Annotated in this window: 54 protein-coding genes and 1 pseudogene (1 of these 55 only partly in view); 34 read left to right on the top strand and 21 right to left on the bottom strand. The window is 63.2% G+C overall.

Annotation, left to right across the window (positions count from 1 at the left end; translation table 11 throughout):
* Positions 1-689 carry the 5' portion of a formylglycine-generating enzyme family protein gene (locus tag ACLCGK_RS27645; protein WP_410953340.1) on the bottom strand. The gene continues 172 nt to the left of window position 1, outside the view, so 689 of the gene's 861 nt are visible here — the first part of the coding sequence; the start codon lies at positions 687-689; its stop codon lies off the left edge, out of view.
* 388 nt (positions 690-1077) lie between these two features.
* Here ACLCGK_RS27645 and ACLCGK_RS27640 point away from each other — a divergent pair, with 388 nt between their 5' ends.
* Both ACLCGK_RS27640 and ACLCGK_RS27635 read left to right on the top strand, forming a co-directional pair.
* Complete coding sequence (locus ACLCGK_RS27640; RefSeq protein WP_177328635.1) at positions 1078-1242, top strand: hypothetical protein; 165 nt, start codon at positions 1078-1080, stop codon at positions 1240-1242.
* A 116-nt stretch (positions 1243-1358) separates the two neighbouring features.
* Positions 1359-2240 (top strand): DMT family transporter, encoded by an 882-nt coding sequence (locus tag ACLCGK_RS27635; RefSeq protein ID WP_410953339.1) that lies wholly within the window; start codon positions 1359-1361, stop codon positions 2238-2240.
* A gap of 3 nt (positions 2241-2243) precedes the next feature.
* On the opposite strand, the gene ACLCGK_RS27630 is transcribed toward ACLCGK_RS27635, so the two are convergent.
* Positions 2244-2702: a DUF4265 domain-containing protein gene (locus tag ACLCGK_RS27630; RefSeq protein ID WP_232881374.1), complete on the bottom strand. Its 459-nt coding sequence runs from the start codon at positions 2700-2702 to the stop codon at positions 2244-2246.
* Between the two features lie 13 nt (positions 2703-2715).
* Positions 2716-3591 carry a DMT family transporter gene (locus ACLCGK_RS27625; RefSeq protein WP_410953338.1) on the bottom strand — a complete coding sequence of 292 codons (876 nt, stop codon included), beginning with the start codon at positions 3589-3591 and terminating at the stop codon, positions 2716-2718.
* Between the two features lie 249 nt (positions 3592-3840).
* Between ACLCGK_RS27625 and aceK the strand changes: the two genes are divergently transcribed.
* Positions 3841-5556 (top strand): bifunctional isocitrate dehydrogenase kinase/phosphatase, encoded by a 1716-nt coding sequence (gene aceK / locus ACLCGK_RS27620; RefSeq protein WP_410953337.1) that lies wholly within the window; start codon positions 3841-3843, stop codon positions 5554-5556.
* 128 nt (positions 5557-5684) lie between these two features.
* Here the strand turns inward: aceK and ACLCGK_RS27615 are convergent, their stop codons facing one another.
* A complete protein-coding gene (locus tag ACLCGK_RS27615) occupies positions 5685-6545 on the bottom strand; it encodes a DUF6279 family lipoprotein (protein ID WP_061304451.1) in 861 nt (286 codons plus the stop codon).
* A 131-nt stretch (positions 6546-6676) separates the two neighbouring features.
* On the opposite strand from ACLCGK_RS27615, the gene ACLCGK_RS27610 reads away from it, so the two are divergent.
* The gene (locus tag ACLCGK_RS27610) at positions 6677-7513 is read left to right on the top strand and encodes a S1 RNA-binding domain-containing protein (RefSeq protein WP_013973728.1); all 837 of its coding nucleotides are present in this window, start codon (positions 6677-6679) and stop codon (positions 7511-7513) included.
* Here ACLCGK_RS27610 and ACLCGK_RS27605 read toward each other — a convergent pair whose 3' ends face one another.
* Positions 7514-7894 carry a hypothetical protein gene (locus ACLCGK_RS27605; RefSeq protein WP_013973727.1) on the bottom strand — a complete coding sequence of 127 codons (381 nt, stop codon included), beginning with the start codon at positions 7892-7894 and terminating at the stop codon, positions 7514-7516.
* Between the two features lie 186 nt (positions 7895-8080).
* Here ACLCGK_RS27605 and ACLCGK_RS27600 point away from each other — a divergent pair, with 186 nt between their 5' ends.
* From ACLCGK_RS27600 to def, 3 genes are all read left to right on the top strand, one after another.
* Complete coding sequence (locus ACLCGK_RS27600) at positions 8081-8260, top strand: CsbD family protein (RefSeq protein ID WP_015271319.1); 180 nt, start codon at positions 8081-8083, stop codon at positions 8258-8260.
* A gap of 221 nt (positions 8261-8481) precedes the next feature.
* Entirely contained in the window at positions 8482-9441 is a 960-nt protein-coding gene (locus ACLCGK_RS27595) for a YihY/virulence factor BrkB family protein (protein ID WP_410953336.1), read from the top strand.
* Positions 9438-9974: a peptide deformylase gene (def, locus tag ACLCGK_RS27590; protein ID WP_013973724.1), complete on the top strand. Its 537-nt coding sequence runs from the start codon at positions 9438-9440 to the stop codon at positions 9972-9974. Before ACLCGK_RS27595 ends, def begins: the two co-directional genes overlap by 4 nt.
* Here the strand turns inward: def and ACLCGK_RS27585 are convergent.
* The gene (locus ACLCGK_RS27585; RefSeq protein ID WP_410953335.1) at positions 9929-10297 is read right to left on the bottom strand and encodes a GNAT family N-acetyltransferase; all 369 of its coding nucleotides are present in this window, start codon (positions 10295-10297) and stop codon (positions 9929-9931) included. The genes def and ACLCGK_RS27585 overlap by 46 nt on opposite strands.
* A 354-nt stretch (positions 10298-10651) precedes the next feature.
* Between ACLCGK_RS27585 and ACLCGK_RS27580 the strand changes: the two genes are divergently transcribed.
* The 7 genes and pseudogenes from ACLCGK_RS27580 to ACLCGK_RS27550 all read left to right on the top strand — a co-directional run.
* Positions 10652-10909 carry a DUF2790 domain-containing protein gene (locus tag ACLCGK_RS27580; protein WP_004375752.1) on the top strand — a complete coding sequence of 86 codons (258 nt, stop codon included), beginning with the start codon at positions 10652-10654 and terminating at the stop codon, positions 10907-10909.
* A 141-nt stretch (positions 10910-11050) separates the two neighbouring features.
* On the top strand, positions 11051-11305 hold the full coding sequence (locus ACLCGK_RS27575; protein ID WP_085721171.1) for a type II toxin-antitoxin system HicA family toxin: 255 nt from the start codon (positions 11051-11053) through the stop codon (positions 11303-11305).
* The gene (locus tag ACLCGK_RS27570; protein ID WP_015271315.1) at positions 11302-11634 is read left to right on the top strand and encodes a type II toxin-antitoxin system HicB family antitoxin; all 333 of its coding nucleotides are present in this window, start codon (positions 11302-11304) and stop codon (positions 11632-11634) included. Before ACLCGK_RS27575 ends, ACLCGK_RS27570 begins: the two co-directional genes overlap by 4 nt.
* Before the next feature lie 154 nt (positions 11635-11788).
* Positions 11789-12214 (top strand): YybH family protein, encoded by a 426-nt coding sequence (locus tag ACLCGK_RS27565; RefSeq protein ID WP_013973722.1) that lies wholly within the window; start codon positions 11789-11791, stop codon positions 12212-12214.
* A gap of 44 nt (positions 12215-12258) precedes the next feature.
* Entirely contained in the window at positions 12259-12603 is a 345-nt protein-coding gene (locus ACLCGK_RS27560; RefSeq protein ID WP_013973721.1) for a YciI family protein, read from the top strand.
* Positions 12604-12624: 21 nt separating this feature from the next.
* Entirely contained in the window at positions 12625-13110 is a 486-nt protein-coding gene (locus ACLCGK_RS27555; protein ID WP_013973720.1) for an SRPBCC family protein, read from the top strand.
* Positions 13110-14345 (top strand): annotated as a pseudogene (locus tag ACLCGK_RS27550) (RNA polymerase sigma factor); the annotation flags it as partial. The gene ACLCGK_RS27555 and the pseudogene ACLCGK_RS27550, both read left to right, overlap by 1 nt.
* A gap of 128 nt (positions 14346-14473) precedes the next feature.
* On the opposite strand, the gene ACLCGK_RS27545 reads toward ACLCGK_RS27550, so the two are convergent.
* Positions 14474-14944 (bottom strand): MaoC family dehydratase, encoded by a 471-nt coding sequence (locus ACLCGK_RS27545; protein ID WP_012273633.1) that lies wholly within the window; start codon positions 14942-14944, stop codon positions 14474-14476.
* A 34-nt stretch (positions 14945-14978) separates the two neighbouring features.
* Entirely contained in the window at positions 14979-15923 is a 945-nt protein-coding gene (locus tag ACLCGK_RS27540) for an alpha/beta hydrolase (protein WP_054573789.1), read from the bottom strand.
* A 219-nt stretch (positions 15924-16142) separates the two neighbouring features.
* Here ACLCGK_RS27540 and fadD2 point away from each other — a divergent pair, with 219 nt between their 5' ends.
* Positions 16143-17831: a long-chain-fatty-acid--CoA ligase FadD2 gene (gene fadD2, locus ACLCGK_RS27535; protein WP_054573790.1), complete on the top strand. Its 1689-nt coding sequence runs from the start codon at positions 16143-16145 to the stop codon at positions 17829-17831.
* Between the two features lie 358 nt (positions 17832-18189).
* Complete coding sequence (gene fadD1 / locus ACLCGK_RS27530) at positions 18190-19887, top strand: long-chain-fatty-acid--CoA ligase FadD1 (RefSeq protein WP_023663600.1); 1698 nt, start codon at positions 18190-18192, stop codon at positions 19885-19887.
* A gap of 149 nt (positions 19888-20036) precedes the next feature.
* Here the strand turns inward: fadD1 and ACLCGK_RS27525 are convergent, their stop codons facing one another.
* Together ACLCGK_RS27525 and ACLCGK_RS27520 are read right to left on the bottom strand one after the other, a co-directional pair.
* Positions 20037-21344, bottom strand: a complete 1308-nt coding sequence (locus ACLCGK_RS27525; RefSeq protein ID WP_410953334.1) for an NAD(P)/FAD-dependent oxidoreductase — start codon at positions 21342-21344, stop codon at positions 20037-20039.
* 23 nt (positions 21345-21367) lie between these two features.
* Positions 21368-22732 (bottom strand): glutamine synthetase family protein, encoded by a 1365-nt coding sequence (locus ACLCGK_RS27520; protein WP_410953344.1) that lies wholly within the window; start codon positions 22730-22732, stop codon positions 21368-21370.
* Between the two features lie 570 nt (positions 22733-23302).
* On the opposite strand from ACLCGK_RS27520, the gene hrpA reads away from it, so the two are divergent.
* Together hrpA and ACLCGK_RS27510 are read left to right on the top strand one after the other, a co-directional pair.
* The gene (gene hrpA / locus ACLCGK_RS27515; protein ID WP_410953333.1) at positions 23303-27208 is read left to right on the top strand and encodes an ATP-dependent RNA helicase HrpA; all 3906 of its coding nucleotides are present in this window, start codon (positions 23303-23305) and stop codon (positions 27206-27208) included.
* 238 nt (positions 27209-27446) lie between these two features.
* Positions 27447-28568 carry a beta-ketoacyl-ACP synthase III gene (locus ACLCGK_RS27510; protein WP_015271305.1) on the top strand — a complete coding sequence of 374 codons (1122 nt, stop codon included), beginning with the start codon at positions 27447-27449 and terminating at the stop codon, positions 28566-28568.
* Between the two features lie 200 nt (positions 28569-28768).
* On the opposite strand, the gene ACLCGK_RS27505 is transcribed toward ACLCGK_RS27510, so the two are convergent.
* Positions 28769-30013, bottom strand: coding sequence for a putative porin (locus tag ACLCGK_RS27505; RefSeq protein ID WP_015271304.1), 1245 nt, complete (start codon positions 30011-30013; stop codon positions 28769-28771).
* Between the two features lie 262 nt (positions 30014-30275).
* Between ACLCGK_RS27505 and ACLCGK_RS27500 the strand changes: the two genes are divergently transcribed.
* Entirely contained in the window at positions 30276-31403 is a 1128-nt protein-coding gene (locus tag ACLCGK_RS27500; protein WP_410953343.1) for a GNAT family N-acetyltransferase, read from the top strand.
* Between the two features lie 126 nt (positions 31404-31529).
* Here the strand turns inward: ACLCGK_RS27500 and ACLCGK_RS27495 are convergent, their stop codons facing one another.
* From ACLCGK_RS27495 to ACLCGK_RS27480, 4 genes are all read right to left on the bottom strand, one after another.
* Positions 31530-33362, bottom strand: a complete 1833-nt coding sequence (locus ACLCGK_RS27495) for an ABC transporter ATP-binding protein (RefSeq protein WP_015271302.1) — start codon at positions 33360-33362, stop codon at positions 31530-31532.
* 63 nt (positions 33363-33425) lie between these two features.
* Positions 33426-33983: a peptidylprolyl isomerase gene (locus tag ACLCGK_RS27490; RefSeq protein ID WP_047595757.1), complete on the bottom strand. Its 558-nt coding sequence runs from the start codon at positions 33981-33983 to the stop codon at positions 33426-33428.
* A complete protein-coding gene (locus ACLCGK_RS27485) occupies positions 33977-34789 on the bottom strand; it encodes an alpha/beta fold hydrolase (protein WP_013973707.1) in 813 nt (270 codons plus the stop codon). The genes ACLCGK_RS27490 and ACLCGK_RS27485 overlap by 7 nt, the downstream gene beginning before the upstream one ends.
* A 13-nt stretch (positions 34790-34802) precedes the next feature.
* The gene (locus ACLCGK_RS27480; protein WP_009683100.1) at positions 34803-35726 is read right to left on the bottom strand and encodes a LysR family transcriptional regulator; all 924 of its coding nucleotides are present in this window, start codon (positions 35724-35726) and stop codon (positions 34803-34805) included.
* Positions 35727-35774: 48 nt separating this feature from the next.
* Here ACLCGK_RS27480 and ACLCGK_RS27475 point away from each other — a divergent pair, with 48 nt between their 5' ends.
* The 6 genes from ACLCGK_RS27475 to ACLCGK_RS27450 all read left to right on the top strand — a co-directional run bounded on the left by ACLCGK_RS27475 (position 35775) and on the right by ACLCGK_RS27450 (position 40527).
* On the top strand, positions 35775-36089 hold the full coding sequence (locus ACLCGK_RS27475) for a hypothetical protein (protein ID WP_012051530.1): 315 nt from the start codon (positions 35775-35777) through the stop codon (positions 36087-36089).
* A gap of 110 nt (positions 36090-36199) precedes the next feature.
* Positions 36200-36799, top strand: a complete 600-nt coding sequence (locus ACLCGK_RS27470) for an FMN-dependent NADH-azoreductase (protein ID WP_013973705.1) — start codon at positions 36200-36202, stop codon at positions 36797-36799.
* Between the two features lie 325 nt (positions 36800-37124).
* Positions 37125-38006, top strand: coding sequence for a carboxylate/amino acid/amine transporter (locus ACLCGK_RS27465; RefSeq protein WP_015271300.1), 882 nt, complete (start codon positions 37125-37127; stop codon positions 38004-38006).
* Positions 38007-38078: 72 nt separating this feature from the next.
* Positions 38079-39455, top strand: a complete 1377-nt coding sequence (locus ACLCGK_RS27460; RefSeq protein ID WP_139657863.1) for a purine-cytosine permease family protein — start codon at positions 38079-38081, stop codon at positions 39453-39455.
* 462 nt (positions 39456-39917) lie between these two features.
* Complete coding sequence (locus tag ACLCGK_RS27455) at positions 39918-40160, top strand: hypothetical protein (RefSeq protein WP_075045986.1); 243 nt, start codon at positions 39918-39920, stop codon at positions 40158-40160.
* A gap of 97 nt (positions 40161-40257) precedes the next feature.
* Positions 40258-40527: a DUF3077 domain-containing protein gene (locus tag ACLCGK_RS27450; protein WP_019471426.1), complete on the top strand. Its 270-nt coding sequence runs from the start codon at positions 40258-40260 to the stop codon at positions 40525-40527.
* A 372-nt stretch (positions 40528-40899) separates the two neighbouring features.
* Here ACLCGK_RS27450 and ACLCGK_RS27445 read toward each other — a convergent pair whose 3' ends face one another.
* The gene (locus ACLCGK_RS27445; RefSeq protein WP_274120175.1) at positions 40900-42201 is read right to left on the bottom strand and encodes a mechanosensitive ion channel family protein; all 1302 of its coding nucleotides are present in this window, start codon (positions 42199-42201) and stop codon (positions 40900-40902) included.
* A 103-nt stretch (positions 42202-42304) separates the two neighbouring features.
* Between ACLCGK_RS27445 and ACLCGK_RS27440 the strand changes: the two genes are divergently transcribed.
* Positions 42305-43666 (top strand): DEAD/DEAH box helicase, encoded by a 1362-nt coding sequence (locus ACLCGK_RS27440; protein ID WP_039612590.1) that lies wholly within the window; start codon positions 42305-42307, stop codon positions 43664-43666.
* Between the two features lie 125 nt (positions 43667-43791).
* On the opposite strand, the gene ACLCGK_RS27435 is transcribed toward ACLCGK_RS27440, so the two are convergent.
* On the bottom strand, positions 43792-44064 hold the full coding sequence (locus tag ACLCGK_RS27435; protein ID WP_013973700.1) for a hypothetical protein: 273 nt from the start codon (positions 44062-44064) through the stop codon (positions 43792-43794).
* Between the two features lie 268 nt (positions 44065-44332).
* Between ACLCGK_RS27435 and ACLCGK_RS27430 the strand changes: the two genes are divergently transcribed.
* From ACLCGK_RS27430 to ACLCGK_RS27415, 4 genes are all read left to right on the top strand, one after another.
* The gene (locus ACLCGK_RS27430; RefSeq protein WP_410953332.1) at positions 44333-44611 is read left to right on the top strand and encodes a BrnT family toxin; all 279 of its coding nucleotides are present in this window, start codon (positions 44333-44335) and stop codon (positions 44609-44611) included.
* Positions 44589-44843: a BrnA antitoxin family protein gene (locus tag ACLCGK_RS27425; RefSeq protein WP_013973699.1), complete on the top strand. Its 255-nt coding sequence runs from the start codon at positions 44589-44591 to the stop codon at positions 44841-44843. Before ACLCGK_RS27430 ends, ACLCGK_RS27425 begins: the two co-directional genes overlap by 23 nt.
* 77 nt (positions 44844-44920) lie before the next feature.
* The gene (locus ACLCGK_RS27420; protein WP_013973698.1) at positions 44921-45316 is read left to right on the top strand and encodes a hypothetical protein; all 396 of its coding nucleotides are present in this window, start codon (positions 44921-44923) and stop codon (positions 45314-45316) included.
* Positions 45317-45423: 107 nt separating this feature from the next.
* Positions 45424-46350 (top strand): DMT family transporter, encoded by a 927-nt coding sequence (locus tag ACLCGK_RS27415; protein ID WP_015271296.1) that lies wholly within the window; start codon positions 45424-45426, stop codon positions 46348-46350.
* Between the two features lie 127 nt (positions 46351-46477).
* Here ACLCGK_RS27415 and ACLCGK_RS27410 read toward each other — a convergent pair whose 3' ends face one another.
* A complete protein-coding gene (locus ACLCGK_RS27410) occupies positions 46478-47650 on the bottom strand; it encodes an MFS transporter (RefSeq protein ID WP_410953331.1) in 1173 nt (390 codons plus the stop codon).
* A 106-nt stretch (positions 47651-47756) separates the two neighbouring features.
* On the opposite strand from ACLCGK_RS27410, the gene ptrR reads away from it, so the two are divergent.
* Positions 47757-48650 carry a putrescine utilization regulator PtrR gene (gene ptrR / locus ACLCGK_RS27405; RefSeq protein WP_410953330.1) on the top strand — a complete coding sequence of 298 codons (894 nt, stop codon included), beginning with the start codon at positions 47757-47759 and terminating at the stop codon, positions 48648-48650.
* 124 nt (positions 48651-48774) lie between these two features.
* Entirely contained in the window at positions 48775-48903 is a 129-nt protein-coding gene (locus ACLCGK_RS27400) for a PA1414 family protein (RefSeq protein WP_009683677.1), read from the top strand.
* A 189-nt stretch (positions 48904-49092) separates the two neighbouring features.
* Here the strand turns inward: ACLCGK_RS27400 and ACLCGK_RS27395 are convergent, their stop codons facing one another.
* Together ACLCGK_RS27395 and speB are read right to left on the bottom strand one after the other, a co-directional pair.
* Positions 49093-50472 (bottom strand): sodium:solute symporter, encoded by a 1380-nt coding sequence (locus ACLCGK_RS27395; RefSeq protein WP_013973694.1) that lies wholly within the window; start codon positions 50470-50472, stop codon positions 49093-49095.
* A gap of 266 nt (positions 50473-50738) precedes the next feature.
* The gene (gene speB / locus ACLCGK_RS27390) at positions 50739-51689 is read right to left on the bottom strand and encodes an agmatinase (protein WP_013973693.1); all 951 of its coding nucleotides are present in this window, start codon (positions 51687-51689) and stop codon (positions 50739-50741) included.
* 225 nt (positions 51690-51914) lie between these two features.
* On the opposite strand from speB, the gene ACLCGK_RS27385 reads away from it, so the two are divergent.
* Complete coding sequence (locus ACLCGK_RS27385; RefSeq protein WP_013973692.1) at positions 51915-52808, top strand: LysR family transcriptional regulator; 894 nt, start codon at positions 51915-51917, stop codon at positions 52806-52808.
* A 139-nt stretch (positions 52809-52947) separates the two neighbouring features.
* Positions 52948-54513 carry a methyl-accepting chemotaxis protein gene (locus ACLCGK_RS27380; RefSeq protein WP_061304430.1) on the top strand — a complete coding sequence of 522 codons (1566 nt, stop codon included), beginning with the start codon at positions 52948-52950 and terminating at the stop codon, positions 54511-54513.
* Positions 54514-54721: 208 nt separating this feature from the next.
* On the opposite strand, the gene ACLCGK_RS27375 is transcribed toward ACLCGK_RS27380, so the two are convergent.
* Complete coding sequence (locus ACLCGK_RS27375; RefSeq protein WP_410951390.1) at positions 54722-55672, bottom strand: IS110 family transposase; 951 nt, start codon at positions 55670-55672, stop codon at positions 54722-54724.
* Positions 55673-55896: the final 224 nt, after the last annotated feature.

Here is a 55896-nt window from a genome sequence, read left to right as displayed (position 1 = left end):
CCTTCGTAGCTGTCGTGGTAGCAGTCGGCGACCCATTCGTAGACGTTGCCGTGCATGTCGTACATGCCGAAGGCATTGGGCGGGTAGCTGCCCACCGGGGCGGTGAAGGCGTAGCCGTCCTTGGGGCCATAGGTGTTGGCGTGCTTGCTGATCTCGTATTTGCCAGGTTCGTCGAAGGGGAAGGGGAACGGGCCGCTGGAGCCAGCACGGGCGGCATATTCGCGTTCGGCTTCGCTGACCATGCGGTACGGCTTGCCGGTGGTTTTCGCCAGCCATCGGGTGTAGGCCTGCACTTCGTCGTAGTCGATACATACCGCCGGCTGACGGGGGCCTTGCTTGTAGCTGGGCTTGCTGGCTTCGCACCAGCGGCCGGGGCGGTCGTCGCCGCTCTTGATGACGGTGCCGGTGGCCTTGATATAGGCGTCCAGTTCGCCGGCGGTGACCTGGTAGCGGCTCATGGCGAAGGGCTTGGTGAAGGTCACGGTGTGCAGCGGGCCCTCGTCGGGCTGACGGCCGACTTCATCGTCGGGGGCCCCCATCACGTAGCTGCCGGCGGGCAGCACGACCATCTCGGGGCAGTCCTTGCAGTCTTTGAACACGTCGCCGGGCTTGGCGGCGTGGGCGTAGGCGCTGACCAGCAGCAGGCAGGTGATCTGGGCTGGCCGGTAGAGCCAGGCGGATACGTTCATCGGTGGTCCTCGAAACGGGTGAATGCGGGCTGCGTTTCGCATTCAGACGAATCGGGGTGGTGAGAAATTAACCAATATACACGCGACCCCTTACCAGCCAGTTAACGTCACTGGGGCTGCTGCGCAGCCCATCGTCGGCAAGCCAGGCTCCCACAGGGACCGCGAAAATCTTGAGTTCTGCGCCGTACTTGTGGGAGCCCGGCTTGCCGGCGATGGGCCGCAAAGCGGCCCCGGCAATATCGGCGTGGATGCAAAGAACTGGGGCCGCTTCGCGCCCCCTCGCGACACAAGGCCGCTCCTACACGGGATTGTGGCCGGCGGGGTAGTTGCCAGCCAGGAAACACCGGGCTATAGTCCAGCCCATTGTTCTCTCCCCGAAGACCTGTTCATGCCAGCCAACCCATCCACCACAAGCTTTGCCATCGCGCCAGTCGCGGGCATGGTCGTGCGTGGCTGCCAGCAGCCGGCGATGATCAGTCACTATCCACCACCACCTGTCAGTGGCGTCGTAGGCGGCGTAGCTCCGCCTCCTTGCGTGGTCGTGCTGGGCTGATCGGCTTCTGGCCGCATCCCTTCGCACACGCAACCTACTGAACACGGTCGGCGACTTCCCACGCTGAAGCGCACGCCGTCCGTCTGGCTTATTCGCCTTGAATCAGGTGGCAATACATGTCTGTCTTTAGCAAAGCATCCGTGGCCTCGGCGGCCACTACAAGCCTGTTCGTCCTGCTGTGGAGCAGCGGGGCGATCGTCTCCAAGCTCGGCCTGGCGCATGCCAGCCCGTTTTCCTTCCTGCTGTTGCGCTCGGCGCTGGCCCTGGCCGGGCTGCTGTTGATCGGCCCGTTGCTGGGGCTGCGCTGGCCGCGCAGTCGCGGGGCCATCCTGCGGGCCCTGGGCACTGGCTGTGTGCTGCTCGGCGCCTACCAGATCTTCTACCTGCTGGCGCTCGATACCCATGTCACCCCCGGCATCATGGCCACGGTGATGGGGGTACAACCGATCCTGACCGTGGTGCTGATGGAGCGCCAGCGCTCCTGGAGCCGCTTGTTCGGCCTCGGGTTGGGGCTTGGCGGGTTGATCATGGTGGTCTACCAGGGCATCAACCTGGGCGGGGTATCGCTGGCGGGGATGTTGTTCGCCTTGCTGGCGCTGGGCAGCATGACCATCGGCTCGATCCTGCAGAAGCGCATCACCGACAACCCCATGGGCACGCTGCCGCTGCAGTACCTGGCCGGCTTTGCCATGTGCGCGCTGTTCGCGCCGCTGCAGCCGCTGCATGTGGAGTGGACTGGCGGTTTCGTCGGCGCGCTGCTGTGGATGGGGCTGGTGGTCTCGCTGCTGGCGACCCTGCTGCTTTACCGGCTGATCGCCAAGGGTAACCTGGTCAATGTCACCAGCCTGTTCTACCTGGTGCCGGCAGTGACCGCGGTGATGGACCTGCTGATCTTCGGTAACCGCCTGGCGCCGCTCAGCCTGCTGGGCATGGGGCTGATCGTGGTGGGCCTGCTGTTCGTGTTCCGCAAGCCCGCCGCGCGCCTGGCCGAGGCGTAGGCCCTAGCGGAACTCTTCGGGGATGGCGTGGCGCAGTACGCCTTCCTCGAAGTCCAGCAGGCCGGCTTCGCGCTGGGTGAGCAGGTAGTAGAGCAAGGTGTCGAGCGAGCGCTGCGGCGGGACCTCGACCGCCAGCATCTTCACCGCCTGCTCGGTTTCGCAGTTGCAGCCGAAGTCGTGCAAGGCCGCGCATACCTGGTCCAGGGTTTCCGGGGGCTTGACGATCACCCGGAACACCGAGCTGCCGCTGCTGCGGCGTAGTTCGGCGAACCAGGTTTCGCCGGCTTCCTCACGGGTGCCGATCACGTCGCCCGGGGCGATGCCGTAGACATGGAAGGGAATGTTGTCGACGGCATAGCCGCCTTCCACGGCCTTGGCCCACAGGCCCTCGACCGAGGCGGGCGGGTAGCCGTTTTCGTCCTGCTCCAGGCGGAACAGGACCTTCTTGTACGCGTCGTTCATTGTGTACCCCGCTTCAGCTGCGCGCCGGACGCAGCACCAGCCACAATGCCACGCCAATCAGCAGGCCACCGTACAGGTGCGCCATCGACAGCGGCTCGTCCAGCAGCCATGCCCCCCACAATACGCCGAATACCGGGATCAGGAAGGTCACGGTACTGGCCTTGACCGGGCCGACCTCCTCCAGCAGGCGGAAGTACAGGATGTAGGCGAACGCTGTGCACAGCAGGCCCAGGCCGAGCAGCGACAGCCACACCTGCCAGCCGCCCCAGCTGGCGGGTGGCTGGCTCAGCGCGCTCCAGGCGAACAGCGGGCTCAGCATCAGGGTGGCGCCGAGCATGCTGCCCAGTGCCGACAGGCGGCTGTCCAGGCCGCTGACCCAGCGGCGGGCGAGGAAGCCGGCAAAGCCGTAGCAGGTGGTGGCTGCCAGGCAGGCGAGGGCGCCTTGCAGCAGGGCCAGGTCCAGGGCCACCGGGCCGGCGCCGCTGAGGATGCCGACGCCGAACAGGCCGAGGAAGATGCCGCAGAGCTTGGCCAGGGTCATCGGTTCGCGGAAGAACAGCACGCCGACCAGCACACCCATCAGCGGTGTGGTGGCGTTGAAGATTGCCGAGTAGCCGGCAGGCAGCACCTGGGCGGCCACGGAGTAGAACGTGGCGGGGATACCGGAATTGATCATGCCCAGCACCAGGCAGGCGCCGAGCTTGCCCTGGAAGTCCCAGCGCACGCGGGCGGCGGCGAGCAGTGCAACCAGGCCCAGGCAGGCGATGGACACACGGAAGAACGCCGTCGGCACCGTGCCCAGCTCGGGGGCGATGATGCGCATGAACAGGAAGCTCGCCCCCCAGACGGCGGCAAGGGTCAGCAGGCGGGCTAGGGCGATGGGGCTCACAACGGTCTCCGGAGGCAGGGCAGGGGCGCGAGTGTACGCCAGGGGGGGCTGGGGATTCTTGTGCTTTCTTGCGGTGTAAACCTGTGCCGGCCTCTTCGCGGGCACGCCCGCTCCCACAGGTTCTCTGCAATGCTTGGCCCTGTGGTAATCCTGTGGGAGCGGGCGAGCCCGCGAAGAGGCCGGCACAGGCTCCGCAAAAACCAAGAGGCGACTAAGCTCTGTAACTCAACACCGCACCGAGGTCCTCGCATGCCCCAGCCCTGGCCCGCTGTCGAAATCGCCCGGACGATCCTTGCCGGCTTCGACGACTACCGCGACCACTTCCAGCGCATCACCCTCGGTGCCCGCCAGCGCTTCGAGCAGGCGCGCTGGCAGGATATCCAGCGTGCCGCCGCCGCCCGTATCAATCTCTATGAAGAGAAGGTCGCCGAGGTCAACGGCTGGCTGCGCCAAAGCTTTGCCGAGGAGGTGCTGCTGGATGTGGAGCAATGGCCGTTGGTGAAGAACGCCTATATCCACCTGATCGACCCTCGGCTAGACGACGAGCTGTCCGAGACCTGGTACAACTCGCTGTTCTGCAGCCTGTTCAGCCACGACCTGATCAGCGACGGCTGCATGTTCATCCACACCACCCGACCGTCCATGCGCAGCCGTGAGCGCGCCGCGCAAACCCGTACCTATCGGCCTGACGGTGGGCTCAAGGGCCTGCTGCGGGCGGTGTTCAGCGATTACCCGTTCGATGTGCCGTACGGCGACCTGGAGGGCGACCTGGTGCGCCTGGAGGAACAGCTGCGCGACTGCCTGCCGGACTGGGTGTGCAAGGATCCGACCTTGGCGTTGGAGCTGTTTGTGCCGGTGCTTTACCGCAACAAGGGCGCATACCTGGTCGGCCGTCTGTTCAACAGCGATGAGCAATGGCCGCTGGTAATCCCGCTGCTGCACCGCGAAGGGCACGGTATCGAGGCCGATGCGCTGATCACCGACGAGGCCGAGGTGTCGATCATCTTTTCCTTCACCCGCTCGTACTTCATGGTCGATGTGCCGGTGCCTGCGGAGTTCGTCAACTTCCTCAAACGCATCTTGCCGGGCAAGCACATTGCCGAGCTGTATACCTCCATCGGTTTCTACAAGCATGGCAAGTCGGAGTTCTACCGGGCGCTGATCAACCACCTGGCCAGCAGCGACGACCGCTTCGTCATGGCGCCCGGGGTGCGCGGCATGGTCATGAGCGTGTTCACCCTGCCGGGCTTCAACATCGTGTTCAAGATCATCAAGGACCGCTTTTCACCGTCGAAGACGGTCGACCGTGCCACGGTGATCGACAAGTACCGGCTGGTGAAAAGCGTCGACCGCGTCGGGCGCATGGCCGATACCCAGGAGTTCGCCGATTTTCGCTTCCCGCGCAGCAAGTTCGAGCCGGAGTGCCTGGCCGAACTGCTGGAGGTGGCGCCTTCGACCGTGGCGCTGGAGGGTGACACGGTGCTGATCCGCCACTGCTGGACCGAGCGGCGCATGACGCCGCTGAACCTTTACTTGGAACACGCCAGCGAGGGCCAGGTGCTGGAGGCGCTGAAGGATTACGGCCTGGCCATCAAGCAGCTGGCGGCGGCGAATATCTTCCCTGGCGACATGCTGCTGAAGAACTTTGGCGTAACCCGCCATGGCCGGGTGGTGTTCTATGACTATGACGAGATCAGCTTCCTGACCGAGGTGAACTTCCGCCATATCCCGCCGCCGCGTTACCCGGAGGATGAGATGTCGGGCGAGCCGTGGTACTCGATCGGGCCGCATGACGTGTTCCCCGAGGAGTTTCCGCCGTTCCTGTTTGCCGATATCGGCCAGCGGCGCTTGTTCAGCCGCCTGCATGGGGAGTTGTACGACGCGGATTACTGGAAGGGGCTGCAGGCGGCGATTCGTGACGGGAAGGTGATCGATGTGTTTCCGTATCGGCGCAAGGGGCGGTGACTGTGCTTTAGCAGGCCCGGCCTCTTCGCGGGCTCGCCCGCTCCCACAGGTACATCACAGCTCTCGAGGGCAGTGGGTTCCTGTGGGAGCGGGCAAGCCCGCGAAGAGGCCGGGCCTGCTTTTCCCAATTACCCCTTCAAACACTTCAATTCACTGAAATCGGTACGCACCTTGCCCAACCGTTCCTGCAGGTACCGCCGCTGCTGCGGGGTACTCTGGTGCACCAGGTCCACCAGCAAGCTGCGCGCCTGCTGCTCGGTATTCTGATACGCCGCCCGGTACTCCGGCGTCCACAAACTCTCCTTGCGCTGCAACAACGTTGCCAGGCGCGGCTCGAAGCTGGCGTCGTTGCGCTGGTTCATCGCCAGCAGCAATTGCTGCTGCCAGTGCGCGCGGTTGGCGATCCATTCGCGGTTCTGGTCGCCCAGCGCCTGGGACCAGGCCTGTACGCGCTGCTTCTGTACCGCGGTCAGCTCGCCGAACCACGGCGTCAGGCGTTTCTCCATGCGTTCGGTACGGCGGGCTATCTGCTTGTCCAGCGGCGTATCCACATACTTCTTCTGCCGTTCGCTGATGTCTTCGCGGAACGCCTCGCGCATCTCCGCCACTTGGGCATCGCTCATGCCGCGCAGCAGCTCGGTGGCCGAAGGGGTGATTTCCTCGGCTACCCGGCCAATCGCCTCGCGGGCTTCGCGGGTACGCTGCTGCAGGGCCTGGTCGGTCACCTGGTCGTCGGCGACCATGCCGCGTACCCGGTCCAGCCAGTCGAGGTAACCAGGCAGTTGGGTCTTGCAATGCCAGGCCAGGTGCTCCCGCAGGCGGTCGTCAAGCATGGCCTTCTGCTCGCTGTTCATGGCCAGGTAGTCGCCCAGCGACCACGGCACCAGGCGGTCGAGGTTGCGGTAGGCCAGGTCGATACGGCTGCAGGCGGCCAGGGCCAGGGCGCAGCCGATGGCGACGAGCAGGGCTTTGGACAGGCGTAGCGGCATGGGCTGCTCCTTGCGGGTGCTTGCCCGTCGGTAGACGCAAGAGGGACGCTGACGGTTCCACTGCATCAGCGGTCGGGCGGCGCGCTGGCTTCAGGTGTAGAATAGCCGCCTTGTCTTGAGGAACATCGGAAATGGCTCTGCTTGGGCGTTACAACAGTTTGCAAATCGTGAAACACGTGGACTTCGGCCTGTACCTGGACGGCGGCGCCGACGGCGAGATCCTGCTGCCCGGGCGCTACATCCCGAAAAACGCCGAAACCGAAGTGGATGACTGGCTGAACGTGTTCATCTACCTGGACAGCGAAGACCAGCTGATCGCCACCACCGAGAAGCCCAAGGTGCAGGTTGGCGAGTTTGCCAGCCTCAAGGTCAAGGATATCAACGGTGCCGGCATCTTCCTCGACTGGGGCCTGTCCAAGGACCTGCTGATGCCGTACTCGGAAGAGGCGCGGCCGCTGAAAATCGGCGACTACTGCGTGGTACACGTGTATCTCGACAAGCGCACCCGCCGCATCACCGCCACCTCACGCCTGGACCGCTACCTGGACCGTACCCCGGCGGACTACCAGGTGGGCCAGCCGGTCGAGCTGCTGGTGGCCGGCGAGACACCGATGGGCTTCAAGGCGATCATCAACAACCGCCACTGGGGCCTGATCCACAAGAACGAGGTATTCAAGTTCCTGCGCTCGGGCATGCACGAGAAGGGCTTCATCAAGGAAGTGCGCGCGGACGGCAAGATCGCCTTGAGCTTGCAACCGGTGGGTGCTGCCCTGGCCGACAGCCTGCAGGAGCAGATCATGGCGCGCCTGGAGGCCGAAGGTGGGGTGCTGGGGGTGTGCGACAAGAGCGACCCGGCGCTGATCAGCAAGCTGTTCAACGTCAGCAAGGGCAACTTCAAGAAGGCCATTGGCGGGTTGTTCAAGCAGGGCCGCATCGTCATCCATGACGATCGCATCGAAAAGGCCTGATCAGGCCTGCACGAAGGTACGGAAGTCCAGCTGCTCGCCACCCGGTCGGGTGTCGCGCAGCAGCGAGTCGCGGTCGGCGCTGAGGGCCAGGCTGATGGTCGAGCGGCGCTTGCCGGGGTTGCGCACTTCCATCTGTTCCTGGTGAGCGCGCAGGAAGTTGGTCGGCACCTTCAGGTGCTGCAGCTCGTCGCTTTCCGGGGTGTGCAGCAGCAGGTTGACCCAGTCGGGCTGGCCCTTGCGCAGCAGCGCCACCGGCACCTCGAACCACCACAGGTTGCGCTTGCGGTCGAGGATGGCGAACAGGGTGTTGCTGCTGGTCAGCACCGGGCGGGCCAGTGCTTCGTTACGCCGGGCGATGGCGGCGGGTTTGTCGAGTTTCATGCAGGTTCCTGCGGGTTGACGCTATGAAGGCCTGCATTGTGAGGGGTGGCGGGTAGCGGAGCAAGGTTTGCCAACCGCCTTGCCGCTCGGTTCGAAGGCGAAAAAACTGTTGGAACGCTTGGCGAAGGCGTCGGGTCCACCGACTGTCGGCACGGTCCACGTGCCCCCAATTGCAGGAGTTTTGCCATGAGCGGTACCAAAGACAAAGCGAAAGGCTTGGCCAACGAAGCGATCGGCAACGTCAAGCAGGGTGTCGGCAAAGTGACCGACAACGAGCGGCTGCGGGCCGAGGGTGAAGCGCAGGAGCTCAAGGGCGAGGGGCAACAGATCAAGGGCAATGTGAAGGACGCGGTGAAAAAACCTTGATGTGACTGGCCTGTCCCGGCCTTTTCGCGGGTAAACCCGCTCCCACAGGTACTGAACAGATTTCAAGCACTGTGCGGTACCTGTGGGAGCGGGCGTGCCCGCGAAGAGGCCGCTACTGGCGTAAGCAAATTCTTGCAGCATGGCCGGGATCAGCACAGCAGCGGCATGGTCTATTAGACTTACCCGTGGTACCCACGAATCAAGCGGCGAAAGGAGACGCTATGATTTTCCCCGACCTGCGCGACCTGCCCCTGCACCGCGTGCTGGTACGCACCGTCAAGGAATTCCTCGACGACGAGATGTCGACCTACGCTTCCGCATTGGCCTACCAGATGCTGTTCTCGTTGTTCCCGTTCCTGCTGTTCCTGATCGCCCTGATCGGTTTCCTGCACCTGCCGGACTTCTTCTCCTGGCTGCGCCTGCAATCGGAACTGGTGCTGCCACCCCAGGCGCTGGAGCAGGTCAACCCGGTGATCGACCAGTTGCAGCAGTCCAAGGGCGGGCTGCTGTCAGTAGGTATCGTGATTGCCTTGTGGACCGCATCGGCCGGTGTGCGCCTGATGATGAGCGCGATGAACGCCGCCTACGATGTGCCCGAGGGCCGCCCGGTGTGGAAGCGCATTCCGTTGTCGATCATCTATACCGTGGGCATTGCCGGCATGTTGCTGGTGGCAGCGGCGCTGATGGTGCTGGGCCCGCAGGTGATGGAGTGGATTGCCGCCCAGGTAGGCATGCAGGAGGTGATCGTCACGGTGTGGACCATCCTGCGCTGGCCGGCGATCATCATCCTGATGATGGTGGCGGTGGCGCTGATCTACTACGTGATGCCCGATGTCAAGCAGCAGTTCCGCTTCATCACCCCGGGTTCGGTGCTGGCGGTGGTGGTGTGGATCTTGGCGTCGCTGGGCTTTGCCTACTACGTGAAGACTTTTGCCGACTACAACGCCATGTACGGCAGTATCGGTGCAATCATCGTGCTATTGCTGTATTTCTATATCTCCGCTGCCGTTTTGCTGCTGGGCGCGGAGATGAACGCAGTGATCGAGCACATGTCGAGCGAGGGCAAGAACCCTGGCGAAAAGGACGTCGATGAGCACACGCCCCGCGAAACCATTACCGTGCTGGGCCATGAGCACCCCGTTCCGAGCGAGCACCAATCTTCAGAGCCGAACCCCAGATGATCCGTGACATTCTCAAGATGGGCGACGAACGCCTGCTGCGCATCGCCCCGCCAGTGCCCGAGCACATGCTCGGCAGCGCCGAACTGCAGCAACTGATCGACGACATGTTCGAAACCATGCGCCATGTGGGCGGTGTGGGCCTGGCCGCGCCACAGATCGGTATCGACCTGCAGCTGGTGATCTTCGGCTTCGAGCGCAGCGAGCGTTACCCGGATGCCGAACCGGTGCCGCAGACTATCCTGCTCAACCCGGTCATCACGCCCACATCCAGCGAGATCGAGGACGGTTGGGAAGGCTGCCTGTCGGTGCCCGGCCTGCGCGGCGTGGTGCCGCGTTTCAAGCACATCTGCTATGAAGGCATCGACCCCCAGGGCAACCCGATCAACCGTTTTGCCGACGGCTTCCATGCGCGGGTGGTGCAGCATGAATGCGACCACCTGATCGGCCGGCTTTACCCGTCACGCATCCAGGACTTTTCCCGGTTCGGCTACACCGAGGTGCTGTTCCCCGGGCTCGACGCCAGCGACGACTGACCTCGTTGCAGTGCCACCAGGCGTTTGCTGCGCTGGTAGCGCTGCAGGCGGCCAGCCAGGGTTTCCGGCAGTTGCAGAGCCATGTCGAAGCCCAGGCGCTGGTAGAAGGGCGCAAGGTCCGGGTGGCAGAACAGCCAGGTGGGCCCGCCAGCCTGCGCCAGCGCCGCCTCGACCAACCGCCCGGCCACGCCCTGGCTGCGCCGCTGCGGGTCGACGAACAACCCGGTCAGCCACAAGCCATCGCCCACCGTGCTCAGGCTCAGGCCTGCGATGATGCCGGGGCCCCGCGCCACCCACAGCTCAGCATCGCCCGCAGCACGCATGCGTGAGCCGTGCTGGCGGTAAAAGTGGTCCAGCAGCCGGCGTTCCGGGGCCGAAAGTTTCGAACAGTACAAATTTTCAGAAATTGCGCGCCCTGCCCTGAAAGGTGGCCAGAGGCTCTGGCCCGATGTTTTGCGGTGAACTTGTCGCAGATTGTTGCATATCTGGCAAGGGTGAATGTCCGAGTTCGGGGTTCAACTATTCCAGGCCGGGAGTAGACTTTTAGCCATCCCCACTGGCAGTACGAAGCGGGATCGGTACTTCGTGCCATCTTCACCGCAGATGGCAACTTCTCCGCGCCGGGCACGGCTATAGAAGTCAATCGATCAGCTTGAATGCTCAAAAGGCAAACTCACATGAAACCATTACTGATTCTTGCATTGGTCGGTATGTCCTCGTTCGCCCTCGCCGATGAGGCCAGACCCGTCTCCAGCGAGCCCGTCGCCCAGCAGTACGACTACTCCATGAACCTGGACATCAAGCGGGTGATCAACCTGTCGACCATCCCCAACGTCTGCGAAGTGGTACCTGCGACCATGACCTACGAAGACCACCAGGGCCAGGTGCACACCATCCAGTACCGGGCCATGGGTGAGGGGTGCCAGCAGGGTTGATCGGGCTCTTGCCTGGTGTTGATGGCCCTTTCGCCGGCTTGCTGGTGACGGGGCCATCAACCGTCTTGCAGTTCGAGCAACAGAAAAATCCTGAATGAATATCGAGGAAAAAGTGCTATCTTAATTTGATAGCATTTTTCGATGAACACTCGATACCGCAAAGTCCTCGACGCAATTTTCCGAACGCCGACCACGGCGTCGTTGGCTTTCTCCGAGATCGAGGCATTGGTACTCCATCTGGGCGGTGAGGTGCTGGAGCGGCAAGGCTCCAGGGTCAAGCTGGTGCTGGGTGGCCAATGCTGGAGATGCCATCGGCCTCATCCAGGCAAGGAAGCCAAGCGGTATCAGATTGAAGAAGCCCGTGAATTCCTCTCGCGGGCAGGAGTCAGGATATGAGTTGCATGCGCTACAAAGGCTACGCCGCCCGTATCGAGTACGACGCGCGTGACGATATCTTCGTCGGCCGTGTGCTTGGTATGCGTGACATCATCAGTTTTCACGCAAGCTCGGTGCCCGAGCTGCATGAGGCGTTTCGCGATGCGCTGGAAGATTACCTGGCCGATTGTGCAGAGCAGGGCATTGCGCCGGAAAAGCCTGCCTCGGGCAAAGTAATGCTGCGTATCCGGCCCGAAGTTCATGCTGCCGCGAGTGTTGCTGCCCGTGCCGCCGGCAAAAGCCTCAACCAGTGGGCCGACGAGGTCTTCGAACAAGCCGCAATGGCCTGACCAAGCCTGCTTTCGTTACTCGCGGGTATTCTGCAATTACTCATGCAGAATAGTTTCCGTTGCCTGTCGATTCCTCCAGTTCCCGTTCGACCAATAGGTGAGAGCACGTTGCCCCCCGTGCCCAATCACCCATGACCTGTCGGAGGAACCCCCGATGAGCACCGCAGCCGAAACCGAGATACGCCAATTGATCGAGCGCTGGATGCAGGCCGTGCGCGATCGCGACATCCCCAACATCATCGCTCCCTATGCCGACGACATCGTCGCCTTCGATGCCATCCAGGCCCTGCAGTTCAAGGGCAAGGCAACCTACCAGGCGCACTGGGAAATGTGCATGGGCATGTGCCCCGGCCCCATGGTTTTCGAATACGCCGAACTCACCGTGCATGCCGCTGGCGACCTAGCCCTGGCCCACTGGCTTAACCGCTGCGGCCCCGCGGACAACGAAAGCCAGTGCGGCTTCATGCGCGCCACCGTGGGCTATCGTCGTCAAGGTGGCCAGTGGCAGGTAATCCACGAGCACTGGTCGGCGCCGTTCGACATGCAAACCCAGAAGGCGCTGTTCGATCTCAAACCCTGAACCGTTATCGCCAAACGCACTTTGCCAATGCCCTGGAGGCGACCATGAAATACCTGTGCCTGGTCTATTGTGACGAGGGGCTGTTGCACAGCCTGCCCGACAGCCCGGAAGACGCCGAATGCATGGCGTATGCCGAATCCATCCAAGGCTCCGGGCGAATGCTGGCGGCCGAGGCGCTGAAGCCGGTGCAGACTGCCACCACAGTGCGCATGCGCAACGGGCACATGAGCCTGACCGACGGCCCGTTCGCCGAGACCAAGGAGCAGTTGGCGGGCTTCTACCTGGTGGAAGCCCGCGACCTGAACGAGGCGCTGAATATCGCCAAGGGCATCCCCGCCGCGCGGGTCGGCAGTGTCGAGGTGCGACCGGTGCGCGAACTGCAACCCTGACAGCAATGGAGACTTCCCAGCATGAGCCTGGCACACCCCGCGCAAGTGCAGCACGAGCTGTCCATCAGTCGCCTGATCGACGCACCGCCGTCCAAGGTGTTCCGCGCCTGGACCGACCCTCAGTGGCTGATGCAATGGTGGGGGCCGCACGGCATGACCACCCCGGAATGTGAGATGCAGTTGTGGATCGGTGGCCTGTTCCGCACCGTGATGCGGGCGCCGGATGGCAGCGATTACCCGAACCAGGGCGTATTCCTGGAGATTGCTGCTCCGCGACGGCTGGTGTTCACCGATGCCTTCGGCCCAGGCTGGGTGCCTTCGGACAAGGCGTTCATGACTGCCGTGATCAGCTTTGACGAGGAGCAAGGCAAAACCCGCTACACCGCCCGCGCCTGGCACTGGAATGCCGCCGACTGCCGCGCCCATGAGGAAATGGGCTTCCACCAGGGCTGGGGAGAAAGCCTGGACCGCCTGGTGGAGGTAGTGACCCAGCGGATGCCCGACTGATGACGGCACTGGCGCAGGTGCGCGCCGAGGTCGAGGCGGTCTACCGAAACGAGTCACGGCGCATCCTGGCGACGCTGATCCGCCTGTTGGGTGATTTCGACCTGGCCGAGGAGGCCATGCACGATGCCTTCTTCATCGCAGTCGAACGCTGGCAGCGCGACGGTATTCCCGATAACCCGCGGGCGTGGCTGGTGTCCACTGGCCGCTTCAAGGCCATCGATGTGCTGCGTCGGCGCGCCCGGTTCGACCGTTCCCAGGCGGACCTGAGCATGCTGCTCGACGGCCAGGCGCAGGACCCCAGCGAAGAAGAGCTGCTGGCCGACGACCGCTTGCGGCTGATCTTCACCTGCTGCCACCCGGCCTTGTCCGCCGATGCCCAGGTGCCGCTGACCCTGCGTGAAGTCTGCGACCTGACCACCGAGCAGATCGCCCGTGCTTTCCTGCAGAGCCCGGCCACCATCGCCCAGCGTATCGTGCGCGCCAAGGCCAAGATCCGCGATGCCGGCATCCCTTATCAGGTGCCGGAGCTGAACGAACTGCCCGAGCGCCTGGAGAGTGTGCTGCGGGTGATCTACCTGGTGTTCAACGAGGGCTATTCGGCGTCGTCGGGCGAGGCGCTGTTGCAGCAGGAGCTGAGCGATGAAGCCATACGCCTGGCGCGGCTGCTGGTGCAGTTGCTGCCCGACCCGGAGGCGGTCGGCCTGCTGGCCTTGATGTTGCTGCAGGCATCCCGGCAGCGGGCGCGTACCGATGGCCGGGGCAATCTGGTATTGCTCGAGCAGCAGGATCGTAGCCTGTGGGACCGGCAACGCATTGCCGAAGGTTGCGAACTGGTGCGCCAGGCCCTGCAAAGCCGGGCGTTCGGTGCTTATACCGTGCAGGCGGCGATTGCCGCGGTGCATGCCGAAGCGGCGACAGCCGAAGCGACCGACTGGGCGGAGATCGTCGGGCTGTATGACGTGCTGCAGCGGCATTGGCCGTCAGCTGTGGTTGAACTGAACAGGGCCGTGGCGCTGGCGAAGCGGGATGGGCCTGAGGTTGGCCTGCGGGAGGTCGAAGGGATTCTGGCGCGGGGAGAGTTGCTGGACTATCACCTGGCGCATGCGACGCGGGGTGAGCTGCATTACCAGCTGGGGCATGTAGAAGAGGCCCGGGCGGCCTGGCTGCAGGCGCTGGCGTTGACCCGGCAGGAGCCGGAGCGCAGGCATATCGAGCGGCGGTTGCAGGCTATCGAATTATGTTGGCTGGACTGGCCTCTTCGCGGGCACGCCCGCTCCCACAGGTTTTCCACTGGGTTGAAGGCTATGCAATCCCTGTGGGAGCGGGCGTGCCCGCGAAGAGGCCGGTACTGCCTACATCACTTTCAGCTAGCCACAAAATTCGGCGGCGACACCAGCTCGACGGTCTGCTGCTTGCGCGGTGCCAGGATCTCGGCCTCGCCCTGAACCACCAGCTCATCGTTCTGGTTGTAGACATTGGTGGCGATACGTACCTTGAACTTGGGCAGCTTCTCCAGGATTTCCAGGCGTACGGTCAGGGTATCGCCAATCTTCACCGGCTTCTGGAAGCTCATCTGCTGGCCCAGGTAGATGGTGCCAGGGCCAGGCAGGGTGCAGGCCACTGCAGCACTGATCAGCGCGCCGCTGAACATGCCGTGGGCAATGCGCTCGCGGAACATGCTCTTGGCAGCGAACTCGGCGTCCAGGTGTACCGGGTTGTGGTCACCGGACATCGCGGCGAACAACTGGATGTCGCGTTCTTCGACGGACTTCTTGTACTCGGCCTTCTGGCCGACTTCGAGGGCTTCGTAAGGCGTGTTGGTGACCTGGGACATCGGGGCTTCCTTAAGCGGTAGGCGAGGGCGGCTATCATTCACTGCGCACAGGGCGGCCAAGAGCCAGCGCCTGTTCAAGCCAGACGAGAATATCGGCGGTGACCTCGTTACGGTTGGTTTCGTTGAGTACTTCGTGCCGCGCCTCAGGATAGACGCGCAGCTGTACATGTCGATTGCCGGTCGCGCGCAGGGCGTCGGCCAGGTGGGTGAGACGCTTGCCGGCACTGACCGGATCACATTCACCACCGATCACCAGCAGCGGCAGGTTCGGATCGATCTGCGCGAGGTTACTCGGCTGGCTGATCTGCGCCAAGCCTTGCAGCAGGTCAAGCCACAATTGGTTGCTGCAGCGAAAGCCGCAGAGCGGGTCGTTGACATACAGGTCGACCTGCGCCGGGTCGCGGCTGAGCCAGTCGAACGCCGTGCGGTTGGGCTTGAAGGCCTTGTTGAACGAGCCGAACGACAACCATTCTATGAGCGCGCTCTTTCCCAGCGGCCCTTGGCGCCAGGCCTCCAGCCGGGCAATCAGGCGCGCCACACGGTAGAGCGCTGCCGGCTGGTAGTTGGAGCCACTGAGGATCGCCCCATGCAGGCTGCCACTGTGGTGCAGCAGGTAGGCCTGGGCGATGTAGCTGCCCATGCTGTGGCCGAACAGGAACAGCGGTGTGCACGGGAATTGCTGACCGATGTGCTGGGCCAGCAGCCCGATGTCGTTGACCACGGCATTCCAGCCATGATGGCGGGCGAACAGGCCGAGGCTGCCCAGCTCGGCCGTGCGTCCATGGCCGCGCTGGTCGGGGGCGAACAGGGCGAAACCGGCCTCGCTCAAGGCATGGCCCAGGTGCTGGTAGCGCCCGGCGTGCTCGGCCATGCCGTGGGCCAGCAGCACCACGGCTTTTACCGGTGTGGCCGGCAACCATTGGTGCACATACAGGCTGCAGTGCTCGCTGGCGGGTAACCAGAAGGCGTCGTGAGGCATGGCGGGTCCTTGTGCGCACAGGTACCCGAACAGTGTATGCACAACCGACCGGATTGCAGGAAGGGCACAAATAAGATTCACAATGTTAATGGCGGCACTTGGCGTATATGCCACCTTGGGCTTACCTGCTAACGTCGGATCAACGCCTTTTCGCTTTCGGGCGGGCAGGTGAAAGGATTACAGGACTCACAGCAGGTCCAGGCAGAGGAACAATAATAAATGCAAGCCGACTTCTGGAATGACAAGCGCCCGGCGGGCGTGCCTTCCACCATCGACATCAATGCCTACACCTCGGTCGTCGAGGTGTTCGAGCGCTCCTGCAAACGCTTCGCCGACCGCCCGGCCTTCAGCAATTTGGGCGTAACCCTGACCTACGCGGACCTGGAACGCCATTCGGCGGCCTTCGCCGCCTGGCTACAGCAGCACACCGACCTCAAGCCGGGCGACCGCATCGCGGTGCAGATGCCCAATGTGCTGCAATACCCCATCGCTGTGTTCGGTGCCCTGCGCGCTGGCCTGATCGTGGTCAACACCAACCCGCTGTACACAGAGCGCGAGATGCGCCATCAGTTCAAGGACAGCGGCGCGCGTGCGCTGGTGTACCTGAACATGTTCGGCAAGCGCGTGCAGGAGGTATTGCCCGATACCGGCATCGAGTACCTGATCGAGGCGAGGATGGGCGACCTGCTGCCCACCGCCAAGGGCTGGCTGGTCAACACCGTGGTCGACAAGGTCAAGAAGATGGTGCCGGCCTACCAGCTGCCCCAGGCGGTGTCGTTCAAGCAGGTGCTGCGCCAGGGCCGCGAGCTGCCTCACAAGCCGGTGCCGCTCAGCCTGGACGACACTGCCGTGCTGCAATACACCGGTGGCACTACCGGCCTGGCCAAGGGCGCCATGCTCACCCACGGCAACCTGGTGGCCAACATGCTGCAGGTGCTGGCCTGCTTCTCGCAGCACGGGCCGGACGGGCAGAAGCTGATCAAGGATGGCCAGGAGGTGATGATCGCGCCGCTGCCGCTGTACCACATCTATGCCTTTACCGCGAACTGCATGTGCATGATGGTCACCGGCAACCACAACGTGCTGATCACCAACCCGCGGGATATTTCCGGCTTCATCAAGGAGCTGGGCAAATGGCGTTTCTCCGCCTTGCTGGGCCTGAACACGCTGTTCGTCGCACTGATGGACCACCCGGGCTTCCGCCAGCTCGACTTTTCGGCGCTGAAGGTCACCAACTCCGGCGGCACCGCACTGGTGAAGGCCACCGCAGAGCGCTGGGAGGCGCTTACCGGTTGCCGCATCGTCGAAGGCTACGGCCTGACCGAAACCTCGCCGGTGGCCAGCACCAACCCCTATGGCCAGCTGGCGCGTCTGGGTACGGTGGGCATCCCGGTGGCGGGCACCGCCTTCAAGGTGATCGACGATGACGGCAACGAGCTGCCGCTGGGCGAGCGGGGCGAGCTGTGCATCAAGGGCCCGCAGGTGATGAAAGGCTACTGGCAGCAGCCCGAGGCCACGGCCCAGGCCCTGGATGCGGAGGGCTGGTTCAAGACCGGCGACATCGCGGTGATCGACCCGGACGGCTTCACCCGCATCGTCGACCGCAAGAAGGACATGATCATCGTCTCGGGTTTCAACGTGTACCCCAACGAGATCGAGGATGTGGTGATGGGCCATCCCAAGGTCGCCAACTGCGCGGCCATCGGCGTACCGGACGAGCGCTCCGGCGAGGCGGTGAAGCTGTTCGTTGTGCCGCGCGAGGGCGGGCTGAGCGTGGATGAGCTGAAGGCCTACTGCAAGGCCAACTTCACCGGCTACAAGGTGCCCAAGCACATCGTGCTGCGCGAGTCGTTGCCGATGACGCCGGTGGGCAAGATCCTGCGGCGGGAGCTGCGCGACATAGCTTGATGCCGGGTTGGCTTCTTCGCGGGCTTGCCCGCTCCCACAGGTACTGCACAGCATTCGAGAACTGTGAGGTCCCTGTGGGAGCGGGCAAGCCCGCGAATGCCGTGAAACCGCTCTAACAGGCTATTTATAGCCCGATGTGCGACATTTTGGATAATTACTCTAAAAATGACCTGTATTGTTCATTGAGTCATTTTTGTGACCGTGAGGCCTGTTTTGGCCTCTAGGCGACCCCAGGCAAAGCTGTTACTCTCGGCCCGCTTTCAGATGATCCGGTTTGCAACGAGCCGTCATCCCATATCAATAATAAGCGCATCGACGCGTGAATCGAACTTCGCTGTTGCTGAAGGAGTGGGCTTCCATGATCGAAAATTTTTGGAAGGATAAGTACCCAGCCGGGATTACGGCGGAAATCAATCCTGACGAATTCCCCAATATCCAGGCGGTACTCAAGCAATCCTGCCAACGCTTTGCCGACAAACCGGCCTTTAGCAACCTGGGCAAGACTATCACTTATGGCGAGCTGTATGCGCTGTCGGGAGCGTTTGCCGCCTGGTTGCAGCAGCATACCGACCTCAAGCCGGGTGACCGCATTGCCGTGCAGCTGCCTAACGTACTGCAATACCCGGTGGCGGTATTCGGTGCCATGCGTGCCGGGCTGATCGTGGTCAACACCAACCCGCTGTACACCGCACGGGAAATGGAACACCAGTTCAACGACTCCGGCGCCAAGGCTTTGGTGTGCCTGGCCAACATGGCCCACCTGGCCGAGAAGGTGGTGCCCAAGACCCAGGTCAGGCACGTCATCGTCACCGAAGTGGCCGACCTGCTGCCGCCGCTCAAGCGCCTGCTGATCAACAGCGTGATCAAGTACGTGAAGAAGATGGTGCCGGCCTACAACCTGCCGCGTGCCGTACGCTTCAACGACGCTCTGGCGCAGGGCAAGGGCCAGCCGGTGACCGAGGCCAACCCGCAGGCTAACGACGTCGCGGTGCTGCAGTACACCGGTGGCACCACCGGCGTGGCCAAGGGCGCGATGCTTACCCACCGCAACCTGGTGGCCAACATGCTGCAGTGCCGGGCGTTGATGGGCTCCAACCTGCACGAAGGCTGCGAAATCCTCATCACCCCGCTGCCGCTGTACCACATCTACGCCTTTACCTTCCATTGCATGGCAATGATGCTGATCGGCAACCACAACGTGCTGATCAGCAACCCGCGTGACCTGCCAGCCATGGTCAAGGAACTGGGCAAGTGGAAGTTCAGCGGCTTCGTCGGCCTCAACACCCTGTTCGTTGCCTTGTGCAACAACGAGGCGTTCCGTGCCCTGGACTTCTCGGCGCTGAAGATCACCCTTTCTGGTGGCATGGCCCTGCAACTGAGCGTGGCCGAGCGCTGGAAGGCCGTGACCGGCTGCGCCATCTGCGAAGGCTATGGCATGACCGAGACCAGCCCGGTGGCTGCGGTGAACCCGGCTGAGGCCAACCAGGTCGGCACCATCGGTATTCCGGTGCCGTCCACCCTGTGCAAGGTCATCGACGACAACGGCAACGAGCTGCCGCTGGGCGAGGTGGGCGAGTTGTGCGTCAAGGGCCCGCAGGTGATGAAGGGCTACTGGCAGCGTGAGGAGGCTACTGCCGAGATCCTCGACAGCGATGGCTGGCTGAAGACCGGCGACATCGCCGTGATCCAGCCGGATGGTTACATGCGCATCGTCGACCGCAAGAAGGACATGATCCTGGTCTCGGGCTTCAACGTTTACCCCAACGAGCTGGAAGATGTGCTGGCGGCCCTGCCGGGCGTGCTGCAGTGCGCGGCCATCGGCGTGCCGGACGAGAAGTCCGGTGAAGTGATCAAGGTGTTCATCGTGGTCAAGCCGGGCATGACCCTGACCAAGGAACAGGTGATGGAGCACATGCGCGCCAACGTCACCGGCTACAAGGTCCCGCGCCAGATCGAGTTCCGCGACGCGCTGCCGACCACCAACGTGGGCAAGATCCTGCGTCGCGAACTGCGCGATGAAGAGCTGAAGAAACAAGGCTTGAAGAAGATCGCCTGATCAGAGCCCTGCACGCTCAGTGTGGGAGCGGCCTTGTGTCGCGAAAGGGCCGCGAAGCGGCCCCAGCAATTTCAGCATCACAGCTGAGACCCTGGGGCCGCTTTGCGGCCCTTTCGCGACACAAGGCCGCTCCCACAGAGACCGCGTAATCAGCGCAGTTTCTCCAGCATCTGGTAGTACCACATCCCCGCCGCCAGCAGCGGATTGCCCAGCAAATCCCCCATCGGCACCCGCACATGCTTGCACTGGGCGAAGGTGTCGAATTTCTCCAGCGTCCCGGTCAACGCCTCGGCCATGATCTCGCCCATGATGTGGCTGGTGGCAATGCCGTGCCCCGAATAACCCTGGCAATACCAAACGTTGTCCGACAGCTTGCCCAGCTGCGGGATGCGGTTGACCACGATGCCCATGGCGCAGCTCCACTGGAACTCGATCGGCACGCCTTTCAACGCCGGGAAGGTGCGCTCGATGCACGGGCGCAGTTCGCCTTCGATATCCCGTGAATCACGGCCGGAATAGTTGGCGCCACCGCCGAACAGCAGGCGCTTGTCGGCGGTCAGGCGGTAGTAATCGAGCACGAAGCGGCAGTCGTATACCGCCAGGTCCTGCGGGTTGATCTGTTCGGCCAGATCCCCCAGCGGTGCGGTGGTGACGATGCCGCCCATGGCCGGGAAGATCTTGCCCTTGAGCTGGCGCTTTTCCAGTTTGTGGTACACATCGCCGGCCAGCATCACCTGGCGCGCCTCGACCCGCCCGTGGGCGGTGACTACCGCCGGGCGCGGGCCGTGGACGATGTCCAGCACTTCGGAGTTTTCGAAAATCAGCGCCCCCAGGCCATGGGCAGCACGGGCCTCGCCCAGGCACAGGTTGAGCGGGTGCAGGTGCAGGTTGCGCTGGTTCTTCAGCGCGCCGAGGTACAGCGGGCTTTGCAGGTGCTCGGCCATGCCATTGCGGTCCAGCAGTTGCACCTGCTCGCCCATGCCGCGCCGCCGGGCCTCGGCTTCGAATGCGCGCAGCTCGTCCATGTGCGAGGGCTTCATGGCCGCGTGCAGGTGGCCGCGCTTGAGGTCGCAGTCGATGCCGTAGCGCGCCACGCGCTGCTCGATCACCTGGTGGCCGCGCCAACGCAAGTGCCAGATGAAGTCATCGACCTCGGCACCCAGGCGGTTGCGCATCTGCGAGCGCATGGCTTCGTCGCCCGACAGGCTGCCGGTGACCTGGCCGCCGTTGCGCCCGCTGGCACCCCAGCCGATGCGGTTGGTTTCGACGATGGCCACCTTCAGGCCACGCTCGGCCAGCTCCACCGCCGTGGCCACGCCGGTGAAGCCGCCGCCGATGATCGCCACATCCACCTGTACCGTGCCCTTGAGCTGCGGGTACTCGGTGTGGTCGTTGAGGGTGGCGCTGTAGTAGGACGGCGCGCGTTGCGCCGGCCCTTTGTTCAATGCTGCATTCATGGGTGTTCCTTGTTATCCGGGGATCAGGCCTGGTGCAGGTACCAGCGCCAGTCCTGCTCACTGACTTCGGCCATGAACTGGCGGTACTCGGCGCGCTTGACCTTCAGGTATACGCCAAGGAAGTCCTCGCCCAGTGCTTCGCGAGCCCAGCTCGAATGCTGCAGGGCGTCGAGGGCAGTCAGCCAGTCGGTGGGCAGGTGTTCGGTGGCCTGGGCATAGCCATTGCCTTCCACCGGTGCCCCCGGGTCCAGCTGTTGGCGAATGCCCCAGTGGCTGGCGGCAAGGATCGCCGCAGCGGCCAGGTAGGGGTTGGCATCGGCGCCGCAGATGCGGTGCTCCACGTGCCGGCTGTTGGCCGGACCGCCCGGTATGCGCAGACTCACGGTGCGGTTGTCGACGCCCCAGGTTGGCGCCAGCGGGGCATAGCTGTTGGCCTGGAAGCGGCGGAACGAGTTGGCGTTGGGGCAGAACAGCAGCAGCGAGTCGCGCAGGTGTCGCAGCATGCCTGCCACGGCCTGGCGCAGCAGCGGGGTACCGGCTTTGTCTTCACTGGCGAACAGGTTGTTGCCGGCGCTGTCGGCCAGGCTCAGGTGCATGTGCATGCCGGTGCCGGCCAGTTGCGCGAACGGCTTGGCCATGAAGCAGGCCTGCATGCCATGGGCATGGGCAATGCCTTTGACCAGGCGCTTGTAGCGCACGGCCTGGTCCATCGCCTGCAGAGCGTCGCCGTGCTCGAGGGTGATTTCCACCTGGCCGGGGGCGTATTCCGAAATCGCCGTGCGCGCCGGGATGCCCTGGGCCTTGCAGGCGGCGTAGAGGTCGGCAAGGAACGGCTCGATCTGCTCCAGTTCGCGCAGGCCATACACCTGGGTGGTGCGTGGGCGGCCGCCGTCATTGTCCAGTGCCGGTTGCGGGCGGCCCTGGGCATCAGGTTGCTGGTCCAGCAGGTAGAACTCCAGCTCGCAGGCCATCACCGGGTGGTAGCCGTCGGCCTGCAACGCCTCGATGGTACGCAGCAGCACATGGCGCGGGTCGGCGATGCTGGCCGGCAGGCCCTCGTTCGGGTGCATGCTCACCTGCACCGCGGCGGTCGGCACCCGGCGCCAGGGCAGGCGCACCAGGCTGCCTTCAAGCGGGTAGGCGCGGCAGTCGATATCGCCCACGTCCCACACCAGGCCGGAGTTTTCCACGTCGTCGCCGTTCAGGGTCAGGCCGAGAATGGTGCTGGGCAGCGGCCGGCCGGTCTGGTACACGGCCAGCAGTTCGTCGCGGTGCAGCAGCTTGCCGCGCGGCACGCCATTGGCGTCGAGGATGAACAGTTCGAACAGTTCGATATCGGGGTTGTCGGCCAGAAAACGGCTGGCCTGCTCTACAGGTGCAAAGTGCATGATGGATTCGCTCACGGGGCGCACAGGCCGCCGCGCATGCAGGCGGCCCGGCTGAGTCAAACGGCCAGACGATGGCCGGGTTTGGTCACAAAGGCGTGAGCGAGAAATCCGGTGGGCGTGCGTGACGGCAGTGCCACAGGGCCCAGAAGGCGAGGATGATGTGGACCAGCGGATTCTCACCGGCACGGCGCCGGGCCTTCGCTTGCGAAGGGCGGGACGACGGTGGGGCGATAGGCTGGACGGGAGTCATGCCTTTGATACTCACATGCGGCTTAAGGTTGATTAAAGCAGTGAATGGCAACCTTTACATAAGCCCTTGCTAAACTTTCAGCCGCCGTGCGATCCCTGTAGGAGCGGCCTTGTGTCGCGATGGGCTGCGGCAGCAGCCCCGGCAATTTGTGCTGGAGCGAAGAGCCTGGGGCTGCTGCCGCAGCCCATCGCGACACAAGGCCGCTCCTACAGGGGCAGCGCCAGCCTGGACAGCAAAACAGGCCCAAATCTGCGACAATCGCGCATCCTTCGAATGCCGATCATGAAAAAGCAGGCCCACCTGCATCACTAAAAAGCCCCATGACTGACCACGCCATCGACAAACTGCTGCAAAACCTCGACCACGCCATGATCGCCGACCGCCATCGCCTGCGCCGGCAATTGCACGAACTGCGCAAGCGCCCCGACGAGGCGAAGCTGGCGCAGTGGGTGGAAAAGGTCCAGGCGTCCTGCGCCCAGGTCACCGCGCGCCAGCAGAGCGTGCCGACTGTGCGCTACGACGACAGCCTGCCAATCGCTGCCAAGCGTGACGAAATCAAGAAGGCCCTGGCCGAGCACCAGGTGCTGGTTATCGCCGGCGAAACCGGCTCGGGCAAGACCACCCAGTTGCCGAAGATCTGTCTCGAACTGGGCCGTGGCAGCCATGGCCTGATCGCCCACACCCAGCCACGCCGGATCGCCGCCCGCAGCGTTGCCGCGCGGGTCGCCGAAGAGCTGGGCACGCCGCTGGGCGGGCTGGTCGGCTACCAGGTGCGTTTCGAAGACCAGAGCGATGCCAGCACCCTGGTCAAGCTGATGACCGACGGCATTCTGCTGGCCGAAACCCAGCACGACCGTTTCCTCGAGCGCTACGACACGATCATCGTCGACGAGGCCCACGAGCGCAGCCTGAACATCGACTTCCTGCTCGGCTACCTGAAGACCCTGCTGCACCGGCGCCCGGACCTGAAGCTGATCATCACCTCGGCGACCATCGACCTGGAGCGCTTCTCCAAACACTTCGACGGCGCGCCGATCATCGAGGTGTCCGGGCGTACCTTCCCGGTGGAAACCTGGTACCGCCCGCTGACCAGCGAGCAGGACGAGGAGGGCAACCAGATCGAGGACGACCTCACCGTCGACCAGGCCATCCTCGCCACGCTGGATGAGTTGGCGCACCACGAGCGGAGTGAGGGCAAGGGCCCCGGCGATGTGCTGATCTTCCTGCCGGGCGAGCGCGAGATCCGTGATGCCGCCGAGATCTTGCGCAAGGCGCAACTGCGCCACACCGAGATCTTGCCGTTGTACGCGCGCCTGTCGCCGGCCGAGCAGCAGCGCATCTTCCAGCCACACACCGGGCGCCGTGTGGTGCTGGCCACCAACGTTGCGGAAACCTCGCTGACCGTGCCGGGCATCCGCTACGTGATCGATACCGGTACCGCGCGCATCAGCCGCTACAGCTACCGCGCCAAGGTGCAGCGCCTGCCCATCGAGGCCGTGTCGCAGGCCAGTGCCAACCAGCGCAAGGGCCGCTGCGGCCGGGTCGAGCCGGGTATCTGCGTGCGCCTGTACAGCGAAGAGGATTTCAACAGCCGGCCGGCGTTCACCGACCCGGAGATCCTGCGCACCAACCTGGCGGCAGTGATCCTGCAGATGCTGCACCTGCGCCTGGGCGCAATCGACGCCTTCCCGTTCATCGAGCCGCCGGATGGCAAGGCCATCAGCGATGGTTTCAACCTGCTGCAGGAGCTGTCGGCGGTCAACCGCGAAAACCAGCTGACCCCGATCGGTCGCCAACTGGCGCGCCTGCCGATCGACCCGCGGCTGGGGCGCATGCTGCTCGAAGGCGCCCGCCTGGGCAGCCTGCAGGAAGTGCTGATCGTCACCAGTGCGCTGTCGGTGCAAGACCCGCGCGAACGCCCGCCGGAGCGCCAGCAGGCCGCCGACCAGGCGCACGCGCAATGGAAGGACGTGGATTCCGACTTCGCCGCGCTGGTCAACCTGTGGCGTGGCTTCGAGGAACAGCGCCAGGCGTTGACCGCCAACCCGCTGCGCAACTGGTGCCGCAAGAACTTCCTGAACTACCTGCGCCTGCGCGAATGGCGCGATGCCCATCGCCAGCTGGCACTGATCTGCCGTGACCTGCAGCTGACAGTGAACAAGGACCCGTCCGACTACCCGAAAATGCACAAGGCCATTCTCAGTGGCCTGCTCAGCCAGATCGGCCAGAAGACCGAAGAGGGCGACTACCAGGGCGCCCGCCAGCGGCGCTTCTGGGTGCACCCGTCGTCGGGCCTGGGGCGCAAGCGCCCGCAGTGGGTGATGGCGGCCGAACTGGTCGAAACCACCAAGCTATACGCACGCATGGTGGCCAGGATCGAGCCGGACTGGATCGAGCCGTTGGCCGGCCACCTGGTCAAGAAGAACCACTTCGAACCGCATTGGGAGAAGAAGCGCGGGCAGGTGGTGGCCTACGAGCAGATCACTCTGTACGGCCTGATCCTGGTCGGCCGTCGGCCGGTGCATTTCGGCCCGATCGACCCGGTCACCTCGCGCGAGCTGTTCATCCGCGAAGGCCTGGTGGGTGGCGAAATCCAGTCGCGGGCCAAGTGCCTGGCGGCCAACAAGCGCCTGCTGGAAGAGCTCGACGAGCTGGAGGCCAAGGCCCGCCGCCGTGACATCCTGGCCGACGAAGAGACGCTGTACGCCTTCTACGAAGCGCGTCTGCCGGCGGAAATCCACCAGACGGCGACCTTCGACAGTTGGTACCGCATGGGTAGCCAGAAGGACGCCAACCTGCTGATCATGCGCGAGGAAGACGTGCTGGCCCGCGAGGCCAGCGAAGTCACCGCCGCGCAGTACCCCGACAGCCTGCAGGTGGGCGAGCTGCGCCTGCCGCTGAGTTACCACTTCGAGCCCGGGCACCCCCGCGATGGCGTGACCGTGCGGGTACCGGCGCCGCTGCTGCCGAGCTTGCCGGGCGAGCGCCTGGAATGGCTTGTGCCCGGCCTGCTGGAAGCCAAGTGCGTGGCGCTGGTGCGCAACCTGCCCAAGGCGCTGCGCAAGAACTTTGTGCCGGTGCCGGACTTCGTCAAGGCCTCGCTGGCGCGCATGACCTTCGGCCAGGGCGCATTGCCGCAGGCCCTGGGCCAGGAACTGCTGCGCATGACCGGCGCCCGTGTGCCCGACGAGGCATGGGACGAGTCGGTCAACCTGGTCGAAGGCCACCTGCGCATGAACATCGAAGTGGTCGATGGCCAGGGCAAGTTTCTGGGTGAAGGCCGCGACCTGGCCGAGCTGACCGCACGCTTTGCTGCAGCCAGCCAGGCAGCGTTGGCCGTGCCGCGTGACGCCAAGAGCGAGCAGCCGGTACAGGCCAAGGCTTTCAGCGAGGTTAAGCAGACCGCGCAGCAGAAGATCGCCGGCCTGTCGATGACCGTGTACCCGGCACTGGTGGAAGAGGGCGGCACCGTGCGCGAAGGGCGTTTCTCGACCCAGGCCGAGGCCGAGTTCCAGCACCGCCGCGCCTTGCAGCGCCTGTTGCTGCAGCAGCTGGCCGAGCCGGCCAAGTACCTGCGCGGCAAGCTGCCGGGGCTGACCGAGCTGGGCCTGCTGTACCGTGAAATGGGCCGGGTCGAGGCGCTGGTCGAGGACATTCTGCTGGCCAGCCTGGACAGCTGCATCCTTGAAGGCGAACAGCCGCTGCCACGCGATGGTGCGGCCCTGGCTGGCCTGGCCGAACGCAAGCGCGGCAGCTGGGCCGAGCATGCCGAGCGCCTGGCACGGCAGACCCTGGAAGTGCTGAAGCTGTGGCATGGGCTGCAGAAGCGCTTCAAGGGCAAGATCGACCTGAGCCAGGCAGTGGCGCTTAACGACATCAAGCAACAGCTCGGCAACCTGGTGTACCCAGGCTTCGTGCGTGAAACCCCCGGGGCCTGGTTCAAGGAGCTGCCGCGTTACCTCAAGGCGGTGGAACTGCGCCTGGAGAAGCTGGGTTCGCAGGTGCAGAAGGACCGGGTGTGGAGCGGTGAGCTGGCCAACCTGTGGGCGCAGTACAAGGCACGTGCCGACAAGCATGCCCAGGAAGGCAAGCGTGATGAGCAACTGACGGTGTACCGCTGGTGGCTGGAGGAATATCGGGTTTCGCTGTTTGCCCAGCAATTGGGTACCAAGGTGCCGATTTCCGACAAGCGATTGAGCAAGCAATGGAGCCAGGTGGAAGGCTAAACTTCCACAATTGTGGCAATATTGATGCAATTTGGGGCCGCCTGGTGGCCCCTTCGCGGGTAAACCCGCTCCCACAGGTAAAGCGGTATCCTCGGGAGCGGCGCAACCCCTGTGGGAGCGGGCGTGCCCGCGAACGAGGGCGCAGCCCTCGCCTTTAAATTGGCACTAAAGTGCCATTAACCTGTCATGTTTCCCAGCCAGCGCCCCGTGGCGATGGCCTTTGACCAGAGGAACGACCGTGCATAACGTCGTGATCAGCGGCACCGGCCTGTACACCCCGGCCCAGAGCATTTCCAACGAAGAATTGGTGGCGTCCTTCAACACCTGGTCGCAGCAGTTCAACCAGGACAACGCCGCCGCCATCGAGCGCGGTGAAGTCGAGGCGGCGCCGCTGTCCGATGCCGCGTTCATCGAAAAGGCCTCGGGCATCAAGAGCCGCTTCGTCATGGACAAGGCCGGCATCCTCGACCCGCAGCGCATGAAACCGCGTCTGCCCGAGCGCTCCAACGACGAACCGTCGGTGCTCTGCGAAATGGCCGTGGCCGCAGCCCGCCAGGCCCTGGAGCGCGCCGGTCGCACGGCGGCCGATGTCGACGGGGTGATCGTCGCCTGCTCCAACCTGCAGCGCCCGTACCCGGCCATTGCCATCGAAGTGCAGCAGGCGCTGGGCATCCAGGGCTTTGCCTTCGACATGAACGTGGCCTGCTCGTCGGCCACTTTCGGCATCCAGACCGCCGCCAACAGCGTGGCCCTGGGCCAGGCGCGCGCGGTGCTGATGGTCAACCCGGAGGTGTGCACCGGCCACCTGAACTTCCGTGACCGCGACAGCCACTTCATTTTTGGTGATGCTGCCACTGCGGTGCTGCTCGAGCGTGCCGACAAGGCCACCTCGGCGCACCAGTTCGACATCGTCAGCAGCAAGCTGTGGACCGAGTTCTCCAACAACATCCGTAACAACTTCGGCTTCCTCAACCGCGCGGCGGAAGAGGGCGAGGGCGCGGCGGACAAGCTGTTCATCCAGGAAGGCCGCAAGGTGTTCCGCGAGGTGTGCCCGAAGGTGGCCGAGCTGATCGGTGAGCACCTGCAGGAAAACGGGCTGCAACCAAGCGATGTGAAACGCTTCTGGCTGCACCAGGCCAACCTCAGCATGAACCACCTGATCGTCAAGAAGCTGCTGGGGCGTGAAGTGGCCGAAGAGGATGCACCGGTGATTCTCGACCGCTATGCCAACACCAGTTCGGCGGGGTCGGTGATTGCCTTCCACCTGTACCAGGATGACCTGGCCAAGGGCTCGCTGGGGGTGTTGAGCTCGTTTGGTGCGGGGTATTCGATTGGTAGCGTGATCCTGCGCAAGCGCTGATGTATCTGGCGCCTGTACCGGCCTCTTCGCGGGCTTGCCCGCTCCCACAGGTACTGCACAGTTTTCAAGAGCTGTGGGGATTCTGTGGGAGCGGGCGAGCCCGCGAAGAGGCCGGCGCATTTCTGCCAGGCAAAAAAAAGCGGGAAACGCCGGATGGGGTCGGCATTTCCCGCTTCAGGTGAAGCAGTGCAGGGTTTCGCTTAGAACTTGGCTTCCAGGTCTACCTGCAGGGTATCTACATCGGCATCGCTGTTGGGCAACTGCGACAGGTCGGTCTTGGCCATCAGGTAGGCTGCGCCCAGGGAGAAGTTCTTGTCGATTTCATATCCGACCTTGAACTTGTGCCCGCGCGAACCGGTAAAGCCGTTGCCAAAGTCAGAGTCGGTGAACAGGCTGACCACGGCGTTACGTTGCACGTCGCGGTAGTTGTAGTCCAGGCTCCAGGCGCCGACCTTGGTTTTCAGGCCCGCCAACCAGGCCTGGTCTTCGCCATCGGTGCTTTCGGTGTTTTTCACATACTGACCGTAAGCAGAGAGCGGGATGGCAAAGCCGGTGAAGTCCAGCTGGCCGAAGCCTTCCACGAGGTTGAACTCGTTGGTGGTGTTGCCGAACGACTGCAGGATAGTGGCTTCCTTGTCGTTGTCGTAGCCATAGATACTGGCACCTACGGTCAGCTTGAGCACGTCTGCCGGGGCGAATTTGGCGCCCAACTGGCCGTGATAGACCTGTGCGTCATGCTTGTATTGCACGCCGTCGCCATCGACGTTGTCCTTGAGGGTGTACTGACCGGCGCTGGCGAACACTTCGGCCCCGCCCAGGTCGGTCTTGTAGGTGGCTGCCACGCCTTCCGGGTTGATGTCGCTGTCCCAGATGATGTCGCCCATGCTCACCCATGGCTGCGCCATCTTGCCGCCAATCAGGTGCAGGTTGGGAACTGCAGTCGGGTGCCAGTCGAGGTAGGCCTGGTCGACCCACAGCGACTTCTTGTCGAAGTAGTTGTCGAAGCTCTGGTTGGTCGAACGGCGGTCGGCACTGCTGCCGGTGGCGATACGGATGCCCGCGTCGACCTGCGGGTTGATTTCGCTGTAGAAGCCGACACGGGCACGCACGCGCTGGCGGTCCTGGTTGCCGCTGCTGCTGTTCGGGTCGTCGACGTTGACGTCTTCGTAACGCAGGCGCACATCACCCTTGACCTGGGTCTTGGCGGCCCATGCCACTTTCTGTTCAAAGGAGCTCATCCGTTCGGACTGAGCTTTCTGAGCGGCCTTTTCCTTGGTTTCTTGAGCCAGGTCCGCCTGCAGTTCGTTGTACTGCGCCTGGTTGATCGAGCCATTGGCGCGGAGCATTTCGAGCAGCTTGGCGTCGACAGCTGCACTGGCCGGAGTACTCAGAGCCAGCATCATGCCGGTGAGGCTCACTCCGGTAAGTGTAGAAACAAGACGCATAAGGTTCTCCCTGTTGAATAAGATGGGGAGGCTCAAGCGCCCGCCCCTGTGTTGGCATGTCTTCGGAAAGGGCCTGAATAGACAGGTTCTGGGGTTCCGGAAAACAGGCGCAAGTATTGCGGGGGCGAATGACAGATTAATGTCGAATTGGTGGCACTGCGGTTAAGTAATTGAGAATAAAAGGATCTGTCCCGGCTATCGTGATTTGAGTGGCGGGCCTTCCTTGGGGATACTGGGTACCTTGAAACAGCGAGCCGAAACCGTGACCAGCCTGTACAGCCTTGCTCATTTGCGTGATCTTCCGGCGGCCACCTGGGATGCCCTGGTGCCCGCTGGCCAACCGTTTCTACGCCATGCGTTTCTCAGCGCCATGGAGGACAGCGGCAGCGTCGCGCGCAACACCGGCTGGGCCGCCGAGCACCTGGTGCTGGAACGTGACGGGCGGGTACGGGCGCTGCTGCCGGCGTACCGCAAATGGCACTCGTTTGGCGAGTACGTGTTCGACCATGGCTGGGCCGATGCCTGTGAGCGGGCCGGCATTGCCTACTACCCCAAGCTGCTCGGTGCCGTGCCGTTCAGCCCGGTCAGCGGCCCGCGCCTGCTCGCCGCCGACCCAGCCGATGGCCTGCTGGTGCTGCAGGCTTTGCCGGAGTACCTGGCCAAGGGCGGGCTGTCTGGCGCGCACATCAATTTCACCGAGCCGGCGCTGGACGAGCAACTGGCAGGCCAGCCTGGCTGGATGGAGCGCCTGGGCTGCCAGTTTCATTGGCGCAACCACGGCTACCGTGACTTCCAGGATTTTCTCGACAGCCTGAGTTCGCGCAAGCGCAAGCAGATGCGCAAGGAGCGTGAACAGGTGGCCGGGCACGGGATTGAATTCCGCTGGTACCGTGGGGGTGAACTGGATGAGGCGCAGTGGGATTTCGTCTACCGCTGTTACGCCAATACCTACGCGGTGCGCCGCCGTGCGCCCTACCTGACACGCGAGTTCTTCAGCCTGCTTGCCGAGCGCATGCCCGAAGCGTTGCGCGTGGTGATGGCGCGGCAGGGTGGCCGTGATGTGGCCATGGCCCTGAGCCTGGTGGGGGGCGACAGCCTGTTTGGCCGTTATTGGGGGTGCCTGGACGAGTTCGACCGGCTGCATTTCGAAACCTGTTTCTACCAGGGCATGGACTTTGCCATTGCCGAAGGGCTGCAGCGTTTCGATGCCGGGGCACAGGGGGAGCACAAGCTGATTCGAGGGTTCGAGCCGGTGCTGACGCGGTCGTGGCACTACCTGCTGCACCCGGGGCTGCGGCGGGCGGTGGAGGATTTTCTGGCGCAGGAACGGGAAGGGGTGCGGGCGTATGCCGAGGAGGCCAGAGGGATGTTGCCCTATCGCCGGGACTGATCCATTTATATTGGCTGTGCCGGCCTCTTCGCGGGCTTGCCCGCTCCCACAGGTACGGCACAGTTTTCAAGGTCTGTGGTGATCCTGTGGGAGCGGGCGAGCCCGCGAAGAGGCCGGCACAGGAAATCAGTCGACCCCGACAAACCCCCCGGTCTGGTGATGCCACAACCGGGCATACAAGCCTTGCTGCTCCAGCAGTTCACTGTGGCTGCCACTCTCGACAATCCGCCCCTTGTCCAGCACTACCAGCCGGTCCATCCGGGCGATGGTGGAAAGCCGGTGGGCAATCGCGATCACCGTCTTGCCCTGCATCAGCGTCTCCAGGCTTTCCTGGATTGCTGCCTCTACCTCCGAGTCCAGCGCCGAAGTGGCCTCGTCCATGATCAGGATCGGTGCATTCTTCAGCAGCACCCGGGCAATGGCGATGCGCTGGCGCTGGCCGCCCGACAGCTTGACCCCGCGCTCGCCCACATGGGCATCGAAACCGGTGCGCCCCTGAGCGTCCGACAGCTGCGGGATGAACTCGTCGGCGCGGGCCCGGCGCACCGCTTCATGAAGCGCGGCCTCGCTGGCATCGGGGCGGCCATACAGCAGGTTGTCACGGATCGAGCGGTGCAGCAGCGAGGTGTCCTGGGTGATCATGCCGATCTGCGCGCGCAGGCTGGCCTGGCTTACCTCGGCAATGTCCTGGCCGTCGATGAGAATGCGCCCGCCCTGCACGTCATACAGCCGCAGCAGCAGGTTGACCAGGGTCGACTTGCCTGCCCCCGACGGGCCGATCAGGCCGATCTTCTCGCCCGGGCGTATGTCCAGGCTGAGCCCTTCGATCACGTTGGCGGCCTTGCCGTAATGGAAGTCCACATCATCGAAACGCACCGCACCGCGGCTGACCTTGAGCGCCGGTGCGTTGGGCCGGTCGGTGACGGTGACCGGCTGGGCGATGGTCTGCAGGCCGTCCTGGACCATGCCGATGTTCTCGAAGATGCCGTTGACCACCCACATGATCCAGCCCGACATGTTGACGATGCGGATCACCAGGCCGGTGGCCAGGGCGATGGCGCCGACGGTGATCAGCGACTGGCTCCACAGCCACAGCGCCAGGCCTGTGGTGGCGACCACCAGCAGGCCATTGAGGGTGGTTATGACCACGTCCATGCTGGTGACCACGCGCGCGGCCAGCTGGGTTTTCTCTGTCTGTTCGCGGATCGCTTCGCGCGCGTACTGCTGTTCGAAGTCGGTGTGGGCGAACAGCTTGAGGGTGGCGATGTTGGTGTAGCCGTCGACGATGCGGCCCATCAGCTTGGAGCGGGCGTCGGAGGAAATCACCGAACGCTCCTTCACCCGGGGGACGAAGTAGAACAGCGCGGCGATGTAGCCGGCGATCCATAGCAGCAGCGGCAGCATCAGGCGCCAGTCGGCCTCGGCGAACAGCACCAGCGAGGTGATGGCGTAGATCAGCACGTGCCATAGCGCATCCACCGCCTGCACCGCAGAGTCTCGCAGTGAGTTGCCGGTCTGCATGATGCGCTGGGCGATGCGCCCGGCGAAGTCGCTCTGGAAGAAGTTCAGGCTCTGCTTGAGTACATAGGTGTGGTTCTGCCAGCGGATCAGGCTGGTCATGCCGGGGTTGATGGTCTGGTGCACGAGCAGGTCGTGCAGGCCGAAGAACACCGGGCGCAGCAGCAGGATCACCACCAGCATCCAGATCAGTTCGCCGCTGTGTTCGCTGAAGAAACTGGCATTGGGCGTGCCCTGTGCCAGGTCGATGATGCGGCTGAGGTAGCTGAACATCGCCACCTCGATCAGCGAGGCGACCAGGCCCACCACCAGCAGGGCGACAAAACTCGGCCACACCTGGCGCAGGTAGTACAGGTAGAACGGCCAGACCTGGCCGGGTGGCGACTCGCTGGGCGCGTCGCGGAAGATATCGATCAACTGCTCGAAACGGCGGTACAGCATGGGTGACGACACTCCTGTTTCATCCGACCCTCAGGCGGTTTCACGTCCCTGTGAAGCCTGCGGTCAGTCGATGCGTTTGGCCGACTTGATGTAGACCGGATCGGCCGGTACATCGCGCATGCCTTTCTTGATGGTGGTCGGCGAATTGACGATCTGGTCGACCACTTCCATGCCCTTGGTCACCTTGCCGAATACGGCATAGCCACGGTCACGCCCAGGGTTGAGGAAGTCGTTGTCGGCCACGTTGATGAAGAACTGGCTGGTGGCCGAGTTCGGGTCCTGGGTACGGGCCATGGACAGCGTGCCACGGGTGTTCTGCAGGCCGTTGCCGGCTTCGTTGGTGATCGGGGCTCGGGTGTTCTTCTGCACCATCTGGTCGGTGAAGCCTCCGCCCTGGACCATGAAGCCCGGGATTACACGGTGGAAGATGGTGTTGTTGTAGAAGCCGCTGTCGACGTATTCGAGGAAGTTCTTGGTACTGATCGGTGCCTTCTCGGCATTCAGCTCGATTTCGACCTGGCCGAAGCTGGTGTCCAGCAGTACGTGCGGGGTCTTGTCGGAGGCCATGACGCTGGTGGCGAAGGCGACCGAGCAGGCGGTGAGCAGGAGTTTTTTCAGCATGGGCTCAAAGATCCTTGAGAGGTGGAAGCGGCTGCAAGGAACTGCAGCAGGGTCTGGTTGAAGACCTCGGGTTGGTCGAGGGGTGTAGCGTGCCGGGAATCGTCGATGACCACCAGCCTGGCGTGAGGCATCAGGGCAACGTAGCGTTCTTTCAGTTGTATCGGGGTGTAATCCTGGTCGGCTGCGATCACCAGGGTAGGACAGTGAACCTGGCCGATGCGTTCCTGCACGCCCCAGTCGACGATGGCGTCGAAACTCTTGAGGTAGGCGCGCTTGTCGTTGCGTGCCCAGCGCTGGGCCATCTTGTGCCGCAGTTCGGCCTGTTGCGGTTTGGGAAACAGCCGCTCGGCCAGGCCCTTGCCGACCGTTTCGACACTGAGCAGGCGCGCCAGGCCCCAGCGCTTGAGCCACCATACCCAGTCACTGCGAGTGCGGCGCTTGACCTCGGGGGCGCTATTGACGATGCACAGGCTGCGCAGCCACTGCGGGTGATCGACGGCGAACTGGAAGGCGACCATGCCACCCATGGACAGGCCGACGATGTGCACCGGGCCGGTGTGCAGGTGTTCGAGCAGGGCCAGCAGGTCGGCACTGAAGGTGGCGATCTGGTAGCCGTCGCGTGGCTTGTCGGAGCGGCCGTGGCCGCGGATGTCCATGAGGATTACCCGGTAGTGGCGGCTGAGCACCGGCACCTGCAGCTCCCAGTCCTGGCAGCTGGAGCCCAGGCCATGCAGCAATACCAGGGGTTCGCCCTGGCCATATTCCTCGTAATGCAGTGTGCATCCTTCGTGTTCGAAATAGGCCATGGGCGCGGTCCTCTCAGGCTTGCGGGGGGGCTGCGAAGGGCACGTCCAGTGGCGCGGTGTCGAAATTGCGCAGCAGGTCGATGAGAATCTGCGTAGCCGGGCCCAAGGTCTTCTCTTTGCTCGAATAAAGGTAGAACAGTGGGTGGCGGCTGCCACCCTGATCCAGCGGCAACGGCTTGAGCACGCCTTCGCGTAGCTCGCGCTCGATCATGTGGCGGGGCAGCCAGGCAAAGCCCAAGCCACTGCTGACAAAGGTAGCGGCGGTGCCCAGGCTGCCGACGGTCCAGCGTTGCTCGGCACCCAGCCAGCCGACATCGCGCGGCTGGGCGCGGCCGGAGTCGCGGATTACCACCTGCAACTGGCTTTCCAGGTCCTGGAAGGTAAGTTCGCGGCCCAGGCGGTGCAGGCTGTGTTCGGGGTGGGCGACAGCGACGAACTCTACCGCGCTCAGTTCGGCGCCCAGGTAGCCGCCGATGCTGTAGCTGCTGATGGCCAGGTCGGCGATGCCTTCGTGCATCACTTCCTCGACGCCAGACAGCACTTCTTCACGCAGGCGCACCCGGCAGCCACGGCTCTGCGGCATGAACGCGGCCAGGGCGCGGACCAGGCGGGCACTGGGGTAGGCGGCATCGACCACCAGGCGTACCTCGGCTTCCCAGCCCTGTTCCATGTGGTGGGCAAGGTCTTCGAGTTGGCTGGCCTGCTTGACCAAGTGGCGCGAACGGCGCAGCAGCACACTGCCGGCCTCGGTGAGCACCGCCTTGCGGCCGTCGATACGCAGCAGCGGCACGCCCAGTTGCTCCTGCATGCGGGCCACGGTGTAACTGACCGATGACTGCGAGCGGTGCAGTGCCTCGGCGGCCTGGGCAAACCCGCCGTGATCGACCACTGCCTGCAGGGTTCGCCACTGGTCAAGGGTTACGCGCGGCGCTTTCATCTTTCGCTCCTGTTGTCCTAAGCTGCGCTCTTTCAAGGAGAGCGGCCAATGAAGAAATGTTGTGCGGCAATACTGATGTGCCTGCCCCTCGGGGCCATGGCTTATCCCATCGACGTTGAGAAGGAACTGACCGGGGTAAAGCTCGATTACACCGCCTATGACACGGCCTATGACATTGGCGCCATCACCCTCAACAACTATGGGCAGGTACCGGCCGCGTGCAAGGTGACCTTCCGCAATGGCCCCGAGGCACCAAGGGTGCGCCGGGTGAACGTACCGGCCGGTAAAAGCGTCGATGTCACTGCCAAGTTCAACCGGCAGATCATCAAACTACGGATCGCCTTGAATTGCAGTGCAGAATAAACTGATAAATCGATAGATTGAACCCATTTTTTACGCTTTTTTATCGATAGGTCAACCCGTAATCTCACCTCCATCGAATCGCAACCCTTTTTGCCGATGGAGGCACCCCAATGTCCCGCGTACTGATCATCGAAAGCAGCGCCCGCCAGCAGGATTCCGTTTCCCGTCAGCTGACCCGTGATTTCATCCAGCAGTGGCAGGCCGCCCACCCGGCCGATCAGATCAGTGTGCGTGACCTGGCCGTGAACCCGGTGCCGCACCTGGACGCCAACCTGCTGGGTGGCTGGATGAAGCCCGAAGAACAGCGCAGTGCGGCGGAGCTCGACGCATTGGCCCGCTCCAACGAGCTGACCGATGAACTGCTGGCTGCCGATGTGCTGGTGATGGCCGCGCCGATGTACAACTTCACCATCCCCAGCACCCTGAAGGCCTGGCTGGACCATGTGCTGCGTGCCGGCATCACCTTCAAGTACACCCCCACCGGCCCGCAGGGCTTGCTGACCGGCAAACGCGCCATCGTCCTGACTGCCCGTGGCGGCATCCACGCCGGTGCCACCAGCGACCATCAGGAACCGTACCTGCGCCAGGTAATGGCCTTCATCGGCATTCACGATGTCGACTTCATTCATGCCGAAGGCCTGAACATGAGCGCTGACTTCCACGAGAAGGGCGTCAACCAGGCCAAGGCCAAGCTGGCGGCGGTGGCCTGAGGCTTAGCGAATTCCCAACCCTGACACCTGTTTTTGCTCCTTTGGGTGTACCTGCCCGGCCTGCATGGCCGGGCTTTTTTTCTATTTGTGCACATGCGGTCTGCTTTTGCTCTGTGTAGGAGCGGCCTTGTGTCGCGAAAGGGGTGCGAAGCGCCCCCGGGATCTCTGCACAGCAGCACATATTGCCGGGGCTGCTTTGCAGCCCTTTCGCGACACAAGGCCGCTCCTACATAGACCGCGTGCGCTGCCGTCCTTACTTTCCTCATGGTTGAACTCATTCCCCGCAACCCGCTAAGGTCGCGGCCTTGATCCACGAGAGGCAACCATGGGCTACCTGATTATCGTCGCGCTGATCCAGGCGTTTTCCTTCAGCCTGATCGGTGAGTACCTGGCCGGGCACGTCGACAGCTACTTTGCCGTGCTCGCGCGCGTGGTGCTGGCTGGCCTGGTGTTCCTGCCGCTGACCCGCTGGCGCCAGGTCGAGCCGCGCTTCATGCGCTCTATGCTGCTGATCGGCGCGCTGCAGTACGGCATCACCTACGTCTGCCTGTACCTGAGCTTTCGCGTGCTCACCGTGCCGGAGGTGCTGCTGTTCACCATTCTCACGCCGTTGCACGTGACGCTGATCGAAGACGCCATGAACCGGCGCTTCAACCCGTGGGCCCTGGTGGCAGCGCTGGTGGCGGTGGCCGGCGCGGCGGTGATCCGCTTCGACACCATCAGCGGCGAGTTCTTCATCGGCTTCCTGCTGCTGCAACTGGCCAACTTCACCTACGCCGCCGGCCAGGTGCTGTACCGCCATCTGGTTGCACGCCACCCCAGCGACCTGCCGCACTACAAGCGCTTTGGCTACTTCTACCTGGGCGCGTTGATCGTGGTATTGCCGGCCTTCCTGCTGTTTGGCAACGCCCAGCACCTGCCGACCACCGATGTGCAGTGGCTGGTGCTGCTGTTCCTGGGCCTGTGCCCGACGGCGCTGGGGCTGTACTGGTGGAACAAGGGCGCATGCATGGTTTCGGGCGGGACGCTGGCGGTGATGAACAACCTGCATGTGCCGGTAGGGTTGCTGCTCAATCTGCTGATCTGGAACCAGGACGAGCCATTGGGCAGGCTGTTCATCGGCGCGGCGGTGATCCTGGCGTCGGTGTGGATGAGCCGCCTGGGTACCCTGACGTTATCAAGCAAGCCATGGCGCAGTCAGCTATGACGCGTTCGTTACTGAACCCAAATTCCGCCGGTCCCTACCCGATAATCCGGAAAACAAAATCGGGAGACCGGCGTGAAGCTAGAAACGCGAAGTATCGAATTTGTCCCACACGCAGAGCGTTATGGCACGCCTAAACGATTGTTCACCATCTGGTTCAGCTCCAACTTCCAGATAACCGCGCTGATGGTCGGCACCCTGGGCATTGCATCGGGGCTAAGCCTTGGCTGGACCTTGTTGGGCCTGTTGGTCGGCAACCTCATCGGTACCGTGTTCATGGCCGCGCACTCTGCCCAGGGGCCTCACCTGGGCGTGCCACAGATGATCCAGAGCCGAGCCCAGTTCGGTGTCCATGGTGCCGCGCTCCCTCTGCTGGTGATGGTCACGGCCGCAGTCCTGTTCCTCGCCGCCAGCGGCGTGCTGATGCGCAATGCCTTGCAGGCGCTGGTGCCCATGAGCGATGACCAGGCGATCGTGGTGGTCGGCTTGCTGACCTTTGTCATCGGCTTTGTCGGCTACGAGCTGATCCACCGCCTGGGCGCGTGGATGAGCCTGTTGTCCACACTGGTTTTTGCCGGCGCCCTGGTGCTGATCCTGCTGCACCCCGGCGACATGGCAACCACGACGGCAGTGAGTACCGGCTTCTCGTTCACCGCCTTCAACCTGATCGTGGCCCAGTCGGCCTCCTGGACGCTGGGGTATGGCCCCTATGTAGCCGATTACTCGCGCTACCTGCCGGCCAACGTCAACCCACGCGCCACGTTCTGGGCCACCTATTGCGGTTGTGCGCTGGGCTCCTTTGCCATGATGGCACTGGGCGCGCTGGTGGCAGTGGCATTGCCGTCGGCACTGGGGCATGACCCGGCCACAGCCATTGCCGCGTTGTTCGGCCCGTGGGCGCCGTTGGCGCTGGCAGTGATAGCGCTGGGGGTGATCCAGTACAACGTTCTGTGCCTGTACAGCGCCTACATGTCGTCGGTCACGATCTTTGGTGCCTTCAAGACCATCCGGCGCGTGACCGCGACGGCCAAGGCCTTGGTAATGGCTGGCCTGACCGCAGCGGCAACGCTGATCGCCATCGCCACCCAGTACAATTTCGATACGTTCTTTGCCGACATCCTGATCGGCCAGCTGTACCTGTTGATCCCATGGAGCGCCATCAACCTGGTGGATTACTACTGGGTATGCCGAGGCCACTATGATGTGGGGGCGCTGTATGACTCCAAGGGGCGTTATGGCTGCTTCAATCGTCGAAGCCTGGCGGTGTACGCCGTGTCGATCATCGGTACCATCCCGTTCATGAAGCTGTCGTTCTACACGGGCTTCGTGGCCGAGTGGCTGGGGGCGGACATCAGTTGGGCGATGGGGTTGATCCTGGCCGGTGCGCTGTACTGCATGGTCCATGGGCGCGAGAGCAACCGGCTTTCGACAACCATGAATGCGCACCCCTGACTCGGCCCTGACACGGAAAGGGGCCGCTTTGCGGCCCATCGCCGGCAAGCCAGCTCCCACAGGTACTTCACACGTCTCGAATTTTGCGCGGAGCCTGTGGGAGCTGGCTTGCCGGGGATGGGCTGCGAAGCAGCCCCGGCAATCTTGATCGGAGAATCCCTGAGGGTTAAAAAATCAGATTTTGCCCCTTTCTTGTAGGGCATTTCCCAAAGATACTGCCGGCCATTGTGGTGTTCCGAGTTGACCTCTAGTCTCAGCCGGTCGTTGCGATCCAACGACCGGCTTTGACAGGCCGACTCAAATTACAATCCTCAGCTTTCCCTTCAATGGCGGCTGTGCGTGGGGCACCTTCGGGTGCGCCGGGTTTCTCAATTTGACCGGTCTGTCAACCCGTGCACAGCTGCCACCCTTTGTTTGACAGCAAATGGCGGTAGTCCCCGACCACAAATTGAGGGTTACACCATGCTGAAGATAGTCCCCGATCCACCCTGCAACCTCCACTCCCTGGAAGACACGCTGCTGATGGCCGCGGATTACGCGCTATGCGCCGAAGCCGTTGCTCAGCAAGCCGTTTTGATGCAACCCAGATCACCCGTCTCGGTATTGATGATGGCGTCAATGCACGAGCTGGAGACCCTCCGCAAGTTGCTTGAATCAGCGCTGGCTCAAGTCCAAAAACCAGCGGATCCGCAGACGCTGCATTAATCCGCATCATGATTCGCCTGGGGCTGCCTCTGTGGGAGCCCGGCTTGCCGGCGATAGAGCCAGCCCAGGCACTAGAGATTTCGGGGGAGATTGAACGATGTCTACAGAAGAAACCAAATTCACCGTCGGCAAAACCACTTTCTACCAAGGTGAAAACCAGACCCATCCGCTGTTCCGTATCGAAGCCGGCATCCCTTGCCAGAGCGCCCGCGAACAAGCTTCGGAGCTGATGGGCTACGCGCGAGACATGACCCTGGACGGCTTGATGGAAGACAAACCCCAGCTAATCTGGGCTTCGCACTATCTCTGTGCCTTGGCCAAGGCGCTCATGGATGATGCTGAATTGGGCATGATGAAAACCCCTTGAACACCACCGCAAGCGTAATGCCTGTCAGTCAAGCAAATTGGGGCCGCTTTGCGGCCCATCGCCGGCAAGCCAGGTCTCATAGAACAACACATAAACCATTGATTTAGCAGGGCTCTGTGGGAGCGGGCGTGTCCAGGCGTCGAACCGCCGCGAACACCGGCGAAGCCGGTGCCATACACCGCGTCGTCTGCTTCGCGGGCACGCCCGCTCCCACAAGGGAAGGTGACACGCTTTCGAACATTGTTCCCTGTGCGACAGCGCAGCCCAAAGGGTTGGGCAATCTCCCACAGGTACAACGAAGATCTCACGATCTGCGTGACCTCTGTGGGAGCTGGCTTGCCGGCGATGGGCTGCGAAGCAGCCCCGGCAATATCAAGCCTCGCTCATGTCTTCCAGCCGACGCGGCACAGGCTCTTGCGATACACGCCCGCTCAACCCCACCCGCATGTCGTTGCCACTTGGCTGCTGATACAGACTCAGCCCAAACTCCGGCAACACCGCCAGCAGATAATCGAAGATATCCCCCTGAATCCGCTCGTACTCAGCCCACGCCGTGGTGGTGGTAAAGCAGTAGATCTCCAGCGGTACACCCTCGGCGGTGGTCTGCATTTGCCGCACCATGCAGGTCATGTTCGGGTGCACGTTGGGGTGGTTCTTCAGGTAGGCCAGGGCAAACGCCCGGAAGGTGCCGATATTGGTCAGCTTGCGGCGGTTGGCCGACAGCTCGGCCACTGGCCCCAGGGCTTCGTTCCAGCTTTGCAGTTCCTGGCGCTTGCCCGCCAGATAGTCGCGCAGAAGGCTGACTTGGGTGAGGCGCTGTTCTTCCTCGCGAGTCAGGAACCGCACGCCGGCCGCGTCGATGAACAGGCTGCGCTTGATGCGTCGGCCACCGGACTGCTGCATGCCGCGGTAGTTGCGGAACGACTCGCTCATCAGGCGCCAGGTGGGGATGGAGACAATGGTCTTGTCGAAGTTCTGCACCTTCACCGTGTGCAGGGTGATGTCCACCACATCGCCATCGGCGCCCACCTGGGGCATTTCGATCCAGTCGCCCACGTGCAGCATGTCGTTGCTGGTCAGCTGCACACTGGCGACGAACGACAGCAGGGTATCCTTGTACACCAACAGCAGCACCGCCGACATGGCACCTAGGCCCGACAGCAGCAACAGTGGCGAGCGGTCGATCAGGGTGGCGACGATGACGATGGAGGCGAAGATCCACAGCATCATCTTGGCCAGTTGCACGTAACCCTTGATCGAGCGGGTGCGGGCGTGTTCGGTGCGGGCATAGATGTCGAGCAGGGCATCCAGCAGGCACGACAGCGCCATGGTCATGAACAGCAGGGTAAAGGCCAGGGCGACATTGCCGAGGAAGTGCTGGGCGGTGTCGGACAGCTCGGGCACCAGTTTCAGGCCGAACTGCAGCACTAGTGACGGCGTGGTCTGTGCCAGGCGGTGGAACACCTTGTTGTTGCGCAGGTCGTCCAGCCACTTCAGCGCTGGCTGGCGGGCCAGCAGGCGGGCGCCATGCAGCACCAGGAAGCGTGCCAGGCGGCCGATGACCAGGGAAATGAGCAGCAGCACCGCCAGGCCAATGGCCGCGTGCAGCATCGGATGTTGGTCAAGGGTGCCCCACAGGTCGAGGGAGTCACGCCAGATTCGTTGGATATCCATGGGCTTGCGTACAGTCTTGTTGCCAAACGAAGCGCCATTAGAGCGCGGATGGCGACAAAGTTGCCAAAAGAAATTCGGCTAAGGCGGCAGAAAACGTTACCCTATGCAACTGAATTTTCCGCACTTGCCTGAGGTTACCTCCGTGTTCTCCCAATTCGCCCTGCATGAACGCCTGCTTAAAGCCGTGGCCGAGCTTAACTTTGTCGAGCCAACCCCGGTGCAGGCCGCGGCCATCCCCCTGGCCCTGCAAGGGCGTGACCTGCGCGTGACCGCGCAGACCGGCAGCGGCAAGACCGCGGCCTTTGTGCTGCCGTTGCTCAACCGCCTGGTCGACCTGCGCGAACGCCGCGTCGAGATCCGCGCGCTGATCCTGCTGCCGACCCGTGAGCTGGCCCAGCAGACCCTCAAGCAGGTACAGCTGTTCTCGCAGTTCACCTACATCAAGTCGGGCCTGGTTACCGGCGGTGAAGACTTCAAGGAACAGGCCGCCATGCTGCGCAAGGTGCCGGATGTGCTGATCGGCACCCCGGGCCGCCTGCTCGAGCAGCTCAATGCCGGCAACCTCGACCTGTCCCACGTACAGGTGCTGATCCTCGACGAAGCCGACCGCATGCTCGACATGGGCTTTGCCGAGGACATGGAGCGCCTGTGCAAGGAGTGCGAGAACCGCCAGCAGACCCTGCTGTTCTCCGCCACCACCGGTGGTGCGGCCTTGCGCGACATCATCGGCAAGGTGCTGAAAGACCCAGAGCACCTGATGCTCAACAGCGTCTCGCAGCTGGCCGAAGGCACTCGCCAGCAGATCATCACCGCCGACCACGACCAGCACAAAGAGCAGATCGTGCAGTGGCTGCTGGCCAACGAAACCTTCGACAAGGCGATCATCTTCACCAACACCCGCGCCCTGGCCGACCGCATCTACGGCCACCTGGTGGCCAAGGACGTGAAGGCCTTCGTGCTGCACGGCGAGAAGGACCAGAAGGACCGCAAGCTGGCCCTGGACCGCTTCAAGCAGGGCAGCTCCAAGGTGCTGGTGGCTACCGACGTTGCGGCCCGTGGCCTGGACATCGACGGCCTGGACCTGGTGATCAACTTCGACATGCCGCGCAGCGGTGACGAGTACGTGCACCGCGTGGGCCGTACCGGCCGTGCCGGTGGCGAAGGCCTGGCGATCTCGCTGATCACCCACAACGACTGGAACCTGATGTCGAGCATCGAGCGCTACCTCAAGCAGCAGTTCGAGCGCCGGGTGATCAAGGAAGTGAAGGGCACCTACAACGGGCCTAAGAAGGTCAAGGCCTCGGGCAAGGCGGCTGGCAGCAAGAAGAAAAAGGTCGAGAAGAAGACCGGTGACAAGAAGGCTGCCGCCAAGCGCAAGCCAACCGCCAAGCCGAAGGCCAATGCACCGCTGGCCAGCGCCGACGGCCTGGCGCCGCTGAAAAAGCGCAAGCCTGCGGCTGAGTAACCTTCAGTAGCGCTGTTGGTTTCTTCGCGGGCACGCCCGCTCCCACAGGATAATCACAGATATCGAAGGCTGTGTTATCCCTGTGGGAGCGGGCGTGCCCGCGAAGGGGCCAGCACAGGCGACCTCTATTCAGCCTTTTTCTCCGCCTCTTTCAACTCCTTGATCCGCTTGTCGATCAGCTGACACTTGTCGGGCAAATCCTTGCTCGCCGTCCCCAGCTCCATCCCTTGAAGCTCGTCATTGATCTCCTTGGCCTTCTGCGGGTTCTGCTCGGTCAACTGGGTGACCAACCCGGCCAGCTCTTCGCGTTTCTGCGTTGCTTCTTCCGGTGTGCAGGCCCAGGCGGGCAGGGCGCAGGACAGGGCAGTAGCACAGGCAATGGGCAGCAGCAGTTTCATCCTTCCTACCTCCGGCGGTGGTGATGCCCGGTGGAGGCATGTGCCTGGCCGTTAGTTCAGCGCCTTCGACCGGTGGCACTTCATGGTCAGCCTGTCCCCAGCTGGGCATCTGACCTAGCCTTGTGAGCCATTTGGCCAGGCCACTTCCCTCCAGGTTGTAATCCCTTTCCCAAAACCTCCTGAAGCTATTGAAGAGTGGGCAATCGCTCCCTAGCCTTGGCCTGGATCAGGAGGTATCGTATGTACAGATGTAAATACGGAGCGTCCCATGTTCTTTGAACGGGACGATGCCAAGAACCAGATAAACATCCGCAAGCACGGCATCGACTTCAGCGATGTTCCGGATATGTTCAATCACCCGATGCTGATTCGCCGCGATGACAATCCGGACCACGATGAGGAGCGCTGGGTCTGCCTGGGCTGGCTGAAGTGTCTGATAGGCGTGGTCGTGTACACGGAAAGGCAGGGTGATGTCATTCGCATCATTTCTGCACGCAAAGCCACCAGACGGGAGGCCAAACATTATGACCAAAGCATCGAAAACTGACTGGAGTCGCCTGGCTCGACAGGACGACCAGGCTATTGATACCTCGGATATTCCTGAGCTGGATGAAAATTTCTTCCGCGAGGCTGAGCTGCGAGTTCCAGCCAAGCAGACGGTGACCATTCGCCTCGATTCCGATGTCCTCGCCTGGTTCAAAGAGCAGGGTAGCGGCTACCAGACCCGGATCAACCAGTTGCTGCGTCAGTACATGCAAGCGCAAAAACGCCAGCGCTGAGATATTTCGGAACGCCGGGCAACCTCGGCAGGTCCCAACCTGTGTACACCTTCCGTCCACAGCAGGAGCCCGTAGCCATGAGCATCGCCTACGACTGGGACCTGATCGAGCGTTTGCTGCACGAGGTGCAGAACGGCGCCGGTCACAGCTTCACGCCACGCCCCTATGCCGAGCAGCACGCTGCGGCACTGGCTGCCAAGGGGGAGCCGGTGGGCGACCTGGACCACCTGAAAACCCGTGCCTGCGAGTACGAGAGGCTGTTGTTCGAGCGTGGTTTCATCGAAACCCGACCCGAAGAAGATGGTGGCAATGGCGAGAATTTCGTGCTGACCGAACGTGGCTCGCGGTTGATGAGCCTGATCGACAGCAGTATCCCCGGCTTCGAGCACCCGCGCCAGGTGCTGGACGAGCAAGAGGATGCGCTGGATGAAACCACCTTCGAGCAGGTGTCGGCGAAGGCGCAGATCGCCTGAGGTCGTTTTGAGGCTGGCAAGGGCGGCCATGGAAACCCGATAATCGGTAGTTCCTGAATAACTGCCGAGCCCTCACCCATGCCAATGACCACCGCAGAGGCCCACTCATGAGCGCGGCCCGCAAGAACCCTGATGCCTTTGCCTTTCAGGTGATGCTGGGCCTGTGCCTGATCTGGGGCTGCCAGCAGGTCCTGATCAAGACTGCTGCCATCGATATCGCGCCGGTGATGCAGGCGGCCCTGCGCAACGGCATCGCCGCCGTGCTGGTGGGCCTGATGCTGTGCTGGCGCGGAGGCTGGGAGCAGGTCGGCAGCACCTGGCGTGCCGGGGTGGTGGCGGGTGGGCTGTTCGGCCTGGAGTTCCTGTTCATTGCCGAGGGGCTGAAGCTGACCTCGGCGGCGCACATGTCGGTGTTCCTCTATACCGCGCCGGTGTTCACTGCGTTGGGCCTGCATTTCAGGTTACCCAGCGAACGCCTGCGGCTGCTGCAATGGCTTGGGATCCTGTTGGCCTTCGGCGGTATTGCCATGGCGTTTGCCGGCGGCATGTCGTTCGAGCACATGGATGGCCGCACCCTGCTGGGGGATGCCTTTGGCGTGATCGCCGGGCTGGCCTGGGGGGCGACCACGGTGGTGGTGCGCTGCTCGCGGCTGTCGGAAGCACCAGCGACCCTGACCCTGTTCTATCAGCTGGCGGTGGGCTTTGCCGGGTTGCTGCTGATTGCCTTGCTCAGCGGCCAGATCGGCGCGGTGACGCTGACGCCGCTGGCGATGGGCAGCGTGCTGTTCCAGGGGATTGTGGTGTCGTTCATCAGCTACCTGACCTGGTTCTGGTTGCTGCGCAAATACCTGGCGTCGAACCTGGCAGTGTTCTCGTTCATCACCCCGCTGTTCGGGGTGACCTTTGGCGTTTTGTTGCTGGATGAGCCGCTTAGCCTGAACTTTGTGGTTGGTGCGTTGATGGTGCTGCTGGGGGTGGTCCTGGTGAGTGCCGAGCCTTGGGTCAAGCAGCAGTTGCGGCGGATTGTGGGATGATCGATAACCTGTACCGGCCTCTTCGCGGGCTTGCCCGCTCCCACAGGTACTGCACAGGTCTTGAAGATTTTGCGGCCCCTGTGGGAGCGGGCGAGCCCGCGAAGAGGCCGGCACAGACAGCCAGGATTCAGGATGCAGCCTTGGCCTGACAGGCGTTGCCCTGCTGTGCAGAGCTGCCAAACAGCACCAGCCCCCCAGCCACCACCAACCCACCCGCAGCCACCATCAGCGCAGGCTGCAACCCGCCGCTGTAATGGCTGCTGACCGTCGCCAGCAGCGGCCCGCTCAACTGCCCCAAGGCAAAGCAGGCTGTCAGTAGCCCGGCATTGCGCTGCGTGGCATGCGGCGCCAGCTCCCGCGAACGTTGCATCACCAGTTGCATGCAGGCCAGGAATGGCCCGCCACACAGCACCACGCCCAACGCCAGCCCGACACCTCCGCCCATCAGGCAGGCCAGCACACCCAGCCCCTGCAGCCACAGGGTGGCGGTGAGCCAGGTCGCGGTTCGGCCGCCACGCCGCAGGCTCACGAGCAGAACCCCCAGCGCCGCCGCCAGGCCGAATGCCGGCCAGAACAGGTCTGCGAGCCACTGCCCGTGGAACTGCTGGTTGGCCATCTGCGACAGGAAGGTGGCCGGCAGGATGTAACCTACGCCATACAGCGCATATACCAGCCCCAGGCGACCGATGCCGACACGGCGGGTCGGGCCCTGGTGTGCAGCGGGCGATACCGGCGCGGCTTGCAGCGCCCTGGGCAGCCAAGGCCGCACCGCCAGCAGCATCACCAGCGCGGCCACGGCATAGATCAGCCACAGTGCTGCCGAGCCGAGCCCCCACAAATGCGCCACCAGCGCCAGCAAACCAGTCAGCGCAATGCCCAGGCCGGGCCCCGCGAACACCAGGGCACCCAGGCGCTGGCGGTTGTCGGCATTGGCCACCTGTTGGCTGAGGCTGGTGATCATCACCAGCACCCAGGCGCTGGCCACGCCGATGCCGAAGCGCAGCAGCAGGTGGCTCCAGAACCCGTCTGCGGCCCATGAGGCCAGAGTCAGCAGTACGCACAGCCACAGCCCGCCGTGCAGGCGCAGGCGCACCTGGCCCGGCGAGCGGGCGAACATGGCATCTACCGCGCCGATGAAGTAACCCAGGTAGTTGGCCGCGGCCACCAGCCCGGCCACCGTCAGGTCGAACTGGCCTTCGGCGATCAGTTGCGGCAGCTGCGGGGTCAGGGCGAAACGGCCGATGCCCATGGCCATCATCAGCGCCACGGCGCTGGCCAGCAGTTGAATGAGTGGCGACATGACAAGTCTCCTGCGCGGATGTAAGTGATGGCTGGCAGGTTAGGGCGGTTTCTTTTTCAATAAAATTGAATAATGATGATCAAGTTGTTCTGTTTTGGAGAATATCGTGGAATTCAGCCAACTGCGTATCTTCCAGGCCGTGGCCGAGGAGGGTTCGGTCACCCGCGCCGCAGAGCGCCTGCATCGGGTGCCGTCGAACCTGTCGACGCGCTTGCGCCAGCTCGAAGAGCAACTGGGTGTCGAGCTGTTCCTGCGCGAGCGCCAGCGCCTGCAGCTGTCGCCTGCGGGCAAGGTGCTGCTGGACTACGCCAACCGCCTGTCAGCCTTGCGCGACGAGGCGCTGGCCGCCGTGCGGGGCGGCCAACCGGCCGGGGACTTCGTGCTGGGGACCATGTACAGCACGGCGGCGACCCATTTGCCGGGGTTGCTGGCGCGTTATCACCAGGCCTACCCGGCGGTTAACTTGCAGGTGCGTGCGGCGCCCAGTGGCGAGTTGCTGGAAGGCCTGCTCAACCACACCTTGGACGCGGCCCTGGTGGATGGGCCACCGAGCCTGGCCGGGCTGGATGGCGTGCCGCTTTGCGATGAGCAGTTGGTGCTGATCACCAGCCCCGAGCACCCTGCGGTACACACTGCCAAGGATGTGGCCGGCAAGGCGGTGTTCACCTTCCGCCAGGGCTGCTCGTACCGCATGCGCCTGGAGGCCTGGTATGCCCATGCCCATACGCCCATGGGCCGGGTGATGGAAATCGAGTCGTACCAGAGCATGCTGGCCTGCGTGATCGCCGGCGCGGGTGTGGCGATGATGGCCAGGTCGATGCTCGACAGCCTGCCCGGGCGCGACCGGGTGCGGGTGCACCAGCTGCAGGCGCCGTTCGATCAGGCGGTCACCTGGTTGATGTGGCGCCAGGGCATGCGCGGGGCAAACTTGCAGGCCTGGATCGACCTGCAACAAAGCGAAACGATTAACCAGTCGTCGGAATGCGCCGTTACGGCTTGATCCGTATCAAAATGGCCCGTATCTGTAGCTATAGAGGCATGCGTAATACAGGACATAGGGCTATGATCTGTATGAAACATCGCAGGATTGAATTGCCGTGAGGCTGACCCGTCAAGGGGGCATTATGAATAAACCACTGTCCAACTGGCTCCATGACCTGGCTGTCGCCTTGGGGCTGATTCCACCACCCTTGCAGCCGGTGCCGATCCCGACTGATGAAGAGCAGCGCAAACGCCAACCGCGTCGTCGCTGATACAGACAAAGGCCGCTGCACCTGGGTGGGTGCAGCGGCCTTTTTGTGTCTGCCAGTTGTGTGTTGCCTGTACCGGCCTCTTCGCGGGCTTGCCCGCTCCCACAGGTACCCCACAGCACTCGAGGCCTGTGATATTCCTGTAGGAGCGGGTTTACCCGCGAAAGGGCCAGTAAAGGCAGCCGGGATCTATCAGGCCAGCTTCACCGCCGCCACCGATTTACGCGACATCAGGCTGACCACCACAAAGCTGACCAGACCAACTGCCAGGCTGTAGTAGATCGGCGTATTGGCCTCCAGCCCATCCTTGAACATGAACAGCAGCGCGGTGGCAAAGCCCAGCGACATGCTGGCGATAGCCCCGGCGGTGGTAGCGCGCTTCCAGAAGATCGCCCCGATCAGCGGGATCAGCATACCGCCGACCAGCAGGTTGTAGGCCAGGGTCAGGGCGTTGATCACATCGTTCACCACCAGGGCAATGCCCAGCACTACCAGGCCGGTGAGCAGGGTGAACAGGCGGCTGACGCCCAGGCTCGACGCCTTGCCGCCACGCAATTTGGGCAGCAGGTCTTCGGTCAGGGTGGTGGACGCAGCCAGCAGGCCGGCGCTGGCGGTGGACATCATGGCGGCCAGCGCCGCTGCCATCAGCAGGCCACGGATGCCATCGGGCAGCGTGGTCTTGATCATCTCGGCAAAGGCATTGTTCGGGTTGGCCAGGTCGGGCATCAGCACATGCGCAGCCATGCCGATCGCGGCGCAGGCCAGGCCGTACAGTATGCAGTACACACCGGCGGTGGTGCCGGCACGCTGGCAGACCTTCTCGTCACGGGCAGTGAACACCCGCTGCCAGATGTCCTGGCCGATGAGGATGCCGAAGAAGTAGATCAGGAAGTAGGTGATGATGGTGTCCCAGCCAATGGTGGTCAGCTGGAAGCTGGCCGCCGGCAGCTTGGCCACCAGGGTGTCCCAGCCACCGGCCTTGTACAGGCACACTGGAAGCAGGATGAACATCAGGCCGACGGTCTTGATCACGAACTGGACGATGTCGGTCAGCGTCAGCGACCACATGCCGCCAATGGTCGAGTACAGCACCACCACACCACCGCCCAGCAGCAGCGAGGCCCAGAACGGCAGGTCGAGCAGCACCTGCAATACGGTGGCCATGGCCAGGGTCGAGGTGACGCCGATCATCAGTGCATAGGCCAGCATGATCACGGCGCTGGCCTGGCGTGCGGCTGGGTTGTAGCGCTGTTCCAGCACCTGGGTCACGGTGAAGATGCGCAGACGCAGCAAGGGTTTGGCCAGCAACAGGTTGAGGGCGATGATGCCCAGGCCCAGGGCTGCGCACAGCCAGAAGCCGGAGATGCCGTGGACGTAGCCCAGGCGTACGGTGCCGACGGTGGAAGCGCCACCGAGTACGGTGGTGGCCATGGTGCCCATGTACAGGACCGGGCCGAGGTTGCGCCCGGCCACCAGGTAGTCCTCATGGGTTTTCGCGCGCCGCATGCCGTACCAGCCAAGCCCGAGCATGCCGGCGGTATAGATCATTACAACAATGATGTCCAAGGCCATTGGGGGTCTCCCGATTATCTTTATTATGGCGAGATCGACCACGCGGGCGGGTTCACGGCGCCCGGCGGTCTTGTCGTGTTGTTGGCGGGCCTCAATGGCCCTCCCATATGGCTCCTGCCGGGGTACTTTCTAGAGGCTTGCACTAGTCCCCTGTGGGAGCGGGCGTGCCCGCGAACAAGGGCACAGCCCTTGCCATGCACAGGGGTTGTCAGTGCTGGCCCCTTCGCGGGCTTGCCCGCTCCCACAGGGAACGGTGTTGCTCTCGTTTAGCGGCGCACTACGCCTGGAAGCACGCAGAGCATCTCGAACAGCAGGTTGGCACCGAGCAGCGAGGTGTTGCCGGTGGTGTCGTAAGGCGGGGAGACTTCGACGAGGTCACAGCCGATCAGGTCCAGGCCGTGGCAGCCGCGAATGATCTCCATCGCCTGGATGGTGGTCAAGCCGCCGATTTCCGGGGTGCCGGTACCGGGAGCCCAGGCCGGGTCGATGCCATCGATGTCGAACGACAGGTACACCGGGCCACCGCCGACCTTTTCGCGCACTTCGGCCATCAGCGGTTCCAGCGACTTGTGCCAGCACTCTTCGGCCTGGACCACACGGAAGCCCTGGCGGCGGCTCCAGTTGAAGTCATCGGCGGTGTAGCCCTGGGCGCGCAGGCCGATCTGCACCACGCGCTCGCAATCGAGCAGGCCTTCTTCCACGGCACGGCGGAAGGTGGTGCCATGGGCGATCTTCTCGCCGAACATGTGGTCGTTGACGTCGGCGTGGGCATCGATGTGCACCAGGCCGATCTTGCCGTGCTTCTTGTGCAGCGCGCGCAGGATCGGCAGGGTGATGGTGTGGTCGCCACCCAGGGTCAGCGGGATGATGTTGTGCTCGAGGATCTCGTCATACGCTTCTTCGATGATGCGCACGGCGTCCAGCAGGTTGAAGGTGTTGATCGCCACGTCACCGATGTCGGCCACCGACAGCGAGTCGAACGGTGCAGCTCCCGTGGCCATGTTGTACGGGCGGATCATCACCGATTCGGCGCGGATCTGACGCGGGCCGAAACGGGTGCCGGAGCGCAGCGAAGTACCGATGTCCAGTGGCACGCCGATGAAGGCGGCGTCCAGGCCTTGGGCACTTTGCAGGTGGGGGAGACGGAGCATGGTGGCGATGCCGCCGAAACGCGGCATTTCGTTGCCGCCCAGTGGTTGGTGGAGGATCTTGTCCACGGTGGGCCTCATCAGTCGGTCGATTGTTCTGTTTGTTCGAACCTGTGCCGCCGCGCGCCTTCCAGGTGTGGTCTTGCCGGCGGGCAGGGACATTTCGGCCAAGTCTGCTGAAGGTAGTGCCGGGGAAAAATCGCTACCGGCAAATACTTAGTTCAGGAATTTCTGAACTAAAGGCGGCAGAGCGGTTAGACTGCGCGCTAATACCCCCTGCGGAACCGTTGCACCATGGCCTCGACCTTGCCCGACCTGAAACTGCTGCGCATCTTCGTCAGCGTGGTGCGCCACCAGGGCTTTGCCAATGCCCAGCGTGAGCTGAACCTGTCGACCTCGGCCATCAGCACCTACATGAGCCAGCTGGAAGGTGCCCTGGGGATCGTGCTGTGCCACCGTGGCCGTGGCGGCTTCAGCCTGACCAGCAAGGGCGAGCTGTTCCACCAGGAAACCCTGCGCCTGCTGGCCGAGCTGGACGGCTTCGAACAGTACGCCGCCGCCCTCAAGGGCGAGTTGCGTGGCACCCTCAACCTGGGGGTGATCGATTCCACGGTCGGTGACAGGGCCTTGCCGCTGGCCGAAGCCATTGGCGCCTACAGCCAGGAACACCCGGCGGTGCACCTGCACTTGTCGGTATCCAGCCCTTACGAGCTGCAACTGGGCGTGCAGGACAACCGTCTGGACCTGGCGATCGGGGCGTTCTCCTCGCGCATGAGCGGGCTGCTCTACCAGCCGCTGTACCGTGAGCAGCACTGGCTGTACTGCAGCAGCCGCCACCCGTTGTATGCCGAACGGCGCATCCCCGAGCAGGTGGTGACCCAGCAGCGCATGGTCGGGCGTGGCTACTGGAGCCAGGCCGAACTGGCCCGGCATGGCTTCAAGCACAGCGCGGCGACGGTGGAGAGCATGGAGGCGCAGTTGATCCTGATCCTGTCCGGGGCCTACATCGGCTACCTGCCCGAGCACTATGCCCAGGCCTGGGTCGACAAGGGCGACTTGCGCGTGCTGTCGCCGTCGACCTTCGGCTACCAGGCACCGTTCTCGCTGATCATTCGCCGCGGGCGCAGCCGTGAGCCATTGATCCAGACCTTCCGCGACCTCCTCAAAAGCCAGCTCAACGTGGGCTGAAGCCCGGCATATGCTGTATTTCGTCGGCACCCGTTAAATTGTTGGTGCCGCTGACCGACAACATAATGGCGTCCTGCTATATATCAAATTTGCGTGTGCTGCTGTCTACCTCCCTTTCATCCTGCAAGGATTGCCCAAGATGCGCATGAATTTGCCCGTCACTGAGCACGAAAGAACCTTTCCCAACGATCAACGCCTGATTTCCACCACTGACCTCAACAGCCGCATCACCTACTGCAACGACGCTTTCGTGGCGATCAGCGGGTTCACCTACGACGAGCTGGTCGGCCAACCCCACAACCTGGTGCGCCACCCGGACATGCCGCCGGCAGTGTTCGGCCACATGTGGGAAACCATCAAGCAAGGCAAACCGTGGATGGGGGTCGTCAAGAACCGGGCGAAGAACGGTGATTACTACTGGGTCAGCGCCTACGTCACGGCCATCTACGAGCAGGGCCGCATCAGTGGCTACGAGTCGGTGCGCTCGGTGCCCACTCGCGAGCAGATCCGTCGCGCCGAGGCGTTGTATGCGCGTCTGCGGGCCGGCCGCACACCGGTGCCGTGGGCGGCCCGCCTGCTGCATGGCCTGGGCCACGGTTGGCCATTGATAGGTGCGGGACTGCTGTCGGCGGCGGGCTACCTGTGGCTACCGCCCTACGCGGCGCTCGGGGTGCTGATGGCCAGCCTGCTGCTGGCCTGGTATCTGGTCGAGCACCGGCAGAACCAGGCGGTCCGCCGCACGCTGGCCGAGCATCCCAAGGCCTTCACCAGCCCGCTGGTGGCACTGACCTACAGTGATAACCCAGGCCTGCAAGGCCAGCTGGATCTTGCCATCATCAGTGAAGAAGCACGCCTGCAAACGGCCTTGACCCGCCTGGTGGATGCCGGGGTCGGAGTGAAATCGCGGGCCGCGCAGTCGTCCGACCTGTCCGATGCCCAGGCACAAATGCTCGACCGCCAGCGCAACGAGACCGACCAGTCCGCCGCCGCCATCGCGCAGATGGCGGCGACCATCCAGCAGGTTACCCACAACGTGCAGAGCACGGCGCACGCAGCGGGCGATGCTGACCAGCTGGCGCAACAGGGCAGCGAGCTGGCCATGCAGAGCCTGCAAGCCATGGGCAGCATGAGCAATGCGGTCAACGACATCGGCCAGGCGGTCAATGCCCTGGCCGAGCAGACCCAGTCGATCGGCAGCGTGGTCGATGTGATTACCTCGATCGCCGAGCAGACCAACCTGCTGGCGCTCAACGCAGCCATCGAGGCGGCGCGTGCCGGCGAACAGGGGCGCGGGTTTGCCGTGGTGGCCGACGAGGTGCGTTCGCTGGCCCAGCGCACCCGTGCCTCGACCGAGGAGATCCACCAGATCATCGCCTCGTTGCGCGCCGGGGCAGAGCGCGCGGTCAGCACCGCCAGCCGCGGCGAGCAGATCTCGCGGGACAGCGTGCACAGCGTCGAGGCGGTGCAGGCAGCGTTGAGCGGGATTGCCCAGGCGGTCAGCCGTATCACTGGCATGAGCCAGCAGATGGCGACGGCGTCGGAGCAGCAGAGCCATGTGGCCGAGGACATCAATCAGCAGATCGTGCGCATAGCCCACCTGTGCGACCAGAGTGCCGGGCAGGCCAGGCAGGGCGCGGAAATCAGCCAGGACCTGGAGCGCATGGCGGAATACCTGCATAGCCTGGCAGAGCGGTTCAACCGTTGAGATCGCCGGGGCCGCTTTGCGGCCCTTTCGCCGGCAAGCCAGCTCCCACAGGTATTGCACAAGGCTCAGGCCTGTGGTGATCCTGTGGGAGCAACTGTCTTTAGAAATTTATTTTCAAGCGTGCCATTCGGGCAGGGCTTCGCTCGATACCGCGTAGCGGTGTCGTTGGCGAAGCCCGCATTTGTAGAAAATCGATCCTCGTTCGTGATCAGGTTGCGGGTACCTGAGGCTTGAGCTCTTTCCACTCCGTTCCGTCACGCAGCATTGCGTTCAGGCGCACCAGCAACACGCGCATGCACGCCACTGCGGCAACTTTTGCGCACTTGCCTCGGGCTATCAGGTCTTCATAGCGGGTTCTAACTTCTGGGACATGCTGGATCATTGACCAGATCGACATGTAGGCCGCCTTGCGGACTCTGTAACGCCCGCCTTCGATCTTCCTCGGGCCACTCTTCTTGCCGCTGTCTTTGTTGTACGGCGCTAACCCAGCCAAGGCTGCAATTTCGCGCCCCGTCACGCGTCCCAGCTCAGGTAGGTAGGCCATGAAGGTGCCACAACTGATGACGCCAATCCCTTTCACAGACCTTAGCCGCATGGCTGTCGTGCGATCCAGCACGTTCGAGGCGCGCTCAATCGCCTTGTCCAAAGCCTTAATCTGATCATTCAGGTAAGCGACATGCTCGGTATAAACGGTAATGGCCGTAACTGAAGTGGTTTGTTTCATCCGACGCTTGTCATCATCCCGATGCTGGACAAGATTGCCACGGAGTTTGATGAGCTCTCCCAGTTCATCCCGATCTTGATTAGGCTCTATCTGCGGCAAGTCCTCGAAATCCCTGGCAAACCGCGCCAGCATCTGGGCGTCGATCTTGTCAGTCTTGGCAATTTTGCCCATGGCACTCGCATAGTCCCGACAGCGCTTGGGGTTGACCCTGATGACGTTCAAACCCTCCAGTCGCAAGGCTTTGAATACGGCTCGTTCATAGCCACCAGTGGCTTCCAGCAAGACCCGTTCGACCTCAAGCTCGTTCAGGCATGCGATCAGTTGCGCAAAGCCCTCTGGGTCATTCCTGACCTGGAACTGGGGAATACTTTCAGGAAGAAAGCCCACATCCAGAGTCGCTTTCGAAACGTCGAGACCAACGAAGTAGGAAATCATCGCCAAGCCCTCTTACACTCAAGAAGTGAGAGCACTCTGACTTAGCCCTAGCTTGTGACTACGAGTTCGCCACTCATTCAACTGTTCGGGCTTAGGTCAGAGTGAGAGGTGGATGGCGACTAGGCTCCCACTCGTGCTTTAGAGCACATCTGGCTTTCAGTCTGCCATCCACTGCTCTCACCCTTTCGAGTTTAAGAGACCTTGAAGACACAAGCTGGCTTGCC

This window comes from Pseudomonas sp. S1(2024) (assembly GCF_046557535.1).
This window is presented reverse-complemented; position numbering and strand designations above follow the sequence as displayed.

Coding starts and splice junctions, on each gene's coding strand:
- ACLCGK_RS27445 (WP_274120175.1), bottom strand. CDS start 42,201: ATGGATATCCAACGAATCTGGCGTGACTCCCTCGACCTGTGGGGCACC.
- ACLCGK_RS27505 (WP_015271304.1), bottom strand. CDS start 30,013: ATGCGTCTTGTTTCTACACTTACCGGAGTGAGCCTCACCGGCATGATG.
- ACLCGK_RS27640 (WP_177328635.1), top strand. CDS start 1,078: ATGCCAGCCAACCCATCCACCACAAGCTTTGCCATCGCGCCAGTCGCG.
- ACLCGK_RS27375 (WP_410951390.1), bottom strand. CDS start 55,672: ATGATTTCCTACTTCGTTGGTCTCGACGTTTCGAAAGCGACTCTGGAT.
- ACLCGK_RS27380 (WP_061304430.1), top strand. CDS start 52,948: ATGCGCATGAATTTGCCCGTCACTGAGCACGAAAGAACCTTTCCCAAC.
- ACLCGK_RS27480 (WP_009683100.1), bottom strand. CDS start 35,726: ATGAAAGCGCCGCGCGTAACCCTTGACCAGTGGCGAACCCTGCAGGCA.
- ACLCGK_RS27555 (WP_013973720.1), top strand. CDS start 12,625: ATGAGCCTGGCACACCCCGCGCAAGTGCAGCACGAGCTGTCCATCAGT.
- ACLCGK_RS27595 (WP_410953336.1), top strand. CDS start 8,482: ATGATTTTCCCCGACCTGCGCGACCTGCCCCTGCACCGCGTGCTGGTA.
- ACLCGK_RS27435 (WP_013973700.1), bottom strand. CDS start 44,064: ATGAAACTGCTGCTGCCCATTGCCTGTGCTACTGCCCTGTCCTGCGCC.
- ACLCGK_RS27495 (WP_015271302.1), bottom strand. CDS start 33,362: ATGCTGTACCGCCGTTTCGAGCAGTTGATCGATATCTTCCGCGACGCG.
- ACLCGK_RS27420 (WP_013973698.1), top strand. CDS start 44,921: ATGAGCATCGCCTACGACTGGGACCTGATCGAGCGTTTGCTGCACGAG.
- aceK (WP_410953337.1), top strand. CDS start 3,841: ATGCCCCAGCCCTGGCCCGCTGTCGAAATCGCCCGGACGATCCTTGCC.
- ACLCGK_RS27585 (WP_410953335.1), bottom strand. CDS start 10,297: ATGCGTGCTGCGGGCGATGCTGAGCTGTGGGTGGCGCGGGGCCCCGGC.
- ACLCGK_RS27580 (WP_004375752.1), top strand. CDS start 10,652: ATGAAACCATTACTGATTCTTGCATTGGTCGGTATGTCCTCGTTCGCC.
- ACLCGK_RS27465 (WP_015271300.1), top strand. CDS start 37,125: ATGGGCTACCTGATTATCGTCGCGCTGATCCAGGCGTTTTCCTTCAGC.
- ACLCGK_RS27560 (WP_013973721.1), top strand. CDS start 12,259: ATGAAATACCTGTGCCTGGTCTATTGTGACGAGGGGCTGTTGCACAGC.
- ACLCGK_RS27410 (WP_410953331.1), bottom strand. CDS start 47,650: ATGTCGCCACTCATTCAACTGCTGGCCAGCGCCGTGGCGCTGATGATG.
- ACLCGK_RS27565 (WP_013973722.1), top strand. CDS start 11,789: ATGAGCACCGCAGCCGAAACCGAGATACGCCAATTGATCGAGCGCTGG.
- ACLCGK_RS27600 (WP_015271319.1), top strand. CDS start 8,081: ATGAGCGGTACCAAAGACAAAGCGAAAGGCTTGGCCAACGAAGCGATC.
- ACLCGK_RS27400 (WP_009683677.1), top strand. CDS start 48,775: ATGAATAAACCACTGTCCAACTGGCTCCATGACCTGGCTGTCGCCTTG.
- ACLCGK_RS27630 (WP_232881374.1), bottom strand. CDS start 2,702: ATGAACGACGCGTACAAGAAGGTCCTGTTCCGCCTGGAGCAGGACGAA.
- ACLCGK_RS27525 (WP_410953334.1), bottom strand. CDS start 21,344: ATGAATGCAGCATTGAACAAAGGGCCGGCGCAACGCGCGCCGTCCTAC.
- hrpA (WP_410953333.1), top strand. CDS start 23,303: ATGACTGACCACGCCATCGACAAACTGCTGCAAAACCTCGACCACGCC.
- ACLCGK_RS27540 (WP_054573789.1), bottom strand. CDS start 15,923: ATGCCTCACGACGCCTTCTGGTTACCCGCCAGCGAGCACTGCAGCCTG.
- ACLCGK_RS27490 (WP_047595757.1), bottom strand. CDS start 33,983: ATGCTGAAAAAACTCCTGCTCACCGCCTGCTCGGTCGCCTTCGCCACC.
- ACLCGK_RS27575 (WP_085721171.1), top strand. CDS start 11,051: ATGAACACTCGATACCGCAAAGTCCTCGACGCAATTTTCCGAACGCCG.
- ACLCGK_RS27610 (WP_013973728.1), top strand. CDS start 6,677: ATGGCTCTGCTTGGGCGTTACAACAGTTTGCAAATCGTGAAACACGTG.
- ACLCGK_RS27485 (WP_013973707.1), bottom strand. CDS start 34,789: ATGGCCTATTTCGAACACGAAGGATGCACACTGCATTACGAGGAATAT.
- ACLCGK_RS27545 (WP_012273633.1), bottom strand. CDS start 14,944: ATGTCCCAGGTCACCAACACGCCTTACGAAGCCCTCGAAGTCGGCCAG.
- def (WP_013973724.1), top strand. CDS start 9,438: ATGATCCGTGACATTCTCAAGATGGGCGACGAACGCCTGCTGCGCATC.
- ACLCGK_RS27475 (WP_012051530.1), top strand. CDS start 35,775: ATGAAGAAATGTTGTGCGGCAATACTGATGTGCCTGCCCCTCGGGGCC.
- ACLCGK_RS27570 (WP_015271315.1), top strand. CDS start 11,302: ATGAGTTGCATGCGCTACAAAGGCTACGCCGCCCGTATCGAGTACGAC.
- ACLCGK_RS27430 (WP_410953332.1), top strand. CDS start 44,333: ATGTTCTTTGAACGGGACGATGCCAAGAACCAGATAAACATCCGCAAG.
- ACLCGK_RS27615 (WP_061304451.1), bottom strand. CDS start 6,545: ATGCCGCTACGCCTGTCCAAAGCCCTGCTCGTCGCCATCGGCTGCGCC.
- ACLCGK_RS27440 (WP_039612590.1), top strand. CDS start 42,305: ATGCAACTGAATTTTCCGCACTTGCCTGAGGTTACCTCCGTGTTCTCC.
- ACLCGK_RS27470 (WP_013973705.1), top strand. CDS start 36,200: ATGTCCCGCGTACTGATCATCGAAAGCAGCGCCCGCCAGCAGGATTCC.
- ACLCGK_RS27635 (WP_410953339.1), top strand. CDS start 1,359: ATGTCTGTCTTTAGCAAAGCATCCGTGGCCTCGGCGGCCACTACAAGC.
- fadD2 (WP_054573790.1), top strand. CDS start 16,143: ATGCAAGCCGACTTCTGGAATGACAAGCGCCCGGCGGGCGTGCCTTCC.
- ACLCGK_RS27425 (WP_013973699.1), top strand. CDS start 44,589: ATGACCAAAGCATCGAAAACTGACTGGAGTCGCCTGGCTCGACAGGAC.
- ACLCGK_RS27415 (WP_015271296.1), top strand. CDS start 45,424: ATGAGCGCGGCCCGCAAGAACCCTGATGCCTTTGCCTTTCAGGTGATG.
- ACLCGK_RS27385 (WP_013973692.1), top strand. CDS start 51,915: ATGGCCTCGACCTTGCCCGACCTGAAACTGCTGCGCATCTTCGTCAGC.
- ACLCGK_RS27605 (WP_013973727.1), bottom strand. CDS start 7,894: ATGAAACTCGACAAACCCGCCGCCATCGCCCGGCGTAACGAAGCACTG.
- ACLCGK_RS27520 (WP_410953344.1), bottom strand. CDS start 22,732: ATGCACTTTGCACCTGTAGAGCAGGCCAGCCGTTTTCTGGCCGACAAC.
- ACLCGK_RS27455 (WP_075045986.1), top strand. CDS start 39,918: ATGCTGAAGATAGTCCCCGATCCACCCTGCAACCTCCACTCCCTGGAA.
- fadD1 (WP_023663600.1), top strand. CDS start 18,190: ATGATCGAAAATTTTTGGAAGGATAAGTACCCAGCCGGGATTACGGCG.
- ACLCGK_RS27395 (WP_013973694.1), bottom strand. CDS start 50,472: ATGGCCTTGGACATCATTGTTGTAATGATCTATACCGCCGGCATGCTC.
- ACLCGK_RS27450 (WP_019471426.1), top strand. CDS start 40,258: ATGTCTACAGAAGAAACCAAATTCACCGTCGGCAAAACCACTTTCTAC.